Genomic DNA, 56,477 nt, shown 5'->3' with positions numbered 1-56,477 from the left:
CCGCCGCGGCTCCCGCCTACGCCCGTCGCAGCGCGGAGCCGCCCGCGAAGCGTGCCGCTGTGCCCAGTTCCTCCTCGATACGGATCAGTTGGTTGTACTTCGCCGTCCGGTCGGAGCGGGAGAGCGATCCGGTCTTGATCTGACCGCAGCCGGTCGCCACCGCGAGATCCGCGATCGTCGTGTCCTCCGTCTCGCCGGAGCGGTGCGACATCACGGCCGTCCAGCCCGCCTCGTGGGCCGTGGCCACCGCGGCCAGGGCCTCGGTCAGGGTCCCGATCTGATTGACCTTGACCAGTACGGAGTTGCCGACGCCGGTGCGGATGCCCTCGCGCAGCAGCGCCTCGTTGGTGCAGAACACGTCGTCGCCGGTCAGCTGGCACCGGTCGCCGACGCGGGCGGTCAGCTCGCGCCAGCCGTCCAGGTCGTCCTCGGCCATCGGGTCCTCGATGGAGACGACGGGGTAGGCGTCGATGAGCCTGGCCAGGTGGTCGGCGTGCTCGGACGGGGTGCGCCGTATCCCCTCGCCGGCGTAGTCGTACACCCCGTCGCGGAAGAACTCCGACGACGCCGGGTCCATCACCAGGCCGATGTCCGTGCCGGGCCGGTAGCCGGTTCGCTCGACGGCCGCCATCACGAAGTCGAGCGCCTCCTCGGCCGTGCGCAGTGCGGGCGCGAAGCCTCCCTCGTCGCCGACGCCCGTCGAGTGCCCGGCGGCCAGCAGGTCGCGGCGCAGGGTGTGGAAGACCTCACTGCCCATGCGCACGGCCTCGGCGAAGGTGTCCGCTCCCACTGGAGCGATCATGAACTCCTGGAAGTCCAGCGGATTGTCGGCGTGGGCACCGCCGTTGACGATGTTCATCATGGGCAGCGGCAGCAGGTGGGCGTCCGCGCCCCCGAGGTGGCGGTAGAGCGGGCGGCGGTGGGCCGCAGCGGCGGCCTTGGCCGTGGCCAGGGACACGCCGAGGATCGCGTTCGCGCCGAGGCGGGACTTCGTGGCGGTGCCGTCGAGGGCGATCAGCGCAGCGTCGAGCCCTGCCTGGTCCGCCGCATCCCGGCCGCGCACGGCCGCCGCGATGTCCCCGTTGACGTGGGCCACCGCCCGGTCGACGCCCTTGCCGTGCCAGCGTGCCGAGTTCCCGTCGCGCAGCTCCACGGCCTCGCGGGCGCCCGTGGAGGCGCCGGAGGGGACGGCCGCGCGCCCGAGGGACCCGTCCGTGAGGACGACGTCGACCTCGACCGTGGGGTTGCCCCGGCTGTCGATGATCCGGCGCGCGGTGACGGTGTCGATGGCGGCGGAGACACCTTCGGGCGTCCCCGCGGACATGGTTGCGGACATGGGAGGTCCTTCCCGTGGTCGTGTGCCGCGGCCCGGCTGCGACGACGCTGGCGCTGAGCCCGACAGACGAAACACTACAGCAATGCTGCACAGCTCAGCTGTTCAGTTATGCTGTGCAGCATTCCTGCGCAGTGTTGCTGTGCAGATCAGCTGCACAGCGATGCTGGTCAGCGCGGTAAGGTGCCGTATGCCCACCTCGGAAGCCGCCGCCATCGCCGCCGAACTGCGCACCGCGATGGGCAAGCTGACCAGACGCGTCAAGCACGAGGACAGCATTCCGCTGGGCCAGATCGCCGTACTCGGCGCACTCGACCGCGTCGGCGCCATGACCACCAGCGACCTCGCCGCCGACCAGCGCGTGCGCCCGCAGTCGATGGCCCGGGCCGTGGGCCTGCTCATGGACAAGGGCCTCGTCACCCGCCGCGCGCACCCCACCGACGGCCGCAAGACGCTGGTCGAGCTGTCGGAGGCGGGACGCGCCGCACTCGAGGCGGAGCGCAACCGCAGGGCCGGCTGGCTCGCGCAGGCCATCGACGCCGGCCTCGACGACGAGGAGCGGGCACTGCTGGCGCGGAGCACGGCCCTGCTGGAAAGGCTCGCGGACTACTAGGACCCGCGCGCGGCACCAGTGCGGTGGAGGTGTGCCGCGGTCGGCCCGCAAGGGCGGGTGCCCCCGGGCGGTCCGGGGCACCCGCTCCCTTCGGCGCGTCAGACCGCCCCGCGCACCCGCGCCCCGACCTTCTCCCCGGCGCCCAGGGCCTGCAGGATCTCCTCCACGCTCTGCTTGGCGTCGCCGAAGAGCATGCCGCTGTTCTCGCGGAAGAACAGCGGGTTCTGCACCCCCGCGTAACCGGAGGCCATGGAGCGCTTGAAGACGATGACGTGCTCCGCCTCCCAGACCCGTAGCACGGGCATGCCCGCGATCGGGCTCGCGGGATCGTCCATCGCCGAGGGGTTGACCGTGTCGTTCGCGCCGATGACCAGCACGACCGACGTGTCCGCGAAGTCGTCGTTGATCTCGTCCATCTCCAGGACGATGTCGTACGGCACCTTCGCCTCGGCCAGGAGCACGTTCATGTGCCCGGGCAGTCGCCCCGCGACGGGGTGGACGCCGAACCGGACCTCGATGCCGCGCTCGCGCAGCCGCCGCGTCAGCTCCGCGACCGGATGCTGGGCCTGCGCCACGGCCATGCCGTAGCCGGGAGTGATCACCACCGACCGCGCCCCCGCGAGCAGCCCGGCCGCCTCGTGCGCCCGGATCTCGCGGTGCTCACCCTGCTCCTCGTCACCGCTCGGCGGGGCTTCCATGCCGAAGCCGCCCGCGATGACGGAGAGGAAGGAACGGTTCATCGCCTGACACATGATGTAGCTCAGATACGCACCGGAGGACCCGACCAGGGCCCCGGTGACGATGAGCAGGTTGTTGTCGAGCAGGAACCCGGCAGCCGCCGCGGCCCACCCGGAGTAGCTGTTGAGCATGGAGACGACGACGGGCATGTCGCCACCGCCGATCGAGGCCACCAGGTGCCAGCCCAGGGCGAGCGCCAGGACCGTGACGGTCACCATCAGAGGCAGGTTCGGACTGATGGTGAACCAGACCGTGAGCACGGCGAACAGGGCCAGCGCGCCCAGATTGAGGGCGTTCTTGCCGGGCAGCGTCAGGGGCCGGGACTTGATCCGGGCGGACAGCTTCAGGTACGCGACGACGGAGCCGGTGAAGGTGACCGCTCCGATGAAGACGCCGATGAACACCTCGGCGTGGTGGATGCGGATGAGATCGGCGGCGATCAGGGGCCGCGAGCCGTGGGCCTCGACCTCCAGGTAGCTGTTCCACCCGACCAGGACGGCCGCGAGGCCGACGAAACTGTGCAGTACCGCGATCAGCTCCGGTATCTGCGTCATCTCCACGCGCCGCGCCCGCCACAGGCCGATCGCGGCGCCGATCACCGTGGCGAGCAGAATCAGCGCGATCGGACCGGCGGAGACGCTCTGCGCCGAGACGACGATGGTGGCGGTCAGGGCCAGCGCCATCCCCGCGATGCCGTAGACGACGCCGGCGCGTGAGGTGCGGTGCTGGGAGAGGCCGGCCAGGCTGAGCACGAACAGCAGGGCCGCCACCAGGTCGGCCGCACGGGAGGCGGTCATGGACGTCATCAGGACTCGCCTCTCGAGAACATGGACAGCATGCGGCGGGTGACGGCGAAACCTCCGAAGATGTTCACACTCGTCAGCAGGATCGCCACGAAGGACAGCACGGTGACGAGCGCGCTCTCGTGCCCGACCTGCAACAGGGCACCGATCACCACGATCCCCGAAATGGCGTTGGTCACCGACATCAGCGGTGTGTGCAGGGAGTGGTGCACCTTGCCGATGACGTAGTAGCCGATGACCACCGCCAGCGCGAACACCGTCAGGTTCTCGGCGAGTTGGGCGGGTGCGAAGGCGATCAGGAGGAATGTGACCGCCATCCCGAGGCCGATCAGCCCGAAGCGCCCGGCCGGGGTGAGCCGGGACTTCCTCGAGGGCACGGGCGCTGTCGCCGACGCCTCGGGCTCCGTCGGGGCCGGGGCGGCCGAGACGGCGACCGGCGGGGGAGGCCAGGTGACCGCGCCCGCGCGCACCACCGTCACGGCCCGCTGCACCACGTCGTCGAAGTCGACGACGAGCCGTCCGTCCTTGCCGGGGGTGGCCAGGGCGAGCAGGTTGACCAGGTTGGTGCCGAACAACTGGGAGGCCTGGGCCGGGAGCCGGGACGCCAGGTCCGTGTAGCCGATGAGGGTCACGCCGTTGTCGGTCACGACGGTCCGGCCCGCGACGGTGCCCTCCACGTTGCCGCCCTGCGCGGCGGCCATGTCGACGACGACGCTGCCGGGCCGCATCGCCGCCACGTCCGCGGCGGTCAGCAGCCGCGGCGCCGGCCGCCCGGGGATCAGGGCGGTGGTGATGACGATGTCCACGTCCCTGGCCTGCTCGTGGTACAGCTCGGCCGCGGCCCGGTCGTAGTCAACGGAGGTCGCCCTGGCGTAGCCGTCGGTACTCGCCTCCTGGGAGGCGTCCACCGCCAGGTACTCGCCGCCCAGGGAACGCACCTGATCGGCGACTTCCGGGCGCGGGTCGGTGGCCCGTACGACAGCACCGAGGCTGGACGCGGCCCCGATGGCGGCGAGCCCGGCGACCCCGGCCCCGGCGACGAGGACCTTCGCGGGCGGGACCTTGCCCGCGGCCGTGACCTGCCCCGTGAAGAAGCGCCCGAAGGCGTGGGCCGCCTCGATCACCGCACGGTATCCGGCGATGTTCGCCATCGAACTGAGGACGTCCATCGACTGGGCCCGCGAGATGCGCGGCACCGCGTCGAGGGCGAGCACCGTGACGTCCCGGGCGGCCAGCGCCTCCAGGAGTTCCGGGTGCTGAGCCGGCGCGACGAGCGCCACCAGCGCCGCACCCTCGCGCAGTTCGGCGATCTCCTCGTCCGACGGCGGGTTGACCTTCAGCACGACGTCGGCGGCCCAGGCCTCGCCGATACTGGCCCCCGCCTCCGCGTAGGCGTCGTCGGCGAACCCGGAGGCCGAGCCGGCCCCCGACTCGACGACGACCTCGTAACCGAGGCCGAGGAGGGGGCGGACCGTGGCGGGCGTCGCGGCGACACGAGTCTCTCCCGGTATGGACTCGGCGACGACGCCGACGCGTTGCGGCGGATGGTGAGTGGCGTGGTGTCCAGTCATGTCCAGTCTCTCGTCCAGGCGTTGTTGCCGGGTTCCGTACCCAGACGAGGGCGAGCGGGCACCGAAAACGTGATCCCGGTCCGGCGGTTCACCGGCCGACGAGGATCAGCGGCACCAGGCTCGTGATCACCACGCGCCGGGACGTGCGACCGTCCCGGAGTTCACCCGTTCTCCCCACTGCTGTCGTGGGGTCCCGCGCCGGGCCGGTCACCGCGGTGGCGGCTGCCCGGCAGCATCTCCTGGACCTTCGCCTTGAGGCCCTGCCGGATCATGCCCTGCCGGTCGCTGTCGCCGTGCAGGACCGCCGAGGCGGCGGCCTCGATCTGGTCCAGGGAGGCGTGCGGCGGGATGGGCGGTACCGCGGGGTCGGTGCGGAAGTCGATGACGAAGGGCCGGTCGGCGGCGAGCGCGCGGTCCCAGGCCGCCTCCACGTGCTTCGGCTTCTCCACCCGGACCCCGTCCAGGCCCAGGTGCCGGGCGATGTCCGCGTAGGGCAGGTCGGGGATGTGCTGCGACGCCTCGAACTGCGGGGCGCCGGACATGGCGCGCATCTCCCAGGTGACCTGGTTGAGGTCACCGTTGTTCAGCACCGCGACGATCAGCCGCGGGTCGGACCACTCGCCGTAGTACTTGGCGGCGGTGACCATCTCCATCATGCCGTTCATCTGCATGGCCCCGTCGCCGACGAGGGCGATCGCCGGCCGGTCTGGGTGGGCGAACTTCGCACCGATGGCATACGGCACGCCTGGGCCCATGGTGGCCAGGGTGCCGGACAGGGAGCCCCGCATCCGGCCGCGCAGACGCAGGTGCCGCGCGTACCAGTTGGCGGCGGAACCGGAGTCGGCGCTGAGGATCGCGTCCTCGGGCAGCCGGCCGTCCAGGGCGTGGACGACGTACTCGGGATTGACCGGCTCGGCGCTGACGGCGGCCCGCCGCTGCATCACCTCCCACCAGCGCGCGACGCTCTGCTCGATCCCCTCGCGCCACCCACGGTCCTCCTTGCGGTGCAGCCGGGGCAGCAGGCGTTGCAGCGTCTCGCGGGCGTCGCCGACGAGATTGACCTCGAAGGGGTAGCGCAGGCCGATCATGTGCGGGTCGATGTCGATCTGCACCGCCCTGGCCTGGTCCAGCTCCGGCATGAACTGCGTGTACGGGAAGCTGGAGCCGATCATCAGCAGTGTGTCGCACTCCTGCATCAGCTCGTAGGAGGGACGGGTGCCGAGCAGCCCGATGGAACCGGTGACGTAGGGCAGGTCGTCCGGGAGCGCGTCCTTGCCGAGCAGCGCCTTGGCCACCCCCGCGCCGAGCACGTCGGCCACCTGCTCGACCTCGGCGCGTGCCCCGCGGGCACCCTGGCCGATCAGGACCGCGACCTTCTCACCGGCGTTGAGTACGTCGGCGGCCCGCCGCAGGTCCTCGTCGGCCGGGACCGGGGCGTACCGGCCGAGGCCCAGGCTGGAGGGCACCATCTTGAAGTCGTGGGTGGGCGGCTCGTAGTCCAGGTCCTGGACGTCCGCGGGGAGGATGATCGCGGTGACCGTGCGCCTGGCGTACGCCGTGCGGAAGGCCCGGTCGATCAGGTTCGGCATCTGCTCGGGCACCGTCGCCGTCTCGCAGAAGTCGGAGGCGACGTCCTTGTACAGGGCGGCGAGGTCCACCTCCTGCTGATAGGAGCCGCCCATGGCGCTGCGGTTGGTCTGCCCCACCAGGGCGACCACCGGAACGTGGTCCAGTTTGGCGTCGTACAGGCCGTTCAGCAGATGGATCGCGCCCGGCCCCGAGGTGGCCGCGCACACCCCGGCCCGGCCGGAGAACTTGGCGTAGCCCACGGCCTGGAAGGCCGCCATCTCCTCGTGCCGGGCCTGCACGAACCTCGGCCAGTTCTCCGCCCGCCCCCATGCGGCCAGCAGGCCGTTGATGCCGTCGCCCGCGTAGGCGAAGACATGCTCGACGTCCCAGTCGCGCAGCCGCTTCAGGACGTAGTCGGACACCTTCGTACTGGCCATGCGAGTTCGCTCCCTCACTGATCCCGGAGACCGGCTGGGTAACCGGGCCGGTGAGCGGGAAACGTGGTGCGCCCGCTCTCGCCCGTGCGGGCCGTGCGTGCCGTGCCTCAGGTTCCTTCGCCCGAGTCGGGTTCGGCCATCCTGCGGTGGGCCTCGGCCTTGAGCCGGTCGGGAAGCACCTTGTTCGCGAGTCCCTGTGCCTTGGTCCTGGCGGATCCCGCGGTGAGTTTGTCCCTGCCGGCGAAGAGCGCGTCCAGTCCCTGCCGCGCCACCTGTGCCGGGTCGTCCTTGTCCTGCCGGCCGACCGGGGTGTCGTCCATGCCGGCGCGGTGGAAGAAGTCCGTCTCGGTGGGGCCGGGCATCAGCGACGTCAGGGTCACGCCGGTGCCCTCGAACTCGTTGTGCAGGGCCTGGGTGAAGGACTGGAGGAACGACTTCGACGCGTTGTAGACCGCCTGGTAGGAGCCGGGCATCGTCGACGCGACGGAGGACGTGACGAGGACCCGTCCGTCGTCGCGGGCGGCCATGTCGCGCAGGACGAGTTTCGCCAGGTGGACGGTGGACCGGACGTTGAGGTCCACGATCTCGAGATCGTCCGCGAGGTCGGTGTCGACGAAGGCGCCGCCCCGCCCGACACCCGCGTTGAGCACGGCGACGTCCAGCGGGCGGCCGGTCGCGGTGACCGCGGCGTAGAGCGCCTCGGTCCGTTCGGGGAAGCGCAGATCGGCGGGGACGGTGTGGACGACGGTCCCCGCCTCCCGGATGTGCCCGGCCGCCCGCTCGAGTCGGGCCTCGTCCTCGGCGTTGACGATCAGGTCGTGTCCCCGCTCGGAGAGCTGCCTCGCCAGTTCGAGACCGATCCCGCTGGAGGCGCCCGTGACCAGGGCGAAAGGCTTGACGTCGTTCATGGCCGCTTCCCAGGGGTGTGAGGTTCGGGAGGACGGCGGACGGGCGGGGTCCGGCGCCCGGGCCCCGGCCGCGCGGACGGGGCCGACGGCCGGGTTCCCCGTATCGCGACACCGGAACGGGACACCGCCGCCGGGTCCGAGTCACCCGGCGTCGACCGTGAGCGCGCGGGTAGTCGGGGTGGCATGAGCGAAACGGATCCGACGAAGAACGTGCAGGACTGGGCCACCGGCGAGGAACCAGCGACCGGCCCGCAGCTGAGCTACCTCCGGACGCTGGCACGCGAGGCGGGCGAAGAGGTCCCCGAGAACCTGACCAAGGCGGACGCGTCGCGGATGATCGACCGCCTGCAGCAGGCCTCGCCCCGGACGAAGGAGACGGGACCGGGCGGCGCAGGGGCCACCTGACCGGAACCGCGGCCCGGCAGACCGGAAGCAGGGCCGGGCACGTGTGGACTACCGTTGGCGTGAGCCGGACTCAGCGGCCGGTGAGCCCGGATGAATCGGGGAGGCGCTGGTGGCGAGCCCGAAGGACGAGCTGGTCGGCGACGGCGACCGGCTCCAGGCGGTACGGGACACCGGCCTGACCGCTGTCGCGGACGCCGACATGGACCGCTTCGCCCGCCTCGTCTCCCGCATGCTCGGCGTACCGGTGGCGCTGGTGTCGATGCTGGAGGAGGCCCGCCAGGTCTTTCCCGGCATGATCGGCCTCGGCGATCCGTGGGCGCGGACACGGCAGACCCCTCTCTCCCACTCGTTGTGCCACCACGTGGTCGCGAGCCGCGAGCCCTTCACCGTGGCGGACACCCGCGCGGACGAGCGGACCGCCGCGAGCCCGGCCATCGACGACCTCGGAGTGCTCGGCTATGCGGGTGTGCCGCTGACGGACGACGCCGGGCGGGTACTGGGCTCGCTGTGCGCCATCGACACCCGGCCCCGGCAGTGGAGCGCCGAGGATCTGGCGGCGCTGCGGGACCTCGCGGCCGCGTGCAGCGCGGAGCTGCGCCTGCGCATCGCCTCCAGCCAGCGCGAGCTGGCACGCCGGGGGGAGGCCCGGGCCCGTGAGCGTGCCGACGTCATGCAGGAGCGGACCCGTACGGCTCTCAAACGCTCGCAACTACTGCTGCGCGCCGCGGACGCGCTGGCGGACACCACCGGTCTGAGCGAGGTCCGCCGACGCGTCCGTGACCTGGTCAGCGGCGACCTCAAGCCGCACTACGTCGGCCTGGTCCTGGCCGAGCGGGGACGCATGCGCCGACTGATCGACCGGACCGGCGTCGCCCCCATGGAGTACTCCTACGAGACCTACTCGATCGACTCGGCCTGGCCCACCGCCCGGGCGGCGCGCGAGAAGCGCACCGTCATCGTGCACAGCCCCGAGGAGCTTGCCGACCAGTACGGGCCGGACGCGGTCGCCGCCTTCGGACAGCTCGGCCTGCACACGGCGGTGTGCGTGCCGCTGCCCGGCACGGCCAGCTCGCTCGGCGCCCTCGTCCTCGGCTGGGCCCACCCTTACGAGATCGACGTGCTGGAGCAGGCCGTGCTGGCCTCGCTGGCCGGATACACCGCCCGCGCCGTCGAGCGCGCCCTCTTCGTCGACGACCGCGTCCATGTGGCCCACCAGCTCCAGGAGGCCATGCTCACCGACCTCCCCACCGTCGCCGGACTGGACAGCGCCGCCCTGTACCGCCCCGCCGCCCAGGCCGACATGGTCGGCGGCGACTGGTACGACCTGTACGTCCTGCCGTCGGCACCGGACCGTGGGAAAGAACCCGCGACGGTCGCGCTCACGATCGGCGACATCACCGGCCACGACATGCACGCCGCCACACTCATGGGCCAGACCCGCAGCATGCTCCGCCAGGCCGACCTCGACCACCCCGGCAAGGACCCCGCCCACATCGTGCGGGCCCTGGAGCACGCCAACCGCGAACTGCACGTCGGCTCCAGCGGCACGCTCGTCCACACGCACCTGCGCCCGTGCCCGCCGCCCGACGCCGAGACCTGGGAGCTGACCTGGACCAACGCCGGTCACCCCCCGCCGCTGCTGGCCCTCCCGGACGGCACCACCGAACTCCTCCACGACCACGGAGCCCTCATCCACCCCGGCCTCGAACCGTCCGGGCGCACCTCCCACCGGCGCGTCCTCGCCCCCGGCACGCTGCTGCTGCTCTACACCGACGGCCTCGTCGAGCGCAGGGGCGCCGACTTCGACGCGCTCACCGACCGCGCCGCCAGGGTCCTGACCACCCACCGCCGCGACGATCTCCCGGCGCTCCTGTCACACCTGGTCGACTCCGTCGCGGGGCCGACCGCGCCCGACGACATCGCCCTCCTCGCCGTCCGCGTCAAAAGGTGAGCGGCGCACGGCGCGGGTGACCTTCCAGCGGTGCCCGGCGGTCCTGCGGACTCCGGCTCCCTCACCGGGCCCGGGGGGACCCGGTCGGTCGGCCTCCACCGCGGAGCGCGCCTCGATGTCGGGAGCCCTTCACGGCGGCTGGTCGCGTCGCCGTTCACGGCCGCGCGACGTTCTGCCCCGCTGTACGGTCCGCCCGGCCCTGCCGCTCCCGCGCCCGGCCTCCGGCGTGGCCTCCTCCGCAGCGCGCCGCGACGTCTTCCCGCCGACCTCACCGGCGCCGTCGCCCACCTCCCGCACCGCCTTCCCGGTGCTCTCGCCAACGCCCCGCACCGCCTCTCCGGTGCTCTCGCCGACGCCCCCGACCGCGTCCCCGGCACCTTCCGCCAGCTCGCCCGCGACCCGGCCGGCGCCGCTGCCCAGGCTCTCGGCCGCGGAATCGAGGCCGGACGTCAGCTGCTCGAGGATCTGCGGATGGGCGTCGACGGTGGACAGGACCCTGCCGACCATCTCGGCGACGTTGTCCAGCCGGACCTTGAGCAGGGCCTGCGCCTGGACGCCCTTGATGTCGAGCTCCACGCGGCCGAGCGAGACGTCGGCCCCGACGTTCAGCTTGAGGAGGTCGAGCACCTCCGCGCTCAAAGAAACCCTGGCCTGCAGGTTTTCCACGTGCAGGCTGATCTCCTCGACGTGGAGCTCCGGCACGTCGAGGAGCACGTCCGGCTCGCCGGCCTGGCCGGCACCGGTCTCCGCCTCGTCGCCGTCCCACTCCGGCTCGTACGTCTCGTTCTCAGCGTCCTCGCGGTCCGGCATAAGACCCCTCAAATCACAGATACGTCACTTTCCATACTGCATCGTCCACACGCCGGAGTGCAGAGGGGCGGTCACGACGTCCCGGTGCCCGCGTCCACGGTGATGTCCGGCGCGGACGGCAGTCCGTGGAGCGGCAGCCCCGTCAGGTCCGCCGCCGGCTCGGTGTCCCCAAGGGTGTCGCCGAGCCACTCGCACATCAACACGGTCGCGTCGTCCTGCAGTTGCCCGTCGTGGTAGTCGAGGACGGCCTGCATCAGGCGGCGCAGTGTCTCCGGGACCGGCAGGCCGTCGGCGTGGTGGCGGATGAGGAAGTCGGTGAAGCGCTCGACGCCGAACTCGCTGTCGTCGTGGCGCCGGGCGTCGGTGATGCCGTCGGTGTAGAGGACGACGCGGTCGCCCGGCTGGAGCTGCTCCCGGCAGACGGTGCTGGACAGGTTCAGGTCGGTGCCCATGGGGTGGGCCGGCGGGCACTGCGGGTGACTCACCCAGCGGTTGCCGCGGATGACGATGGGCGGGTGATGGCCGCGGTTGACCCAGCTCAGCACCCCCGTGCGGGTGTCGAGGGTGGCGAGGACGCCGGTGACGTACCGGCGGTGGCCGTACTGCTCGACGAGGGCGGCCTCCACCGCGGCGCCCTTGGCGGCCAGGCCGGCGCCCTGGCGGCGGGCGTTGCGGCAGGCTCCCAGCGCCAGCGCTCCGCACAGACCGGCCGCGTTGTCGTGGCCCATGGCGTCGAAGAGCGTCAGATGCACCAGCGGCCCGTCGAGGGCGTACTCGTAGACGTCGCCGCTGATCTGGTACGTCGGTTCCATCACGGCGGAGATGACGATGCGCCCGTCGGCGTAGGTGCGCGGCGGCATGAGGTTCCACGCCATCTCCGCCGCGACGTTGAGCGGCTCGGTCCGCACCAGCCGGGCCAGTGTGTCGCTGGAGGTGCGTTTGGTGGTGACCAGCAGTGCCACGAGGGCCGCGAGACGGTCCGCGTCCTCGCGGGCGCGGGCGTCGTCGTGGGCCGACCGCAGGCGCAGCAGTCCGAGCCGCTCCGTACCGTTCACCAGCGGCACCCACCAGTCGGTGCCGGGCTCCTCCTGGGGCGCGGCCGAGGTGAGCCGTCCTCGCTGGTAGGCCCGCCCGGGGGAGGTGCCCTCGATGCGGATCTCCCGCTCGGCCCCGAGCGGCGGCCCGTCCGGGCCGGCCAGCAGGTGCAGCCCCTGATGCCCGAGATCCGCCACATAGATGAGTACGTCGGTGAAACCCGCCGCACGCGCGTGCGTGCGGACGGTGTCCGGCAACGCGTCGACCGGCATGAGGTGGCTGGCGTCCAGCAGGCCGGCGAGCATCGCCCGGGCGCCGGCGTCACGGTCCACGTCCACGGGCCAGCTCCCTCCCACTCGGCAGGCGCGCCCCCGCGTCACGTACTGGGGCCCATCGCAGCACAGGAGGCTCGGGTGCACCATCGGAGCGGTCACGTTCAGGGATCCTGGGTTCCCCGGGGCCCGAGGCCCCGAGGAACTCGGGGCTGTCTGCTCAACCCCTGGACGGCGAGTAGCCCCGTCGAACGCCCCTCACACCCCCACACCCGCCCCGAGTACCCGCATGGCCGCCGCCTCGCCCCGTTCCCTGCCTGACGTCCGGCCGGCGATTCGAGCGCCGCAAGCCCGTCAGTGAAGCCGCCGCATCGGGGTACCCGCTCGGCATGACGGAGAACGCGCAGGTCAAAGGCTCGTACTGGCTGCAGACGGCGCCCGGTGGCGCGCCGCGTCCCCCTCTCGACGCCGACCGGGAAACCGACGTCGTCGTGATCGGCGCCGGGATCGCAGGGCTCAGCGCGGCCTGGGAGCTGACCCGGGCCGGGCGCCGCGTCGCGGTGCTGGAGGCCGGACGCCTCGCCGCCGGCGTCACCGGCCACACGAGTGCGAAGCTGACCGCCCTGCACACGCTCGTCTACGACAAGCTGCGCCGCACCCGCGGCCCCGAGGGCGCCCGCCTGTACGCCCGCTCGCAGTCCGAGGCCATCGAGCACGCCGCCGGCATCGTCGCCGACCTCGGCATCGACTGCGACTGGGAGACCCGCGACGCGTACACGTACGTCCGTGATCCGGGCCGCGCCGACGAGCTGCGGGCCGAGGCGGCGGCCGCGGCGGACGCCGGACTGCCGGCGTCGTTCGTGACGGAGACGGGGCTGCCGTTCCCCGTCGCGGGCGCGGTCCGCGTGACCGACCAGGCCCAGTTCCACCCCCGCAAGTACCTGCTGGCCCTCGCCGAGGACCTGGAGGCGGGGGGCGGGCAGATCTTCGAGAGCACGCCCGTGCACGGTCTGGACGGCGGCACCCCCTGCCGCGTCTCCACGGGCACGGGCGCGACCGTCACCGCCCGGGACGTCGTGGTCGCCACCCACTACCCGGTCTTCGACCGGGCCCTGCTCTTCGCTCGCCTCTCCCCGCGCCGCGAGCTGGTCGTCGCCGGGAGCATCGAGGCCGACCGCGACGTCGACGGCATGTACATCACGCCGGAGGAGAACACCCGATCGGTCCGCACGGCGCCGCTGGACGACGGACGCAGGCTGCTCATCGTGACCGGCGAGCACTTCACGCCCGGCACGGGCGACACCCGGGAGCGCTTCGAGCGGCTGTCCGCGTGGGCCGGCGAGCACTTTCCCGGCGCCGGCCTCACCCACGCCTGGGCCACCCAGGACATCGACCCCTCCGACACCGTGCCGATGGTCGGCCCACTGCACCCCGGAGCCCAGCACACCTACGTCGCCACCGGCTTCGGCGGCTGGGGGCTGAGCGGCGGCATCATGGCCGGCCGGCTGCTCACCGCGCTGATCACCGGCGAGGAGTGCGCGTGGGCCGGGCTGTACGACCCGCGCCGCATGCGCACGGCGGTGCGCGAGGCACCCGCCCTGCTCAAGGCGCAGGCCGAGGTCGCCGGCCACTTCGTCGGCGACCGGCTGCGGCCCGCACCCCCGGTGGACGCGCTGCCGCCCGGTGAGGGCGCGGTGGTCAAGGTCGACGGCGACCGCCTCGCGGTCTACCGCGACGAGGCCGGCACGCTCCACGCCCTCTCCCCGCGCTGCACCCACCTCGGCTGCCTGGTCGCCTTCAACGCCGCCGAACGCGCCTGGGAGTGCCCCTGCCACGGTTCCCGCTTCGACACCGACGGCAAGGTGATCGAGGGCCCGGCGACCAAGCCGTTGGAGCGGCGCGACATCTGACGGACGGCAGGCTGGTCTGTCTCTTCCAGAGCGCGGCGAAGTCCGAGGCGCCCTACGCGACGCTCCGCTTCAGCGACGACGCGAACCCGACGAGGGCAACATGTGGGCGTCCGCGTTCGCCCGACACGCCGCCAGACCGTCATGGACCTGCTGAAGCTGTTCGACCGGGAACCGCGCCCCGCCTCCGCGGGCGGCCTCGCGGGCAAGGGCTGGGCGACGCGCCGGCGGGCAACCGGTGGGTCCTCGCGGTGCAACACCGCCGGTAGGGCGGCCGCACACGGCCGGCCGGGGGCGTGTCACGGCGCGAGCGTGGAAGAAGGGCCCCATGAGTTCACTCACGACGCAGCAGAACCCGGCCGACTTCTACGACTTCGAGGGCGCCCTGTCGGAGGAGGAACGCAAGGTCCTGGCGAGGACACGGGCGTTCATGCGGGAGGAGGTCCAGCCCCTGGTCGCCGAGCACTGGGCCGAGGGGACGTTCCCCAGAGAGCTGATCGACCGCTTCCGCGAGAGTGGACTGGTCGGCCTGCCCTACGAGGGATACGGCGAACCCGGCCCCGCGGCCTCCCACTTGCTGACCGGCATGATGGCCATGGAGATGAGCCGCGTCGACGCCTCCGTTGCCACCTTCTTCGGCGTCCACAACGGACTGGCCATGTACGCCGTCCAGTCCGGCGGCGACCAGGAACAGCGCGACCGGTGGCTGCCCGGCATGGCGACCATGGAGACGGTCGGGGCGTTCGCGCTGACCGAACCGCTCGACGGCTCCGACATCGCGGCCGGCATGCACACCACCGCCCGGCGCGACGGCGACACCTGGGTGCTCGACGGCGAGAAGCGCTGGATCGGCAACGCCACCTTCGCCGACCACGTCGTCGTGTGGGCCCGTGACGTGGCGGACGACCAGGTCAAGGGCTTCGTGGTCGGGCAGGGGACACCGGGATTCGAGGCCACGCGGATCGAGCACAAGACGTCGCTGCGCATCGTGGAGAACGCGGACGTCACCCTCACCGGCGTACGGGTGCCCGAGGCCGACCGCCTCCAGAACGTGTCGTCCTTCCGCGACGTCGCGGAGATTCTGCGCGCCACGCGCAGCGGCGTCGCCTGGCAGGCCCTCGGCGTCATGATCGGCGCCTACGAACTCGCGCTGCGCTACGCCACCGAGCGGGAGCAGTTCGGCAGGCCCCTGGCGGGCTTCCAGCTCGTCCAGGACCTCCTGGTGAAGAGCCTGGCCAACATCACCTCCAGCTGGGGGCTGCTGCTCCAGCTCGCCCGCCTGCAGGACGCGGGCACCTTCCGCGACGAGCACTCCTCCCTGGCCAAGGCCCACGTGACCGCTCGCATGCGGGAGGTGGTGGCCTGGGCGCGGGAGATATTCGGAGGCAACGGCATCGTCCTGGACTACGACGTGGCCCGGTTCTTCGCGGACGCCGAGGCCATCTACTCCTTCGAGGGCACCCGGGAGATGAACACCCTGATCGTCGGCAAGGCGATCACCGGGGAGAGCGCCTTCGTCTGATCCGCGGCGGCACAGGAGCACAGTGGGCGCGGCGTCGGCCGGGACGCCGCCCTTCCCCGTGCGACGGCCTGCGACGCATCGGCGGGAGCGATACGCCCTTTCGTGCGCACGGGATCGCCTTCGCCGCCGCGGGTCGTTCTCGGTGTTGGCCGCACGCACCCCAGCCGTCGCGCGTTGATGTGGTCGGCCACCGTCACCACACGAGCCGGGTCGCCGACGATCGCGACGAGGTCGGGCAGGGAGCCGGAGGCGGCGGGGTCGAGCACGAGGTCGACGCCGACCGAGCCAGCGAGGCCAGGCGCTCGGCGAGGCCGGACCCGTAGGTGGTGGGGGCGGCTCCGAGAGAGGCGAGGAAGGCGTGATTGCGCTCGCCGGCCGTCCCGATCACCGTGGCACCCCGGGCCACCGCGAACTCGACCGCGGCACTGCCCACCCCGCCGGCGGCGCCCTCCACGAGCAGGATGCGCCCCCCGCAGGGGCCCCAGCGCGTTCAGCCCGCCCAGCGCGGTCACGGACGCCAGTCCGGCGCCGGCGGCCTCCTCGTCGGTCCAGGCGTCCGGCGCGGGGGCCCGGGCCGACAGCACGGCCAGCTCCGCCGTCGCCCCGGTGACGCCGCCCAGTCCGAAGACCCGGTCACCGACGGCCACACCCCGCACACCTTCACCGGTCTCGTCGACCACACCGGCGGCGTCGCGCCCGGGAATCGCCGGCAGGTCGACGGGCAGCACCTCCCGCACCGTGCCGGCCCGCACCTTCCAGTCGACGGGATTGACACCGGCCGCCGCGACACGGATCCGGACCTCGCCCGGCCCGGGGTGGGGTTCCGGCACCTCCTCGACCACCAGGGTCTCCACACCGCCGTACGCGTGACAGCGGACTGCGCGCATGACGTACTGCCTCTCCTGGCGGCCCGGACCGGCCGTGACTCCGACGGTGCACATGATCGGCGAGCGCCGACGCCCCCACGCCAGGACCTGACACCAGTGTCAGGGGCAAGTCGCCCTGGCGAGCACCGCATTCCTGGAGGCCGTCCGGGAAGGTGACGGACGCTGGACCACACTCGCACCGACGCCCACCCAGGGAGTGCCTCATGCTGGAGATCAAACGGGAACGCGCCTTCGGGCGCACCTACCGGATCCTGTCGGACGGCGCGCCCGTCGCGCGATGGTCCGCGCACACGTGGAAGTCCGGCGGACGGGTCGAGGTGGCCGGGGAGACCTTCGAGCTGCGCTCCGGCAAGTGGGGCCGGTCCTTCGAAATGCTGGCGGGTGAGACGGTCCGCGCCGAGGCACACCGGTCCGGCCGCCGGTGGCTCGTCACGGGGGAAGGCGGCGAGTACGAGCTGACCCGCCAGTCGGCCCTGCGCGGAAACCGCCAACTGGTCCAGGGCACACGCGTGCTGGGCGAATTCCGGCGCAGCCGCTTCGGCACCGGCCTGACCGCCGAACTCACCGACGTGCCGCTCTCCCTCCAGGTCTTCGCCGGCCTGGTGGCCGTCTCGCTCCAGCACCGCCAGAACGCGGCCGTGGCGGCGTCGGCCTCCAATGGCTGACCGGAGACACGCCGCGCAAGCCGGTTGACCTCATCCACCGGGCACAGGAGGCTCGTTGGCGGACGCGCGGGGCCGCGGCGCCTCGCGGGACGGACGGCGACCTCCCAGAGAACGGGGTGAAGGACTGTGGCGACACGTCGCGCGGTGATCATGGCAGCGGGCGCCGGGGCACTGGCGTCCGGTGTGTCGACGTCGGCCGCCGGCGCGCCCGGGCCGGCCGGGAGCGACGTGCTGGTGGTCGTGGAGAAGAGCGGCCACGCGGTCGGCTTCTACGAGACGACGTCGGGCCGGCTGCTGCGGAGGGTGGCACTGCCCGACTACCCGCACGAGATGGTCGTCGACTCCCGCCGGCGGTTCGCGTACGTCGGGCACTACGGGGTGCGCATGTCCGCCACGGCCGGCGAGGGCGGCGCCGCGGTCTTCGTCATCGACCTCGCCGAGCGGACCCTCGCCCGGACGATCGACACCCGGCCGTTCAACCGCGTCCACGGCATGGGCATCGACGACCGCGACCGGCTCTACGCGCTCAGCGAGGAGAAGGCGATGCTGCTCGGCTTCGACACGCCGACGACCGACCGGGCACCGACGCGGGCCGTACCCGCGCACGGCGTGAAGACCCACCTGTTCACCCTCACCGGTGACGGCGAACGTGCCTATGTCACCGGCCTCCTGTCCCACACGGTGAGCCTCGTGCGCCCCCACGACGCCTCCGCCCCGCCGCTCGTGGTGACCCCCGGCCAACTGCCCGAGAGCAGCTGCCTCAGCCGCGACGAGAAGACCCTGTTCGTCGGCGCACGCAAGAGTGCCGCCCTGGTCGCCGTCGACGCGCGGACCATGAAGGTCCGGCGGAGCCGGAAGGTGGGCGGAGACCCGCTGCGCGTCTACACCGTCGACGACGACCGGCTGCTTGCGACGGACATCGCCGCCAACACCATCACCCTGTACAGCACGGCCCTGCGCCCGATCCGCTCGCTGAAACTCGACGGCATCCCGGCAGCCGTCTCCTTCCACCCCCACAGGCCCCTGGCGTACGTGTCCCAACTGGGCACCAACAGCGTGGCCGTCGTCGACCTGGAACGCTTCACCGTCGTCGGCGGCTTCGACACCGGCCCGGAACCGGACTCCTCCGCCCTGTTGCCGGCGGTCCGGTAGGGACGGTCCGCGGCCGGCCCACACCGGTCCGGCCCCCGGTGGAGATCAGGCCGACGCGGCACCGCCGAGGATCAGTTCGACCTCGCCGCCCGCGAGGGCCGTGCCGCGCACGATCCAGCTTCGTACACCGATCGAGGTCCCCGCTCCCGTGGTGTAGGCCGCGACGGTGAGCACGGGGTCTGCCGGCCCGTCCGTCGACAACCGCGCGTCCGCGATCACACCGTCGGAGAAGCGCACGTCCACGTCGATCGGCGTGGGCCGCGCCGCGAAGCCCCGCGGATCGGGCAGGCCCTGGACACGGCACCGGGCACCCGGGAACAGGTGCGTGTGGCCACACACGGCCACGTACGTGTCCGCGTCGGCCGGCCCGGGGGAGGACGGGGACATGCGGGACCTCCGCGAGAGTGAGACGGCTGATGCGCTGCACGGCGACTGTAGGCCACCACCGTGCGCCGCACGTGGAGGTGCGGGCCCCGCGCCTCGCTCGCCTACGCGGCGCCGGACCTCAGCGCGCCGCCCGTTCCGCCGGCTCGTGCGGCCGGGTCTCCGTGAAGGAGTAAGGCGGCCAGGGACCGAGGAAGCGGATGCGCAGCGCGGGCTCGCCGGCCCGGGCCTCGCTCAGTACGGCGCCCACGGCGTCGATGTCCTCCCGGCGTACCAGCAGAGCGGCGGAGAGGACGGCCGTCTCGCCCGCTGTGCGCTGGGCCGGTCCGCGGTCGCGCAGGTCCTCGGCCACCGAAAGAAGCTGACGGCGCAGTCCGGCGTGCAGCGTGTCCGCGAGCTGCCCGGCGGTGTTCTTCTCCCGCTGCTCGCGCTGCTTGGCCAGGAGCCTGCGCATGCCCGGGGACCGTCCGTCGCCCTCGCTCTCCCGCGTGTCCGCGGTCGCCTGCGCGCCCGTCTCACCGCCCGCGCCGCGCTCCAGGGCGACCTCCACCCGCAGCTCGCAGCGTCCGGCGAGTGCGTCCAGCTGACCGGTGACCTCGTCCCGCTGGTCCCTGACCCAGTCGCCGAGCCGCTGTTCGGCGCTCCGTCCTGACGCCGTGTCGGCGGCCACCAGGACGTTGAAGGTCATCGGCAGCAGGGTGCCGGTGCGCTCCCAGACCGTGGTGACGGCCTCGCTCTGCTCGGCCACCCAGCGGCGCACCTGGTCGTCGTCGCCCTGGAAGGGTTCCGGCGCCGCGTCGTGCACCAGAGCGGCCAACGCGGTCCCCACGACCGGCACCAGCCGCAGCCGGCGTCCGTCGAGCCCGGTGACGCCGTCGGCGGCGCCCGGCCGGTCGGGGAGCAGGGCGTAGACGTACAGCGCGCTGTCCTCGGTCATCGCCCGGCCTCCTCCGCCCAGCGCTGGGGGTTGATGAGCTTGTCCACGACGTCGTCGACCACCTCGTCCAGACCGCGGTGCAGATCGGCGACCGACGCGACGATGCCGTGGTCCTCCTTGATCTGCTCCATCGCCTCGTCCAGCTCCAGCAGGGCGTCGGCGAGGCGTTCGGACTCCTCCGGGTTCAGGTCACCGCCCTCGATACGGCGCATGGCCTGGCGGTCCAGCGCCTCCTGGATGACCTCGACCAACGTCACCACGAGGGACAGCACTCCCTGTTTGAGGCTGTTCTCGTCGACGGTCAACGGCATGTCGTCCCCTTCTTCCTCCGCGTCACTGTCACGTTCCCGCCGGCGCCGCTCACGCGGGCGCCGCCGTCCGGCCGACCGACTCGAACCGCCGGATCCAGGCCGCCGGGTCGTCGGCGGAGAGCCGGTACGCGTCGCCGCCGACGGTGCGCAGCAGCAGGACGCTCCCCCCGCCCCCGGGCCCGTACCCCGGTGCCCGGCTCACCTCCGCCAGTTCGGCCGTGGACAGCACCAGTGCGGGCCGGCCGTCCACCGGCGACTTCCAGGTCAGCCGGTCCGCCGTGAGCCGTGCCCGGCCGCCCCGCCACATCGGACCGGACCTGCGCGGCTCCTCGTACCACAGGTGCCCGTCGGCGAGCGGCGGCTCCTCCTCGACGACACCGGGCGACAGCGACGGCCCGAGACTCCCGGCGAGGGAGCGGATGAGCAGGTCGTGCAGGCTCTCGGGCTCCCGCGCGGACAGCAGCTCCCGCCGGCCGTCGGCCAACGCGACCTCCAGGCGCAGCCGTTCCTCGCCCCCCACCGTCTCCTCCGGCTTCAGCCGCACGTCCCGTACGGCGTCCAGGTCCGTCTGCCAGAGCACCTCCCGCGGCTCGTCGCGCAGGACGACCAAGCGCTGGTCGGTGAGGTAGACGGTGCCGGGCCGCCAGCCGTGGTAGACGCCGCCGGTCAGCAGGTGGCCGCCGCCCATCCGCCGCACGACGCTCTCGTCCTCGCGCAGCCCGAGGCCGCGGGGTACCGCGGAACGTTCCGCCCACTCCCTGGTGGCCTCGTCCCAGTTGCGCATCATGCCGTACTCCAGCATCGTCTCCATCCCCGCGATCGCCGCCCGCACCGAGACGCCGATCAGCGGGATGTCCGCGACGGCGACGATGAGGTCGAGGTGCAGCACGGCGCCCTTGTTGAGCAGTACCTCCACCAAGTCGTCCAGGGTCACCCGCGGTTCCCGGGTGGGGCGCATCGGCGGCTGCTCACTCGCCACGCGGCTCGGCCTCCCGCTCGGCGGAGCGCCGGGTGCGCCTGCCGTCGCCCTCACGGTCACCGTCGTCGGCTGCGTCGTCCCCGCCACCCTCCACGGCCGCGTCGTCACGGCCCACGACGGCGGCCCGGCCGGACGCCTCCCGCAGCTGCGCCTGCGCACTGCGCCAGCCGCACCAGGGGCACCACTGGTTCAGCAACTGCTCCACGGGGGCGCGCTTGCCGCACGCCGGGCAGGACTCCTTCTCCTCGCGCGTCTCCCGCCACGCGGCGGTCTCGGTGTCCGTGCCGGAGGGGAACTCCAGCCCGTAGCGGGCCGCCGTCTCGAACGAGGCGAGGGCCGCCCGCAGGCGGATGCCCAGCAGCTCGACACCGGCGACCGACACCATGATGTCGGCGTTGAGCACCAGACCCTTGTCCAGCAGGGTCTCCACGACGTGTGCGAGGCTGCCCTCGCCGTCCCGCCGGGGCTGCATGGGGGCCGCACTCACGGCCGGAACCGTACGGGCGGACGGCTCGCGCGCGGCGGCAGTGGCGGGGAACCCGCCCTCACCCGGCGACGTTCTTCCGGAAATGCTGCTCATCCCAGCCGCGTATCCGGTCATGGGCCTTTCATACCCGGCGACTGCTCGCCTGCGGCGTCCCACCACGTGACACAGGCCACCGAAGGGCAGGCCCGGCCCGTCACTCCACGAGCGCGTACACACCGATGATCACGACGCCGATCAGCATGTCCATGAACCCCGCTCGCAGCGACGACGCCCACCTGAGCCCGGCGGTACGGGCGGCCGAGATGCCGAGGCAGAACAGGGCGACGGTGTTGAAGAGCAGGGCGACGTCCGCGGCGGTCTCCTCGGACCACCAGTCCGCCACCGCGCCGAGCAGCAGGCACACGGTGGGCAGCGCCGCCGCGACGAGGGGCCACTCGGCGAGCACCGCACGCAGCCTGCTCGGCCTCGCCCGGCCCTCGGCGACCGCACGCTGGGCGATCACATGCGCGTAGCCGTGGGCGGCGCTCGACGCCAGCGCGGTGAGCAGCACCCACAGCGCGTCCTCGCCGGGGTCGGCGACCTCACCCGGCACGTCGAGGGCCGCCACCAGGGCGCTGGCCAGGACCAGGCCGTAGATGCCGCGGAACAACCACCGCTCGGCGGTCCTGGGCGGCAGACCCCGCCGCGGGGCGGCACTCGCGGAATGGACGTGGTCGGCGGGTTCGGACATCGCGTCGCCTCGGTGCGGGGGAGGAGTGGGTCGGCCCATGCTCGCCCGCGCGGCGACCGGGAACACGGTGCCACGCGGTCGACCCCGGCCGTTCGCCCGAAGGAGCCCAGGCCACGCGCCGGCCGGCGCGCCGGAGAACCCGTTCCCGCCCCCGCGCGGGCCGGGAGCCCGAGAGCCCGACCCGCTACGCCCGGAGGGCGGAGCCGCGGGCCTCGACGAGCGCGCTTCATGCCGGAGACGTTACGAGCGATCGAACAGGGCGACGACGCTCCGAGGTACCTCCGGGCCGAAGAAGGTCTCCAAATTCCGCGCCGAACGGTCGGCAGCATCGCCGCCGCGCGGGAACAACCGCTCCTCGTAGGCGGTGAGCGCCGCCTCGACGTCGCTGTGCCCCACCAACTCACCCGCCAGGTCCGCACCGTCGTACATGGCGAGGTTCGCGCCCTCGCCGGCGAAGGGCGACATCAGGTGCGCGGCATCGCCGACGAGCGTGACGCCGGGTGTCCTCTCCCAGCTGAGTCCGACGGGAAGGGCATAGATGGGCCGGAGCCACGGTTCGGCGTCGCTCTCCGTCACGAAGGCGGTCAGCTGCGACGACCACCCGTCGAACTCGCCGGCGACGCGTCGCAGGCCGGCGGACGGATCGCTGAAGTCGATCGACCTCATCCACTCCTCGGACTTGTTCAGCGCCACGTATCCGCGCACCTGCCCGTCCGCGTAGCGGTGCACGATGATGCCTTTGCCCGGGGCGACCGCCATCAGCGTGCCGCTGCCGATCGCGGCCACACTCGCCTGACGGGTCCGGCCGCCCGAGGCGAGGGCGACCTCGACAAAGCAGGTTCCGCTGTAACGGGGTGCGGCGGGCGTGAGCAGCGCACGGACCTTCGACCACGCACCGTCGGCGCCGACGACGACATCGGCACGTGCGGCGCGCCCTGCAGCGAAAGTGAGGTCGTACCCGCCCCGCGGCCGGCGCCGGACCGAGTCGAGCCTGTGCCCCCACCTGATCGTCCCCGGCGCCAGCGAGTCGATGAGCAGCCGCCTGAGTTCGCCACGGTCCACCTCCGGACGGACGGAACGGCGGTCCGCGGGCTTGTCGAGCAGGATCGTGCCGTGGCGGTCCACCACACGCTTGGCGTCCTCGCCCGGCCGGACCAAGGTGAGGAACTCGTCGTACAGACCGGCCGCCCGAAGCGCCGCCTGACCGGTCTCTTCATGGATGTCGAGCAGGCCGCCCTGCCCCCGGCTCGTCGCCGAAGCCTCGCCCTCGTAGACGGTCGCGGGGACACCGTGAGTCTGAAGCACCCGGGCGAGCGTCAGCCCGCCCAGTCCCGCTCCGACGACGGCGATGGTCTTCTGCATGCTGCGCTCCCTGATGCCGGCACTGCCGGCGACGGTCGGCGCCGGGAGGGGGCAGAGGCCCGGTCCCGGCAAGGAGACGCTCAACGATCAGAACCATCTGAATCGATGTGTGCGCGATGTCCAGCGGCGGGCCGGCGGAACATCGTTTTTCGCGACCTCTCGACTTTAACCCGGCCCGGCTCCGTGCCACGGCCGTAGGCGGCCCCCGCGTTCGCGACAGCTCCGATCCCGGGGAGCGGGCACGTGGCGGCACTGCTGCTCCCCGGTTGCGGTGGCGGCGCGCAGGCCGACGGCCGTGAAAATGAACGACCTCTACCGCTCATGAGGCCCGGTTCGGTACGTCCGGCTTCAACGGCGACCCCGGCACGGTGCCCCAGACCCGGGTGGGTACGACGCTGCTGTGGACCGAGAAGGAGCGGGAACTGGCCACGGTGCTCGCAGAGCGCTCCTGGCAGGCGCAGAACGGGGATGCGGTGTCGGCGAGCCTCGGCGGCTGACCGGGGCCGTGCCCCGGACGTTGCCGCGTTCCGTTCTGCGCCGTGGGGCTCTGGTGGGCAGAATCGGTTCCATGGAGGCGGACCAGTCACCGGAACGGACACCTGATGGGCATTTCGTCGTCATCCGGGGGCGGAAGTGGCGGGCGACCGACCCTTCCATCCCGGAGGAAGCCGCGGCCCGCCTTCGGAGCCATTTGATGTCAGCTCGGCGTGCGGTGCGCGAAGCACTCGCTACGAGCGACGCGCGGGCCGAGAAGGCGGCGCGTGCGCGGGTGAACCGGGCGAAGATTGCTTTGGGGGAGCGCGGTACGCCTTGGTGGGAGCAGTCCGACGGAGCGCGTCGGGAGCGTTGGGAGGGCGGGTTGGCGGAGTTGGATGAGCGGGCATCGGACGTGTAGGGGGCCGGGGTGTGGTGCCGGCCGCTGTCGCTGCGATGTTCCGGTTCGTGCTTTCGTGCGGGTGGAGCCGTGATACGGCCCGAGCGATCGAAACGACCCGCCCGTACCCGAACAGGTCAGCCGGCTCCGCCGGGTCACTTCCTGCGGGATGTGCCGTAGGCGTCGGCGATCCTGCCCCGGAGCATGAGGTCCATCACCGCCATGTAGCGCTGGGCACGGGGCCGGCCGAGTACGAACGGATTGACCCCCTCCGGCTGTTGCCGCAACTGCTCGGCACGCTGGAGCCCGTGGTCGTTGGGGTGGTTGGAGAGTTCCACGTCAACACCCGCCTCCCGCATCCGTGCCCGGAAGGAACGGACGGCCGCCCGGTAGGACCGAAGTTCCGCGAGGCCCGCGGGCGGATTCGTGCCGCCCCACAGCATGGCCGTATGGCGCATGCGTCCCGCGCGCAAGGGGATGATCGGCGACACCGTGCCTGCCGTATGGCCAGGCGTGTGGTGCAGCCGGATGCCGGTGTCTCCGAGTGTGAGGCACTGGCCGTCCGCGATCTCCAAGTCCCGCGCGGGAGCGTGGTCCGGGTCGGCGCGGGCGACGAGATCCCAGTCGGCCGGCGTCATCAGCACGCGTGCGCCGTACCGGTCGGCGAGGTACTGGGCGCCGCCGAAGTGGTCGTCATGGCCATGGGTGACGACGACGTACCTGATGGTCTCCGGGGAGGCACCCACCTCCCGCAGCCCGCCCACGACGACGGCCTCGGCCTCCGCGGAGGAGGTGAGCGCGTCGATCAGGACGATGCCCTCGTCGGTCAGCACGGCCATGGCCGACACCCAACCCGCGCTCAGCATGACCAGGTTGTCGAAGAGCTTGACCGGCGCCGGTGAGGGCGGTCGGGGAAGCTCGACACCCGGCGTCAGCGCCCGGGCAAGGGCGAGCAGGACCGGGTCGCTGCCGGCCAGCGCCCGAGCCCGGACGTAGTGGACCTGCCCGGGCCCTTCGGCGGTGGCGGCGGCCGAAGCAGCGCCGGGCGCTCCGGCACCGGCGACCAGTCCGAGCGTGGCGATCCGGGCGAAGCGCCGCCTGGTGAGACCTGCCGCCGAGTCGCCGGGAGACGATGCCGATCGCATGGGCTCTCCTTGCTCTCCCCGATGGGCGGGTGGCCGTGGGCCACCCGAGAGTCACGATAGTCGGCACACCCTGCGACGCGACGACAGGCCGCGGGCCACCAGGCTTCCGATCATGCGGAATGCTTGAGCTGCTCGCGCACCCATTCCGGAGCGGGGTTGGTGTGCGGGCGGTCCGCCACGACGACGGTCGGCACGGTCTCGTTGCCGTCGTTGGCATCCCGCACCGCTGCGGCTGCCGCAGGGTCGCGCCAGATGTTGACCCAGTGCAGCTGGCGGCCGCTGCGGCCCAGCCGGAAGCGCAGCCGTATGCAGTACGTGCAGCCCGGCCGCCAGTAGACGACCGGCCGACCGTCGACCGCGGCGCGGCGTCCTGCCTCGCGCGCACCGATCGACCTCGGGAAGACGAGGGGCGAGTGCACGAGGGCGAGTCCCAGGAACGCCAGCAGGAGCGTCGCGGCAGTGCCGGCGTCCCCCGTGAGGGCCGGCCGTATCGCGACGGCCGAGCCGCAGAGCACGAACACCATTGGCAGGATCCAAGCGCGCATCATGATGACGCAGGCTATCGCTGAGCCGTAGTGTCCAGGAGCCATCCAGGATCACACGGACGGCTGGCCCTGGGCAGAGGGACGGGTGACCACGTTGATGTTGAACGTGTGGGCGCCCAGACCGCCCGCGATGCCCATGAAGAGCAGGGCGAAGTGCTCCTGTCCGCGTGTGGTGGTGATGCCGCCGATGTCCAGCTGGGATGACGGGGGTCAGCCGAGGTCGTCGAGCAGGCGGGCGGTGGTCCGTTTGGCTTCGGCGTCGTCGCCGGAGAGGAAGACGGTGCTCGGGCCGTCGAGGGCGTCCGGGGCGGTCATCACGGTGGAGTCCATGGTGCAGAGCGTCTTGACGACGGGGGTCAGGGGGAACGCTTCCTGGATCTGTTCCCCCAGGCTGTTGTTGGGGTGTGAGAGCTCGGTGAAGTCGTCGGAGAGGCCGACCCCCACATCGATCAGCACGGTGCCGGCCAGCGCCGGCGCGCCGATGGAGCGCAGCAGTTCCACGGAAACGGCCCCTGGGGTGGCGTTGACCAGAACCTTTGCGTGGGCGGCTGTCTCACTCAGGTCCGCCACGGGGAGACCAAGGTCTCTCCGTTCCTCGGGCCGACGCGAACCGAGGAGCACGTCGTGTCCTGCGTCCCTCCATCCGTGGGCCAGTGCTCGGGCGACGTTGCCGGTGCCAAGTAGTCCTATACGCATGGTGGGACGCTAACCGTCGTCGGTGCCCGGCGGATCGGACCACGGTCCCGGCCGGACCGGCACCAAAGACGTAGTCCCGGGGGGCGAGGACGGCGTGCGCTCCCCGCGTGGGCGGCACGGCAGCGGCGTACGGACCCTCGCCTGCGCGCAACGGCGGTGTCATGATGGTGAGTTATGGCTGAGGGGGACGGTGTGGTGACGCGCGGTATCCGGATCCGGCTCGACGGAACTGAGAGGGCGACTGACATCGTCGCCCTGCGCAAGTGGCTGGAACGGGAGAAACCGCTCGCCGACCTGGCCCGGATCGACCAGCTCCGCATCACCGAGCAGAGCCGGACCGACGAGGCCGGTACCCCTATGGGCACCGGCATGGACATCGTCGTGGCGGTGCTCGGGGGCGCCGCGGGCGCGCTGTTCCAGGGCGTGGTGGACCAGTGCAGACGGTCCGTGGAGGCATGGCAGGCCAACCGCCGTGCGGTGGAGGAAGGCGATCCGCCCCAGGTGCGCGTCGAGCCGGTGCAACCCGACGACAGGTAGGCGCCCGGTGACCGGTTACGACCCGCGGGGGAAGGCGAACCGGGCGCTGTTGGTCGGAGTGTCCGAGTACGACAACACGGCACCGCCGGACGGCGTGCCCGGCGACCTTCCCGCGGTCAAACACAACCTGAACCGGCTGGCGGAGGCGCTGCGGCGCGGCGGTGTGTTCGGTGAGCGGGAGATCACGGTGTGCCGCTCTCCCGACCAGGGCACCTTCGACCAGGAGCTCTGGAAGGCCGCAAACGAGGCGGACGGCGTCCTGTTGCTGTACTTCGCCGGGCACGGGGCGATACCGAACGCGGGCGACGAGCTGTTCCTGCAGATGCGCAACGCACGCGTGGTCGCGGGCGGGCACGCGGTCTTCCCGGGCGCGGTGCTGTTCAGCCTGGCGCAAGCGATGCTCACCGCGAGTTCGGCCGGACGGATCGTGGTCGTCCTCGACTGCTGCTTCGCCGGCAACGCCGCCTGGGTCCGCCCTCAGACCCCCGACAAACGGCGGCTGCTGCTGATGAGCGTGCAGCCCAATCACCGCATCGACGCGGGCGATCCCGACACGCCGACGCCGTTCACCGCCGAACTGGTGAAGCTGTTGGAAGCGGGTGGCGACGTGTCGTTCGGCGCCCTCGTGGACGGTCTGCGGGCTCGGATGTCCGCCGCGGGTCACCGGACGGTACGGGGTGACGCCTGGGAACCGGAGAGCCGCGCCGAGCCCGGCATGGACGTGCTGCTCGCCGCCGGGGCAGGGGGGACCGGAAGCCCGCCCGCGCCTGACGCCGCCGCCCCTCGCCCCGTGCCTGATCCCGCCCCCGTCCCTGGGCCCGGGCCTCCCGACCCCGCCCCCGGGCTCGTCGGCCGGGTCGGTGCGGTTCTGGCCGGACGACTGAGCGGCATGGGCTCAGTGTGGGGCGCGTTGATCCGTCGTAGGGGTGGGTCCGGGTTCCGGGAGGACCAGGGCGTCGGCGGAAAAGCCGGTGTGCGGGCGGGTGACACGGGAGACGAGGACGGAACAGGGCGGGAGTGGCGGCGGACGCGGCGGCTCGTGGCCGGGGGCGTCGTCATGCTGGTCCTGGTCGTGACCGCCCTCGGTATCGGTCTCTACCGTCACCTCGTTCTGAGCGGCGGCCCCTCCTCCTGCGCGCCACCCCTGGAACTGCGGGTGCTCACCGACCCCGACCTGGAGCCGACCGTCCGGGCCACAGCCGACGCGTACCTGACGTCGGAGGCGAACACCACCGGCGACGACTGCCGGCGCAGCGGCATCACCGTCTACAGCGCGGGCGCCGCCGACGCGGTGACCGCCCTGCGCAAGCAGACCGGTGCCTGGCAGGAACCCCGCGAGGCCGACACCAACCCGCAGCGCGACGTCGGCCCGCAGCCCGACGTGTGGATACCCGCTTCCCCCGCCGACGCCGCCCGGGCCGTCGCGGGGCAGGACACCGACGCCGTGGCCGAACTGGACGCCGACCAGGAGCCCTTCGCGTACTCTCCCGTCGTGCTCGCCGTCCCGCAGGGCATCGCCGTCGACGAGCTGGGCGACCGTACCGGCCCCCCGCTCACCCGGATGATCGACAACCTGCGCGCACGGCACGCGGACGCGGCGGTGCGCCGCCCCGACCCGGAGTTCACCGACACCGGACTGCTGGCCACGATCGCCCTGTACGGCACCCAGGGCGCGGCCGGCGCCCCTGACCCCCGCCGCGCCGAGGACCGGGTCACCCAGTCCGGGCCGCCCGCTCCGACCGCCGCCGAGTTGCTGTGTACGCTGCCCGACGACGACGCCGTCGACAACCGCACCGCGGCCCTCGTCCCCGAGTTCCTCCTGAAGAGCGGAGTCGGCTGCGACAGCGCGCGCCGCACCCCGCGCATGGCCCAGTACCCGGGTGACGTACCGGGGCTGGAGCCGGTCTTCGTCCGCGTCCGCTGGCAGGGCGCCGACCGCGACGAGACCGACCGGGACCGTGAGGCGGAGGCATTCCGGGAGTGGCTCACCGGCGAGGGCGGCCGGGTGGCCTTCGCCCAAGACGGCTTCCGCGCGGCCACCGGCAACCGGGCCCTGCTGGATTCCACCGAGGTCGCCGAAGGGGTGCTGAGGGCGCCGTCGCCGCTGACGGAGTCCGCCGGACGGGACGCGATGGAGGCGTCGTTGGAGGACTACCGGGGCGCCAACGGGCCCGGCCGCGTGCTGTTCCTGCTCGACAGTTCCGGCTCCATGGCCGGCCAGTGGGAGGGGCCCAGCGGTGGGCCGGGCCTGCTGAAACAGTCGCTGGGCGGGCTCGGCGACCGGGACGAGTACGCGGTGTGGGCGGTGTCGGACGCAGGCGAGGACACGTACGACCCTCTGCTCCCCTTCGGCCCGCACTCCCGCAAGGACGCCGAGCGCGCCATCGACCGCGAGGCCCAGGTCCGGGACGCCGAGGCGGACCCGCTCGGGGCGCTGCGGGCCGCGCTCGACGCCATGGAGGTCCGGGACGCCGACGACGAACGCCCCGGCCTGATCGTCTTCGTCACCGACGACGAGGACGCGGACCGGCTCGCCGGCGACGGCTTCGGCAGCCTCCTGGACATCGCCCGCGCGAGAGGGCTGCCGGTCGCGATGGTCTCCCTCAAGGGCGGCGGCTGCGACGCGGGGAAGCCGGACGCCCGGATCTCGGAGGCCAGCGGCGGCCGGTGCCTGGACGCCGACGACGATCTCGGCGCCGCCCTCCACGACGAGGTCGCGCGCACCGGAACGGGGGAGACCTGATGCGCGGAGCAGAGCTGCGACGACGGTCCCGGCGGCACCTGGCGGCGCTGCCGGCAGCGCTCTGCCTGCTCCTGCCGACCGCGTGCAGTGGCGGCGGCGACGGCGGAAGCGGACCCGCGACGCCGCCCTCCGCCGACGTGCCCGGCGACATCGTGGTCGCCAGCGGCCGGGACGTCACCGGCAAGAACGGCGTCCGCCAGCGGCTCATCGACGCCTGGAACGCCGAGCAGGAGAAGGCCGGCACTGGTTACCGGGCCCGACTGGTCGAACTCCCCGGCAACGCCGACGAGCAGCGCAGCCAACTGCTCGGCGCCCTCCAGTCCGGCAGCGCCGCCTACGACGTGGTCAACCTCGACGTCACCTGGGTCCCGGAGTTCGCCGCCGCGGACCTGATCAGCCCGCTGCCCGAGTCGCTGCTCGACGACGACGTCATCGCACCCGTCGCGAGCACCGCCCGCTGGGACGGCAACGTGTACGCCGCCCCCTTCAACAGCGACGTCGGCCTGCTCTACTACCGCCGCGACCACCTGGGCCAGGCCGACGTCGAGCAGACCGACCTGACGGGCGGCCTGGACTGGCCGGAACTGAAGACACTGATCAACGCCGTCGGCGACCACAAGCCCGACGGCTACGACAAGGGCTGGACGACCCAGCTCGCCGCGTACGAGGGGCGGACGGTCAACGCCGTGGAGGCGTTCGCGTCCGCCGTTCCGGACCTCACGCTCACCGGCGGAGACGGCCACTACACCGCCACCGTCGAGGAGTTGACCGAGGGCATCAGCGAGCTGCGCCGTCGCACCGAGGCCTCGTACGTGCTCCCGGACGCCTTCCACTCCGACGAGGCGGCCTCCCTCGGTGACTTCGCCGCGGGCCGCACCACCTTCCTGCGCCACTGGCCGTACGTGTATCCCGCCCTGCACCAGTCGTTCCCCGGCGACGACCGGCTCGGTGTGACCGCGTTGCCGGGGCGGGCCGTCCTCGGCGGCCAGAACCTCGCCGTGACCGCGGCGTCCCAGCGCAGGACCAAGGCGACCGACCTGATCGAGTACCTGACCGGCAAGGAGAGCGAACGCTGCCTGCTGGACGCCGGCTTCGCGGCGACGCGCACCTCCGCCTACACGGACGACGCCGTGACGTGCGCGGTGGGTACGGCGACGCCCTCGGCGGCGCCGACCGGGGAGAGCGCCGACACCGTGCCCCGCGACGCGGCCGGCCGCCCGGAGTACGCCGGCGGCATCCTGCTCCCCGCCCTCCAGCAGGCGGTGCACCGCCCACGCACCCCGCTGTACGGCGCCTTCACCCAGACCTTCACCACCGAGCTGGGCGCCCTCTTCACCGACGACCCGCCCAGTGACGGGGCACTGGCGCGGCGCTTGGACGAAGCGCTCAGAGACGCCCTGCCGGACTGAGGGCCGGCCGCGCGGGGCGAAGGGGCCGGCAGCCCCGGAGCCAGCGGTGGAGCGGAAGGCAGCGAGGGCGACGCCGACAGCGGCGCGAGCGGCGAGCTTGAATGCTCGGCTGGCTTCTACCGGGCCTCAGCGAGCACGCAAGGTGGCACCTCTGCGGGAGCCTCAACGGAGTACTCAAGTAATCCCAGGTGCTCCGCGATGGTCAAGTACACCTGGTGACGCAGGCACGCCGTGTGCCGTCAGACGAAAGGACCAAACAGACATGAACATCCCCGCAGCAACTCCCGGAGGCGGCCCGACCTGCCGGTGTGGGGGCAGGTGGCTTTCATCATCGTTGCCGTACTTCAGGCACCGCAGCCGTACCGCTGACTGATGGGACTGCTGCACGTCTCGGCGACGGCCGCATCCGGTGACGACGACCCGGGCAACCTGCACCCGGCTTGCCACCTCCACCAGCGGTCCTGGACGATGCCGGTCCGCCTCACTGAGGCCGGGAGGTGGACTCTTTGCCGTTGGTGCTGGCCGGGCGGGACGACGACTGACCTGGACGACGCCGACACCTGGGCGGTCCCGCACGGGCAGGAGGGAAGGCCCCGACGAGCCGGCGTCCCACCGTACGGCGCACGCACGGCCCGTCGGCCGGGCCTCGTGCTGTGTCACACCCCAAACCACTAGTGTCCGTGCATGAGCGAAAACTCGAAGCGTTCCGTGGTCGTCGAGCGCACCAGCGGTGGCCGGTTCGTCGCGACCAACACCCGCGGCGAGTCGATCGGCTTCGGCACCTCCCCCGACGGCATCGGGCCCACCGGCTTCACCCCTGTGGAACTTCTCCTGGCCGCGATCGGCGGTTGCACGGCCGTCGACGTCGATGCCGCCACCGGCCGTCACGCCGAGCCCACCGAGTTCTCCGTGATGGTCACCGGCGACAGGATCAGCGACGAGCAAGGCAATCGCATGACCAACCTCCAGGTCACGTTCACCGTTGCCTTTCCTGACGTCGAGGGTGCGGAGCGCGCCCGCACGATCCTGCCCCGCGCGGTCAAGGCATCCCACGACCGACTGTGCACCGTGAGCAGAACGGTGGAGATCGGCACGCCCGTGACCGCGACCGTCGCGAGTGCCTGACGCCGCCGTGCCCGGCGCTGTGCTCCCCTCACGGCCGGGCCGCGGCCCGGCCGGTCCTCCCGCGGCCGCGCGCACGCCGGCGTGAGCGGATGCGTCGTGCTTCATCGCGACCAGTGGAGCCGACGCCGTGACGAGCATCGACGTCGTCGGCCCGTATCGGGTGGACGCGGCGTGTGGCCGTCTCGCGACGATCGGCCTGCACCAACCGTGGAGGCCGTCGACGGGACCGGGCCGCTGCCGGCGACGTTCGGGCGGTTCGACCGGATCGTGGCCACCGTCGCGGTGCGCAGCGTGCCCGTCGGCCGGCTGACCGGACTGTGCACGGGCGGCCGGCTGGTCACGACGATCGCCGGAACGTCGCTGATCATCACCGCGGAGAAGCGAGCTGACGGGGCAGCGGTCGGTCGCGTGGAGTGGGACCTCACCGCGGCAGCGCCTCCGCCCGCCCGGGCGGAGGCGCTGCCTGGCGGGCCGCTCGTCGGGCGCCTCGAAGTGAGGTGCCGTCAGGCAGGCGAGCCTGACAGGGTGTGGTGCAGGGCGGCGAGACCGTCGGTGTAGATGCCGTGGAACAGTGCGGCGGCTTCGTCGTCGCTGACGCCGGTGGGGGTGAACGTCCCGGACCATTCGACGCGCGACGCGTCCGACCGGCCGGGGACCTCGCGCACGCGCAGCGTGGAGAGGTAGTCGGTCACCGGGAACGGCGCCTCGAGGATGGCGTAGCTGTACGAGCGTGCCGCGTCGTCGAAGGCTACGAGCCGCTCGACGATCATGCCGCCTTCCTCATTGCGCAGCCGGCGGACGCGGCCGCCCTCGGCGGCGACGCTCTCGCAGATGTACGGCAGCCAGTCGGGCAGCGCGTCGAAGCCGCCGATGAGCTGCCACACCCGGTCGGGGGGTACGGCCACGTCGAGGGTAACGGTGGTGGAGGCCACGGGGATGCTCCTGTCCTGGGTGGGGGGTGTCAGGCGGTGGGCAGGGGTGCCAGGGGGGAGACCAGCCCGGCCTCGCGGAGGTCGGCCCAGAACGCCGCGGGGATGGTCTCGTCGAGGGCTGCGACGTCTTCGGCGATACGGCTGGGCCGGGTCGCGCCCGGTATCACGGCGGCGGCCGCCGGGTGGGTCAGGGAGAACTGCAGGGCGGCAGCCTTGATGCTGACGCCGTGCCGCTCGGCGAGTTCCCTGATGCGCGCGACCTTCTCGATGATGTGCGCGGGCGCGTCCTGGTACTCGAAGTGGGTGCCGCCCGCGAGGATGCCGGAGCTGTAGGGGCCGCCGACGACGAGGCTGACGTCCTGGTCGGCCGCCGTGGGGAGCAGGCGCTGCAGGGCCCGGTCGTGGTCCAGCAGGGTGTAGCGCCCGGCGAGCAGGAAGGCGTCCGGCTTCGGCTCGTCCAGTTCGAGGGTGAGCTCGATGGGTTCGACGCGGTTGACGCCGAGCCCCCACGCCTTGATCACGCCCTCGTCGCGCAGCTGCTGAAGGACGCGGAAGGCGCCGGTACGGGCACTCTCGTAGACGGCGAGCCACTCGTCGCCGTGGAAGTCCTGGGCCACGTCATGGACCCAGACGATGTCGAGCCGGTCGGTGCGCAGACGCCGCAGGCTGTCCTCGATGGACCGCTTGGTGGCGTCGGCCGTCCAGTCGTGCACGAGCTTGTTCGGGCGGCCGTGCTCGAACAGGCCGCCCTTCTCGCCGAGTTCACGGGTCGCGGGGTTCTCGACCTCATCGAGGATGACGCGGCCGACCTTGGTGCTGAGCACGTAGCTGTCGCGGGGACGCCCGGCGAGCGCGTCGCCGAGCCGTATCTCCGCCAGGCCCGCGCCGTAGAAGGGGGCGGTGTCGTAGTAGCGGATGCCGTGGTCCCACGCGGCGTCGACGGTCGCGGCGGCCTCCTCGTCGGAGACGTCGCGGAACATGCTGCCCAGCGGGGCCGTGCCCAGTCCGAGGCGGCCCGGGAGCAGGGAGGTGATGGTCATGAAAGGTCCTCGCGGAGGGGGAAGAGACGGACTCATGGCCTTCGGCCGGTCCGCCGTTCGTTCGCCTTCGACGTTAGGATCGGGACTTCAGACTGTCCAAGACTCTCTTGGATACACTTGAGTCCTCTGAGGTCTTACATGCTTGACCTGCGACAACTGCGCTACTTCGTCACCGTGGCCGAGACCGAGCACGTCGGCCGCGCCGCTGAGCAACTCCATATCTCCCAGTCCCCTCTCAGTCGGCAGATCGCTCAGCTGGAGAAGAACCTCGGCCTGACCCTGTTCGAGCGGAGCCAGCAGCGCATCCGGCTCACCCGCGACGGCGCGACCTTCCTCAGCGAGGCCCAGGCGCTGCTGCGCCACGCCGACCGGCTGGAGAACCTCGGCCGCCGGCTGGGCAGGGGCGAGGAGGGCGGGCTGTGCATCGGCTACGTGGCCGACGCCATGCACACCGGGGTGCTCCCGGGCGCGCTGCGCCGGCTCCAGGAGGAGAGCCCCGGCATCCATGTCGCGTTGTACAGCATGGCCGCGGCCGAGCAGTTCGAGGGACTGCGTCAGCGCAGCCTGGACATCGCTCTGGTGCCGCAGCCGCCGGACCGCGACGACCCCCTGCTGAGGGCCGCGACGCTGCTGGAGGATCCGCTGCTGCTGGCCCTTCCGGCAAGCCACCCGCTGGCCGAGAGTGAGACGATCTCGGCGCAGGATCTGAACGGGCAGCCGTGGATCGCGGTCGAGGGGGCGGGTGACCCGGCGTGGCGGGACACATTCGTCGCCTCGTGCGTGGCCTCGGGGTTCACTCCCGACGTCCGGCTCGACGCCGCGGATCCCCTGACGGCACTCGGCCTGGTGGCCTCCGGCCTCGGTCTTGCGCTGGTTCAGAAGAGCATGGTGCGCGGCGCCACCGAGGCCGTGGCCGTGCGCGCGCTGCCTTGGTACGAGGCGTCCATCCAGCTGTGGGCGGTCTGGCACCACGTCGATCTGCGGCCGGTCGTCGCCTCGTTCCGTGAGACCGTGCTGTCGCACGAACGGGAGACGGGCGCGGTGGTGCCGGCCGGAGGCCTCGCCCCCGGGGCGTGAGACCAGACCGGCAGCTCACCCCCCCCAGTTCATAGGCAGGGCACCCTTTGGGGCCACTTTCGTCACGAGTCACGACAGCGACGGGGCGACCGACGTCAACCTTGCCAGCCGGTCCCGGACCAGCCAGGTAAAGACTCACAGTCTTTTGTCAAGGCACCTGTGTCGGGTTTCGGGTGGTTCGGGCTCGCTAAGGTTAAGCGGCGAGTTCGACGTCCGTCGGTGTCCGGGATTCGTAGAAGGTGCCGTCGCGGAGCATGGCGAACAGGACGCTGATCCGTTGGCGGGCGAGGCGGAGGAGGGCTTGGGTGTGGGTCTTGCCGCGGGCTCGTTGCCTGTCGTAGTAGGCGCGGGAGGCCGGGTCGGCGTTCATGCAGGCGAAGGCGGAGAGATACATGGCCCGTTTGAGCTGCCGGTTTCCGCCTCGGGGTGCGTGTTCGCCGTGGATCGAGGTCCCGGACTGCTTCGTGGTGGGGGCGAGGCCGGCGTAGGAGGCGAGGTGGGCGGCGGTGGGGAAGCTGGTGCCGTCGCCGACGGTGACCAGCAGGACGGCTGCGGTCCTGACGCCGACGCCGGCATCGACGTCAGGACCGGGGAAAGAGGGTGAGCCTGCAGCAGGGCGTTGATCTGGGCTTCCATCGCCCGGCGCTGGGTGTGGACAGCGGCCAGCGAGGCGGCCAGGGAGGGGATGACGATGTCGAGGGTGCCGGTGCCCGGGACCACGACGGTCTGCTCGTCGAGCGCGTCGAAGACGTCGTCGATCAGCCGGGTGGCCATGCGCGGGGCCTTCGGGCGGATCAGTTCGGCGAGTCTGCGGCGGCCGGCTTTGCGCAGGGCGGCCGGGGAGCCGTAGCGCTCCAGCAGCCAGGTGACGGCCTGGTGGTCCAGGCGCGGGCCCAGGACGCGTTCCAGGCTGGGGTGGAACTGGGTGAGCAGGCCCCGTATCCGGTTGGACGTGCGGGTGGCCTCGGCGGCCAGGTCCTGGTCGAAGCCCACCAGGACGGTGAGCTCGGCGGTGATCTCGTCGGTCAGCTCCAGCGAGCGCAGGGTGTGGGGCATGGTGCGGGCGGCGTCCGCGATCACGGCGGCGTCCTTGGCGTCGGTCTTGGCCTCGCCCGGGTAGAGGTCGGCGATCCGGCGCATCGCCAGTCCGGGCAGGTAGGCGACCTGGCAGCCCGCATCGCGGGCGACGGTCAGTGGCAGGGCGCCGATGGAGGCGGGCTGGTCCACGATCACCAACACGGTGCCGAACTTCGCGGTCAGCTTGTCGAAGACGGCCCACAGCTTCGGCTCGCTGTTGGGCAGTGGTTTGTCGAAGACCGTCTTCCCGCCAGGGGTGAGCCCATGACCGTGATGGCTGCTCTTGCCGACGTCCAGGCCCAGGAACACGCCCACGTCTTCGATCTCGAACATCGTGCCCCATCCCAAAGGGTGTTGGCGGTGCCGGCCTCGGCTCGGGTGTCGTGCTCGCGCATCCACGTTAGGCAGACCTGCCGCCCGTGAACTGTCCGGCATTGCGCCGGACCGGACTGTGGCCGGACCTCTGATCAGCGTCTCCGACGAACACCCCCGGACTCGGTGACACCACCCCCCAGGTCATGCCTTCGACAGGGGGCAACAGCCATGCCGGGCCCGGAGGCCAGCGGCCCCATTGCGGAGCCGCAGAAAACATAACGGGGTGAGCGACCGGTCCGTCACCGGTCGACCGGCGGAAGACGGGCAGCAAACACCACCTGATCTGCGACGGCAGAGGCACCCCGCTGCACGTCATCACTACCGCGGCGAACGTCAACGACATCACCCAGACGCTCGCTCTGGTGGACGGCATCGCACCCGTCGCTGGCCGGCTCGGCCGACCACGCCGGCGGCCCGAGTCCCTCCTCGGTGACAAGGGGTACGACTCAAAGACCGTACGGCGGGAACTGCGCCGCCGTTGGATCCTGCCGGTCATCTCCCGAAAGGGCGCCCTGAACATCAAGGGCCTGGGCAAGCTCCGCTACGTCGCCGAGCAGACCTTCGCCCTACTCAACCAGTTCAAACGCCTCGCCGTCCGGTGGGAACGACGCCTCGAACTCCACGACGCCTTCGTTTCATTGGGCTGCAGCCTGATCTGCTGGAGGCGCCTCAAGAAGCGAGGATCATGAACTCACATCGCGCTTCAGGAGTTACGGCTCACGATTGAGGTGGCGTATGACGCGAGATCGTGGACCCAAACCTGCAAGCGCCGTCTCCTGAGCACGTCCAAGAGCGGGAGGGAGTGCGGGTAGGTCGCTGACCAGGTGATGTCGGTACCTCCATGGGCGGCCCGGGCCAGGTCCACAGACCCTCGATGCGATGCGAACAGCCCTGCGGCCTGTTGGTAGCTGAACCGCTGGTCGGGAACCAGTTCAATGACGCGCTCGCGGCAGCACACACGTCCGGTGCGGGAACTGATGGTGCGTACGTCACCCACGCGTGCCGGTCGGTCGACACCCGCAGGAACATCCCACTCGACGTCTGCGTAGGCGGACCACGACGGCCAGGATTCCGCATTCAGAAGTGCTGCGTAGACGAGGGCGGCAGACGCCAACGAGTGCGAAGAAGAGGTAAGCGCGAGGGGCGACACCCCACGAGGTTAGACCGCGACTCACCATGATCGTGCTATGAGCTCTAAGGCCCTTTATGTCGGAGGTGGCCCATCGCCTGCAGGGAGTAGCGGACGGACGCTTGATGCCTCTCACTCGCAGATGGCAGGTGTTGTGTGAACAGGCAGATCAATTATGAGTGACTTGACACCTTAGTTGTACGACTAAGGCTATTGAAATCGGTTAGATCTGCCATGGTGGAGGTTTGATAAACGCTGAGGAGGGTGAGTGGGCCGGACGAACGCAGAAGGTGCAGTGAGTGCCACCGAGGCGCGGAATGATCTCTTCGCGCTGGTGAGGCGGGCAGAAGCGGAGGGGCTCGCCACGCTGATCCACAAGCACCGGGAGCGGGTGCTGCTGGCTCCGCTCGACCGGCTTCCAGCCGCACGGAAGGCCGACGCGTTCCCCTCCCACGCGCTGAGTGCGGCGCAGAGGGATTTCGGCGAACTTCTCACCAAGACCGCTGAGGGCCAGCCGCAAGTGCTCCGCCGGGGCCGCACCCCGGTCGCCGTGCTCCTCCCCGTCGACGCCTCGTCAGGCGCGGCCTTGTCCAGCGCGGCCGCCCATACCAGCTCGGTACCCGCAGGAGGTGCGGTGAACAGCCCACAGGGCCAGAACCGGGGCAGGGCGCCGCGCAGGCTCGCCACGCTGGGTGACGCCATCGGCGCCGTACTCGCCTCCGGCCCGACCGGCGGGCCCGCATTCGGCTTGCCCGGCCTGGACGCGGCGACCGGCGGCCTGCAGCCCGGGCGGCTGACGCTGGTGGCGGCCGCGCCGAACGTCGGCGGGAGCCTGCTGGGCCTTGCGGCCGCACGGCAGACCGCGCTCGTGGACAACCAGCGGGTCCTGTACGCGGCTTCCGGCCCGAATCGGTCCGACATCATGCACCGCATCGTCTCCGCGGAGACCGGAGGCGACTACCCGCGCCTGAAGCAGGGCCGCCTCACCGAGCAGGAGCAGAAGATGGCGCAGAAACTGGTGCAGGCGCCACTGCTGATCGACGACGGAAGCGATCTGACCGCCGAGGGGATCGCGGAGACCGCCCCCTACATTCAGGACCTGGCTCTGGTGGTCGTGGACCGCATGCAGGCCGCGTACAACGCCCGGCTTCCCCTCTCGGGCGACCGTCTTCCTGCCGCCTCTCAGGTCCTGGCCTCCCTCGCGAGGGCTCTGCACGTGCCGGTTCTCGCGATCGTGGACAGTGACGATCCCGGGCTACTCGGGCTCCTGGACGCCGACGTCCTCCTGACACTCGCCCCCGCTGAGGACCCTCCCAAAGTCCAAGTGAGCGTCGCGGAGCGCGACTTCGGCATGATCTCGTCGGCATTCCTGAGCCCTGATCTGTTGCACGCCCGCTTCCTCGACGCCGGTGCACCTCCTGCTGTCCCTGCGGTCAGCGGCCGCCCTGGGGAGGGTGTGGGCAGCGTGGTGGAGCGGGAGGTGGCCGAGGCGGCGCTTCCGTACACGTCCGGTGCCCGCCAGGGCCTGCCGGCCGCCGTCACGCACGTGCTGTCCGCGCTGCGCACCGCGCTGGCCGACGGCGATCGACACGCCCTCGCCGAGCTCGGGCCGTCCCTTGTAGAGGTGGCCGCGGTCCAGCCGCAGCTGCCGGACACCCCTGAGGGCGCCCGTCTCGCCGCCGCTCTGGCCGCATACGCCGCCGCCGACTCCGCTGGCGGCCCCGGACAGGCCGCCCCCATCGCCTCGCCCGCGGGCACCGCCAACTCCCCAGACGAATAGGCGGGTTCGGAGAGGGAGGTGGAGATCCATCCGGGGGACGAGGAGGACAAGCCGGAGGGCGCAGTCTTCCCCGCGCTGAAGCTCCTCAAGGAGGCTGTCAGCCGCTCGAAGATGCATCCGGTCAAGGTCATCCGAACCGAGGACCGGGCCAGCGGCCCCTGGCCGCTGATCAGTGAGCACATGGACGGCGAACCGCGCTGGATCCACCCCGACGTCACCAGCACGCGGGTGCCCTTCACCCGGGGCAACGGGAAACGGGGCCGCCGCGACCAGCTCCACGTGCCGGCCTCCTTCGGTGAGGGGGTTCTGTGCCTGATCGACCGCAACGGCAGCTACCCGTCGGCCTGCTCGACCGTCCCCCTGGCCCCGAACGAACTGCTGCAAACCGGCCCGCTCGAGACGTTCGACAAGAGCCAGGCCGGCATCTACCTCATCGACATCCCCCAGTGGACCCGCACCGACATGCCGCACCCGCTGGGGCGGATCATCGACCGGCCCGACGAGCACGGCCGCGTGTGGGTCACCACCCCGCACATCAAGCATCTGGCCAGGCTCGCCCGCGACGGCCACCTCGCCGCCATGCCGTCCATCCACGACTCCTGGACGGGCAAAGCCAACGAGTCCCTGTTCAAGCCCTTCTACGAGGCCTCCCGCAAGGTACGTGCCGAACTCGTCGACGCCGGCGGCGAACCGTACAAGACGTACAAGACGCGGCTGTCCATCGCCCTGCGCCTGCTGTGGCCCAAGCGCCCCGAACAGCGTTCCCCGTTCTGGCGACCGGACTGGCGCATGAGCATGGTCGCCGAGGCATCCGTCCGCCACTGGACCGTCGCCTTCAAAGCCGTCCAGGAAGGCCACACCCTCCTCGCCCTGCGCAACGTCGACGCCGCCGTCTTCTGGACACCCGACGACACCCCACCCACCACCTACCGCATCGGAACCGGATTCGGCGAGGTCAAAGCCAAGTTCATCCAGCCCGGCGAGATCATCCCCGAAGGTGACGACTGATGGCGGGACCCACCGGCCGCGGCCACTCCCTGGGCAGCGCCCTCATTAACCTCCTGCGCGCCCAGGTCACCCCCCGCCACCGCCTGACGTCCTACAACGCCAAGCACTGGCACGCCCAGCTCTCCCAGCTCACCGGAACACACCGCGGACACCAGGCCCTGGCGGACGCCGGCCTCGACGTGACCGCCAATACTCTCCTCAACTGGCTCTCCGACCCCGAGTACAGCGTCCGCCGCAGCTACCGCGACCTCATCCACACCGCCTACGAGAACGTAGCTGTCGTCCCCGCCGACCCCATCCCCGACCACATCAAAAGCGGCCAGTACGAGATCAGCGGCTACGTCACCACCGGCACCGACCGCCGCGAACGCGGAACCACCCACGCCGCGCCCCTGCGCATCGACGGAAGCAGGGGCGACTGGGCACCGATCGAGGCCCTCTGGATGACCGGCGACTTCACCGACGACGAGTTCGAGGACCACTTCATCGACGACGTCATCGTGCAGGACATCGGCGAAGGCACCGACGGATGGGAATTCGACGGAGGCCTCTACTCCGTTGAAATCAGATAACGCACACCGGATAACCGGTCCCAGATGCGCCTCAGAGGCCGAAGACCGGGAGGGGGGAGAGGCGTCGCGGTGAGCCCGCCTAACCCACCGCCGGCCCACACCCGTCGAGCACATCCTGCACTGGTCGACCTGGCGCCGAAGATGACAACACCAGGCCCGCACCAGCCACTACAAGCGACGCGGACACAGCCCCTGACTTGTCCACCCGTCACCGCAAGCATCGTTGCAGTCCTAGGTGTTGCTGGCCATGACATTGGTGACGCTCACGTGGAGGCGTGAGGCTGGAGGACGGTTGCCGGTGGCGGTGTGAGGCCGGTGGTAGTTGTAGTGGACGTTCCAGACCGCGATCGCCCGAGCCCGTGCTGCTTCAGAGGACCACTGCCTGGCATACAGGAGTTCTTCGGCGAGGATGCGCTGGTAGCGCTCGACCTTTCCGTTGTGCCGGGGCGTGTAGGGCTTGGTCCGCTGGTGGCGGGAGGCCCACGAGAGGGCGGAGCGCGCGAAGGCCGCGGCGCGGTAGTTCGCGCCGTTGTCGGTCACTACGCGTACGACCCGGTGGATGCCGTGGGCGTCGAAGAACGCGCGGGCCCGGCTGAGGAACGCCACTGTGGTGGTGGCTTTCTCGTCGGCAAGGGGCTCGGTGTAGGCCAGGCGGGAGAATCCGTCGACGGCCGAGTGCAGGTAGACGTACCCGCCCTTGGCGCCACCGGTCTTGGCGCGCTGTGCAGCCCTGGCCTGCTCGGACCCGCGTCCATGGGCTCGCCACCCGCCGCCGTCTGGGATGCGGCCGACCTTCTTGACGTCCAGATGGACCATGTGACCCGGGTAGCGAGCCACAATCCGTTTCGGGCGCCTGTTGGTCGAGCCGTCGGGGTCGAGGAAGCGGCGCTGATTGATGCCCAGGCGCGCTAGCCACCGGCCTACGGTGCGCTCGCTGATCCGAACGCCTCGGCTGGCGAGTTCCAGGGTGATCCGGCGGGCGGACCACTTGTTCTCCCGCCGCAGCTGCTCGATCCGTTCGACTACATCGGACGGGATCTGGGTCGGTGAAGACTTCGGGACGCTCGGACGGTCCCGCAGCCCGGCCTCGCCGTGGGTGTCGTACCGGTTCTTCCACTTGGACAGACAGGCGCGGGAGACACCGGCCTCGGCGGCGACGTGCGCGATCGGACGCGTGCGGCAGCGCTCCACGAGCCGTCGGCGTCCCTCGATGTTCAAGGGGGCGTTCGCATGAGTCACCGCAGCACCTCAGTGTTCCGGCCGGCCGCGATGACGGTGAGGAGGGGGAACGCGATGAACAGCGCGACCGCGACGAGAAGCCCACTGGCCCAGAGCGGCCCGAGGACCCCGGCTTCGGTGCCGAGCGTGGTCGCAGCGACAACGGGGCCGGCGGCGGCACCCACGTTGAGCGCCGCCGTCGCATAGGAGCCGGCCATCGTGGGGGCGTCCGCAGCCTCGTAGAGGACCCGCGTGATCAGTGTGCTGCCCAGCGCGAAGGACAGCGCGCCCTGCACGAACACGAGGGTGAACAGGGCGACTGGCTTGCTGGCCAGCACCGCCACGGCGGGCCAGCCGATGAGCAGCAACGGACCGCCGACCGCGATGACCGGACCGGGATTGCGGTCGGACAGCCGTCCGGCGACGGTGACGCCCACGAAGGAGCCGGTGCCGAAGAGCACCAGAGCGACAGAGATCCACAACTCGCCCAGCCCAGCGCTGTCGGTCACGACGGGGGCGAGGAAGGTGAGGCTGCCGAAGGTCGCTGCGTTCACCAGCGCGCCGAGCAGCATCATCAGGACCAACCGCGGCCGGGTGAGCTGGGCCAGCTCCGCTCGCAACGCCGGCCGACCAACGGCCTCATTCTCTGCACGTCCTGCGGGGATCCCTTTCAAGATGCCGAGAGCAGCAGGCAGGCAGAGGACAGCGACAGCCCAGAAGGTGGCCCGCCAGCCGAGTGCCGTGCCGAGCACCGCCCCAGCAGGGACACCGGCGATCGTGGCCACTGTCGTGCCGGACAGCAGCACGGCCAGCGCGCGTCCCTTCCTGTCGGGTGAGACCAGCCCGGCCGCAGTCGTCAGAGCGACGGCAAGGAACCCCGCGTTCGCGAGCGCGGCAACAACCCGGGTGGCAAGCAGGACGGGGAAGCTCATGGTGCCGGCGCCCACGGCGTGAGCTACCGCGAACACGAGGACGAACCCGAGAAGGACCGGGCGCCGGGGCCAGCTGCGGGCAAGCGCGGCCACCAGGGGGGCCCCGACGATCATACCGATCGCGAAGGCCGAGGTGAGCAAGCCTGCTGTCCCGACGGTGATGTCGAGATCCGAGGCAATGTCCGGCAGAAGGCCGGCGAGCATGAACTCCGAGGTGCCCATAGCGAAGACCGCCAGGGCAAGCAGGTACAGCGGGAGAGGCATCGAGTGGCTCCGAGGTGAGGAGAGGCACGAGAAGGTCATCTCGTCACCGCGGCCAGCCCCGAGCACAACGTCCCACCGCAGAAAGCGGCGCGACGACAGGGCTACGAGCTCAGTGGTGCACGGGGCTGACGGCGTGACCGAAAGCCCCCACCGTGTCTGACTCAGGACTCGACATGCACCGCACGGTACCTGACCGATGCCCGTCGGAGCATCTTGCGTTCACGGGCATCGCCTACGTCACCAACGTCCTGTCCCGCAACACCTAGACCGCGCCCTGGTCGTCGTCTCCGTAGCCCCGACATCGGCGAGCCACTGCCGGCAACACCTCCAGCCCTCCTCCCATCCCCAGTCGGGGCAGGCGCTGTCGGCCTATCCCCAGTCGCAGCCGGTGCCGTCGCCGTCACGGTCGAGGTGGCGGCCGTAACCGGGCTCGCCTGCGTGGACAGGCGCCGCTCCAGCGGCTCGGGCTGCCGCGCAGTTCTCGTAGTAGACGCTGCCACCGCCACCGCTGGTGTTGTCGTTGCTGTCGCTTCCGCCGCTGCTGTTGTCGTAGGCGGGTGCGGCAGTGACGGTTTCCGTGACTTCGACTTCGACGGTCTCGGTGACGGTGGGAGCCGGCTCGGGCGTAGCACTGGCGGTCTCTGTGGCGGTGACAGTCACGGTGGGTTGGGGCTTGGCGGAAACGGTCTTGGCTTCTTCCTTGGGCTGGCTGTCGCTGGCGCCGGCTCCGATACCGAGGAAGAAGGCGATGGCGATGGCAGGACCGACGTAGCGCTTCCTCGCCCACTTTGGCGCCGGTCGTTCTGCTGTCGGCGGCGCATATGGATTGGTCACGATTCCCCCGAGGTGATTGTTGAACCGTTGACGATAGCGGCATCGTGGAGGAAATGTGAAGCTCTGGGGGGACGTCATTCGTTCGTGGCGGTAGGCGTTCCAGTTCAACCCGGCGTGGGCAGTTCCCCGGGGCCGACGGCTCACTTACGTGAAGTTGGTGGCGACGGCTGCCTCCAGCTCGTCCCGCCGCCGGTCGGCGCTGATCCGATCCTGGACGATCTCGCCGCTACCGGACATGCGGCTACACGGGAGCGACAGGGGATGCCCGCAGCCTCGATGCCGCGCCGCCAGTGCTGGTGCTCGGGCTGGGACGCGCAGGTTGATGAACGCGGCCAGCTGCGCCGGGTTGCGCGGGGTGGAGAGCTTGAGCAGCTTCCGGGCCGGTACCGACAGCGCGCTTCGGTCGTCCACGCCCTCGTCGTCCTCGCTGCCCATTCGGCTCTGTACGCCCGTGACGCTGCTGCGGGCCTGCTGTTCTTCGAGCTGCTCGACGACACGGGGGCGTCGTGGGCCCTAACTGACCGCTTCAGAAGGACCTGGACGTGGGATGCAACATCACTCCTGTTCGTAAGAGCAGTAACAGGACTACATCCCAGGCGTCGCCGCCGTCAGCCCAGGTTCACAGCCATTTTCGTAGTGAGGCGGTCGCACGGCGAAGGCCGGCGTGAGGGCCTTCCCCGATGCGCCAGTGTGTGCGGCCGGGGTGAAATCAGGCAGGCAAGCTGCGGTGGGTTGCCCGAACCCGGGGAGGAGTGCGTGTGCGCGTCGGACGGAGAGGCCATCCGGTCTCGAACGACGGAACGCGATATGTAGCCTATTGGGTACGGGTAGAGGTGGCTTCGCTTCCGCTAGTACGGTGACGGTATGCCAGATCGACGGAACGCAGAGGAGGCGGCCGCGCAGGTCACTGTCGTCTGGGGGCGTATCGAGAGGTGGCTCTGGGCCCACGCCCCGACGTCTGCCGCCCTGCTGCGCCCTCCGGCCGGAGAGGCCGATATCGTGGCCGTGGAAGAGGCGATCGAGGTGGCGTTTCCGTCCACGCTACGGGCCTGGTACAGACTCCACGACGGGATCGATGACCCCGCGGCTGGGGAGAGCTGGTGGCCGGCCGGGTTTCTTCCAGGACATCAAGGCTGGTATCGACTGGCGCAGTTGCAAGACGCTTACGTCACGCAGACACGCGACTGGGAGTTTGAGCCGGGCCGCATTCCGATCTCCTGCACGCCGGACGACATCTGGTACGGCCGGTACATTGACGCCCGGCCGGATGAACCGTCCTACGGCAGCCTCGGCCGATGGGCGGCCGACGAGGAGCCGGAGCCCCTGCCCACCTTTACCTCGGGCTGGCCGCTGCAGGCATGGCTCACTGCACTCGCTGACGCTCTTGAGCAGGGGCGCTGCCTCATCGAACCCGGCGGCCGCCGCGACGCATACACTTGGCCGGCGTTGACCGTGTGCGGTGGGCTGACGTGGGTGGACCCCCGGGACGAACGCCAGGTTCCGGAGGGCCGGATCCTTCTGGATGGTCCTCGCTGAGGCCTGGTGGCCTGGCATGAGCAGTGCCCTGCCGGGCCACCAGGCGCTCTTTACGGCTTGGGGACGCAGGTCACGGTTGCCTTGGAGGCGTCACAGTGTCCGAACTGGGGGAAGTCCACCCAGTACGGGTCCTGGTCGAGTAGCCGGTACTTTGTGGAGAAGCCCGAGCTGAATGCGCCGCCCATCGAGGTGGAGTTCATCCATCCGGACATGGAAGAGCGGCCGCAGACCTCATTCCAGGTCGGGGCTGCCGTGCGCTCGTCGTCGTACAAGTGCCACTCACCCTGCGTGGCACGGGTGGCGTAGGTCTGCACACATTCGTCGCCCGAGGAGACCGGGTTCAGTCCACCCATGTTGCTCTCGCTCGGCATGCCGCCGGAGTTGTAGCTGGAGGCGTAGGCGAACTCGTCGCACGATGCCTTGTCCGTCGGCTTGATCTCAGTGAGCTTCGTGGTGTCCGGATGGCCGTGCTTGCTTGCCCAACTGGAGCCGTCGGCCTCCTTGGGGCAGATGACGTCCCGGTTCTTCTGGGGGTCGCGGCCAGCAGCATTCTTGGACGCAGCGGGCAGGAAGAACATGGGCTTCTCGGCCGACTCGCTGCCCGGGTGGTTGGGGAGCTTGGACTGGATCAGCCACGCGTGCGCGACCGCTGCCGGCGTCTTGTCGAAGTTCATCACCCACGTCGGGATGTACTTGTAGAAAGTGCAGCCGGGCTTGGTGGTGGAGGAGATCTTGTCGCAGCGGATCTCCGCGTCCTTCGCCCTCCAGCGCATGGCTGCCGGGTTCGCCACCGGCGAGTAAGCGGTGATTTTCGTGGACAGGTTGAGCTTGTCGGCCTTGTTTGCAGAGTTCCAGGTATGGTCGATCGTCCCGACCGCCGAGTGCGAGAACGGATCCGCACCCGTCCATACCAGGGCACCGTCCCAGGACTGCTGACCGTTGGAACACCGGTCAGCGAGGAGACAATCGAATTCGACGTTCAGGGTTACCGACCCGAACTTCGCGTCGATCGACACTGGTACGAGCACAAGCTGCTGCGTGAACGTCGCCGAGGTTCCCGACAGCTGCACCTCCTGGCCGACGGCCCACGAGGCATTCAGAACTTCACCAGTGGGCTTGCCGTCCTTGACGACGATTCCTTCATATTCGTAGTTGAAGGTGCCGATGCACGCTCCATACCGTTTGATGTGGGAGTAGGTGAGGTTCGCGCACCAGTCGACCAGATGAGGCAGTGCCGCATGAGGCCCATTCATCCCGTTGGTGAGGGCATCGCGGGTCTTCTTGCTGTTGTCCGGCACCAAGCGAGAGCACGGCTGAATCCCTGTCTTCTCGTTCAGCTCGCCACAACTCCAGCCTTCCGATGCGCTGCGGCCGATGGGCGGCTCCGTCGGAGGCGGCGAGCTTATGTCCGGCTGGGCGATCTTCTGCGGTTCCTGGTGCCCGTCCTGGTTGAGCGTTGGCGCGTCCCTATCGGGCTCAGGAAGCTTGATGTCGACGGACCGGTTGCGGACCTTGAACTTGGCCCACGGAGACCACTCGGTTTCATACAGGCCGCCGTCGTAGGCGGAGGTGTGGAATGTGTAGGTGACTCCGGGCTTGAGATTGCCGTGGGGAACCGTCACTTCGGCGGGATCACCGGATTCGACGTACTTGGAGACCAGTACGCCGTACGGCTCGTCCTTGATGTTGACCTTGGTCTTTGGAGTGCCGTCGCTGTTGGTCGTCCAGATCTCAAAGGTCAGATTCGCCTTGTCGCCGTCGGGATCAGTGACGGTGTTGCTCAGTACGGCCTCGGATCTGTTGACCTGCCATACCCCGCCAGCCTGGGTGAAGGTCGGGCCTGCCTCTGGAGTCTTGCCTGAAACCGGCCGGCTCCCGGCTCTGGTGCTCTTCTCAGGTCCGGCAGCCGGTGTCGACGACGGAGGGGCGTAGGGATCCGGGCTTGAGACGGAGCCCTCGACTGCGGTGGCTGTTCCGGAGCCGAGTAACAGGAGGGCCGCGGCACCGATGCCGATGCGAGACAGCATGCGTCTGCTGCTGGAAGATCCAGACAAGAGGAGTTCCCCTCTGGCCCTGCGACGGTGTCTGCGTCCAGGGCTGATCGGTTTGGGTTGTCACGCCAGGACCTTCCTAGGGGCTGTCCGTCTCACGCATCAAGGCCATCTACCTGGAGGTTCCGCTTGTATGACGAGGTATCGGACGTGACCTTTCTGACGTTTAGTCAGGGTTGTAGAACAGGTCGGCCAAAATGCTTTTTGGCTAGATCGATGTGAGATACACGCAGACGGGTACATCGTCAGAACCATGCCTAAGTCGTCCAAATCGATGTTTTCCGCCTGGCGTCGCAGGGTTGCGACCAGGCCGACGGGTACCCACCGGCCGGACTTACCGGATCTGTCGGACCGCCCGGCCACCGGCACCTTCGCCGTCTCCACGTAAATCGCGCCATTCGGCCAGGGGTGCGTCGTGCCGTAGCTCCCCGGCAAGTGCCGTGACCGGGAACATTCGCCGGGGTGGGCTTGCGGTGGTGGATGATGCCGCGGGCCGCTTACCGGTCCGTGTCGAATCGGTGGAAATCGTTCGGTGATTCGGCGAGCATTCGCAGGTGACAGATGAAGCTGATCACCAGAGACCGCTCATGCGGAGCCCGAAACGGGTCCGTTTTGTCGAGCTGTCCAGCAGGACGATGTCCGCGCTGCTCGATGGAGACCTGTCCGGAGCCAGCAGGACGGCCGGGGTTTCGCTGACCGAGTACTTCGTGACTGACCAAGCACGCTGGCTGTGGCAGTTCGGGCTCGATCAGATGGCCGCCGAGCCCGGCCATGCGCGGTGGATGGTGCGGCAAGCGGTCGTCGGCGACAAGGGGCTTGTCGTCGGGCATGTCGGGTTCCACGGACCGCCTGATGAGGTGGGCATGGTCGAGATTGGCTACTCCCTCGCTCCCGACTTCCGTCGCCAGGGGTACGCCCGATCCACACTGATCGAGTTGCTTCGCCGGGCAGCGGTCGAAACCGCCGTCAGGACCGTGCGGGCGGCGATCAGCCCCGACAACGTGGCATCCCTGGCCACGATCTCGGGCTTCGGCTTCGTTGAGGTCGGAGAGCAATGGGATGAGGGGGACGGTCTCGAGCTCGTCCTTGAGGTACCTGCCCGCCAGGTTCCACCTGCTTGATGGGAGGTCCGCGGCAGGACGCTGAGCTCCTCACCGAAGGCACCGAGGCTCAGAAGCAGCCGTACCAGAGATTGCGCAATCGCATCTCGGAGGCGATCCGGGCCAGGTCACTGCTGCCCATGTGGTTCGTGACGGTGCTCGGCCCGGTTGCGCCGACCCGCAAGACAGAGGACTGGCTGGAGGCAGCGACATCCCTACTTGCCTACCGCATCACCGACCAGGTCCTCGCCCTGGCCGGACAACCAGACGACGATGATCCCGGGCGAGATCAATGGCGTCAGGAACTGACCGAGGCACTGCGCCACTGGTAACGCCCGGCGAGCATGCCGTCGCGGCACAGGACCGCGACTGACCGAGGTGGTTGTGGGCAGGCTGAGGCAGATTCATTCCATGATTCGGTCGACGAACAAGCCGGCGGCGGTTGCCCCGGCGGTGACGGCCACGGGCACAGGAATTCGCGGTGAGGATGGCGAACAAGCTGGCGCCGATGCCGGTCGGCGTGACGAACAGGAAGATTGTGGCGGAGCGCTGGTTGAGCAGCCCTTGCTCTTGCCGACTTGATATGTCTGGATCTGAGAGCACCACGATCCTGCTGCCGCTGAGTACGGCAAGGCCCTTTCCCGGGCAGTCCTTGGCGGTGCAGGCGATGCTGGCGTTCCACCGCACGACTGCGCCACTGCGCGGTGCACAAGGTGGGCGGACGGCGAGCAGTCCCTCCGCGGCGGCGCGCAGGGAACAGCCGCTCAGCCCGGTTGCACCACCGTCCCCTCGTCTCCACGGCAACGGTGGAACTCGCTGACACCTGGATCGCAGACCGCTACCGTTGGGACACGGTGAGTGAGTGAGGGGATGTGGGGGGAATCGTGGAGAACTGGCTCTACTTGGCCGTCATCATGTGCAGTCTGGCCGTCATCGCAATGCTCGGTGTAGTCGTCACCCTGATCCTGAGACTGCGGAAGAGCTTCCAGTTGCTGAGCAGCGAGGAAGTGCCGTTCCAGAACAAGTTCGCGTTCTGGGCGTCGATCGTCTACGCGATCTGTCCGATCGACCTGCTGCCCGATCCGATCTACCTCGACGACATCGGTATCCTCTTCGCCGCCCTTCACTCGCTGAACAAGGCGGCCGAGCGGGCCGGCATCACGGCCAGGTAGCCCGCCCCGCGCATGCCGCCGCCGCATTCGCGGGCTCTTAGGAGGCTGCGGCCCGCCGGGACGGGCGGCGGCTACGGAGCGCTTCGCCGGAATGCCAGAGCGCCGTGTGCCTGACCGCACGCCCTGGATCTCCCCTTACCCAGACCCCCACCCTTCACGATGGAGGCCTCGCATGCCGGACGAGTGGAACTTAGGGATTGAGCTGATACCGCAAGCCGGAACGCCGGAGCCCGCGGCGGAGGACGGGGACTCCAAGTACATTCCAGGGCTGGCGGACGCCTCGCGCGACGGCGACGGCGACGGCTCCCGGATCGCGCGTGCGCGAACGGCCGTGGTCGTCAGGGCGCGCCAAGCCGTTGAGGCGCTGGCCGAGGACGTAGGCCGGCAGATCGGCACGGTGGCAAAGCAGACGGCCACCGGTCTCGAATCGGTGCCGCTTGATGAAACGCGCTACTCCGCGTCTCAGGTTCAGCTGACCTTTAGCGTCAAACTGACTGGGGGATCGGGTAAAGCCGTCGAGGCGTTCATCTCAGCTGGCGGCGAGGCGCAGATCCAGGTCACTCTCACCCTGGACCGGAACTAGCAGCCATGGAGTCGCGTCTACCGCGCCTGTTGCTCGCTCATGAGGTCGATTCCGAGGCCGATCCGGATCATCAGATGCTGCCGGGGGCGGGAGCGCGTTCCGCGTTCGTCATCGACGAGCGGTACGCGCTGACGGCCGAGCACTGCATCTGGCAGACCCCGGAGGGACCGTGGGTGCTGCGCCTGCCAGCCGACCCGGTGACGGGCGCCACGGCGGTGTGCGTGCCTGTCCGGGTCGTCGACGCCGACAGAAATATCGACGTGGCCCTCTTGGCCCGCGTGCCGCAGGAGGAGCCGACCGTCGAGGACGCGGCCGAGCGCCTGTTCCGCGAGTTCGCAATGGCTCTTGGCGGGCCGGTGGTCCGCGACACCCCGGTGGGCATGTCGGGCATACTCAGCGGCAACCTGCCAGACGGCGTCGCGCTGTCGGGGATGGTGGTCGCGCCGGAGGTCTCGGTCGTCACCGCTCGGGCGATGCAGTTGTTCGTCAACGAGTTCGCGGCCGCGGCGCCCGACGACCCCAAAGGCGCGAGCGGCAGCGCGGTCGTCGTGTCAACGGCTAACGGCGAGTCGGTCATCGGCCTGGTGCGGTCCTACGCGCCGGCCGAGGGCATCCCCGCCACCGCACGCCCAGCAGGGCCCAACCGTGCATCAGCGCTCGGGGGCAAGGCCTTCGCCACACGCATCGACGACATCGCTCGCAGGTTCCCCGTTGTGGCCGATCTGCTGGCGGTGACCGCGGCTCGCGATCTGGCTCGCCCCGGCGCCTCCCAGGTCGCCGGGCGCCGCTCCTCCCTTGCGACGCTCCTGCGCGCCGACGCCGAGCGGACCGCGTTCGTCGGCAGGGAGACGGAGATCCGCGACCTGCGGGCGTGGTGCAGCTCGGACGACGCACGTGCCGCCCGGCTGGTGACCGGGCGGGCAGGCCAGGGCAAGACCCGCCTGGCGCGTCGGCTGTGCGCCCTGATGGTCGACGACGGGTGGGTCGCTGTGGTGATGCGGGGCAGCGGCGAGCCCGAGGCGCTCGACTTGGGCATCCTCCGGGCGGCCCAGACCGGGCGGCCGCTGCTATTGGTGGTCGACTACGCGGCGGAGTACGGCGCGCGGGAGCTGCGGGCCGTCCTGCGGCGCCTGGGCGATACGGCTCGGCCGACGCCGTCCGTGTGGCGGATGCTGCTGATCGCCCGCAACGTCGGCGACTGGTGGAGCGGCAGCACGGGCTTCCCATCGGCCCTCGGCGCCGCGGGGGTCGCCGTCCGCCCCGAACCTCTGCGGTTGGCTGGCCTCACCGCCGCCGGCGACGACCGCGACCGATTCTTCCGCACGGTCCGGGACGCTCTGCGGCCCGATGTCGCGCGGTTCGCTGACCAGCATGAGTTGGCCGTGGCCGCTGATCCGGTCATGCCCCCGCTCGACCACACCGACTACGGGGCGCCCCTGATGATCCACATCGCCGCCGTCTGCTCGCTACTTCCGGCGGCCGCCGCCACCGGCGACGAGTTCCAGCCGGAACACGTGATCGATCGGCTCCTCGACCTCGAACGCGACCACCATTGGCTCTACGCCGCCGACTACGAGTTGAGCGCTGAAACCAAGACCGCCTTCCGCGATGTCGCCGAGGGGCCCGCAGGCGCCCGCCGTGTCGAGGATGTGGTCGCAGCCGCCACTCTCTTTGGTGCCGCGGACCGCTACACCGCCGCGCGCCTGGTCGAGGCCGCGCTCGGCAACCAGGCCCGGCTCATCGACGTCGGCGCCGTCGCCGATTGGCTTCGCGACCTCTACCCACCGGTGTCGGGATCGGAGGTACCTTCCCACATTGCTCCGCTGCAGCCCGACCTGCTCGGGGAGGAACTGGTGCTGCGGGTGCTCAACCGGCAGCGGGCCGACGGTCTGCCGGAGCCGGAGCGGATGCCGTACGCAGTGCTGCGCAACGGGGTCGACCAGGCGCAGGCACGGCGGCTGCTTACCGTGCTCCTCCGCCTGTCCGAACGCCGCCCGGAGGCCGCCGCCCTCGTTTCGGGCCGCGTGCACGACCGTGACGGCAAGGCCCGGGGCGTCGTGGCGTACATTCCCGTCCACTTCGACCTGAGTCCGGTGGAAGCCGCGGTGCCGACCCACAGCGCCACACTCGTGCACGCCGCGGCCCGGCTGTGTGACCACGAGCTGGCGCGCACCCGTGTACTGCTGGGCGAGGACCGCGATCCCTTCCGCGCGGATGCCGACGCCACAGACGTCAAGGGGATCCAAGAAGCCATGGCGCAGATCCGCCGGGCACCCCCCGAACTCGCCGCCGCGCACGCCCGGAACTACATGAGGTACGCGGCGCGGGTACTTGACGTGGGCTACATCGACGTTGCGGTGGACCTCGCAGACAAGGCCCACCGCATCCTCGGGGAACTGATCGTCGACGACCGCTACGCCCCCGACTTCGCCGAGGCGTTGCTGACACTCGCGCTGGCCCTGGACCGGTTCGGCGTCGAGGCCAACGCCGCGCTCTACGCCGACGAGGCGGTCCAGACCTATCAGCGCCTCGCGTCGGCTGGCCAGCTCTCCCTCGCCGACCGCGCCCGCTTGGCACAGGCACGATCGGCGATCGCCGCGACCCGGGGCAGCCCTCACGCCGCCGCAGACCACGCCCACGACGCCGTCGTCACCTATCGCCGGCTCGTCCACTCCGACAGCGACGACTTCCTCCCCCTACTCGCCAGCGCACTCGACACGCTCACTGACCGGTGCTCCTGGGTCGGCAGGTCCGCCGACGCCGAGGAGGCGGCGACCGAGGCGCACGGTATCCACCGCACGCTCGCCGGCCCGTGGTCGGGCAAGAACACCCTGGGGCTCGCGGGAGCGGTGTTCCGCCTGGCGCGCAGCCAAGCGGAGTCCGGCGAGCACGAGGCCGCCCTGGAACTGTGCACTGAGGGCGCAGAGCTGCTGGCGTCCGTGGACCTCTGCGAACTGACCTCCGGCCCGCTGGCCGCCAATATCGCGATCCGCGCAGCGCACTCACTCCGGGCACTGGGCAGAACACAGGAGGCGCTGGCCTCCGCCGAGTACGCTGTCACGCTGGGGCGGCGCCTCTTCCAGCTGGACCGCGTCGCCTACCAGATCCCGCTGGCCCGGGCCCTGAGGGCCACGGCCCGCTGCGCGCTCGACATGTCGGGCCCCTCCGCCGCATTGGACGCGGCACAGGAGTCGGCCAACCACTTTCGCGTCGTCTACCGCAAGAACGAGACGCTGCTTCTGCTTCCCGACGTGGCACGCGCCTGTGTCTTGGCAGCAAAACTGCACGACCAACTCGGCGGCAAGGACGCCGCTGCGCGACACGTGCTAGCGGCCGCGGAGTACTGGGCGAAGGCGAACCGGCTCGCCCCCGGGCTCTTCGCCGACGACATCGCCGCCACACGGGACTTGGCGGAGAGGATCGACCAGCGGCCGGCGCCCGCCCCAGAAGGCGGTCTGCGGCGCTGGACGCGCAAGGTCGCCGAGAGCGTGCGCACCGAGGTCCGGCTGTCCATGGCAACCCCACGGCGCCTGCGCGGACAAGTAGATCGGCGAGCCCGCGAGCAGGGCACTGAGATGCCGGACCGGGACCGCGACTACCGTGAACTCCCATGGAACCGCGACGATGCAGTCACCGATATCAAGGTCTGAGAGGGCGGTAGGAGACCTGATTCCTGATTGTCCGTTTCGTGCGGGACAGTAGGCATGTCGTGGCGACGTCGGTTGGCTACGGCCGGGCTGGATGAACATAGTAACCAGTTCGGTGACTGGCAGGATGCCGTCCTCATCGTGCCGCCCTGTCTCGTTGCCCGCTTCACCCAGGACGTCACCGCGGCCATCCAGCCGGCGTTCGGGCACGTGGTCGGGCGGCATGGCCTGGAGCTCGGCGGAGTTACCGCCGCGCCCGCGCTTCCCGACATGGTGACAACTGGCGTCAGATACTGCAGGAGCGACTCGCTGGCGTTAACGGCGCGAAATGGCCCCAGATTTTCGGTCTGGGCTGGCCCCGCGTTGGTGGTTGAAGCGGCCCTTGTTCCGGCCTGAACTGGCTCCGGGTTCCGGTCTCAGCAGGGCCAGCGATGGTAGTCGTGGGGCTGTTGAGGTGGGCTGATGGGCCATGAGCGAGAATGCTGCGCATGACGACTTGAAGGGCACTGGCAAGGCGGTGGCACTGGGTCAAGGTGGCGACCTGGGACACGGTCGAGGACGGTGATCGCCGAAGCTGCACTGCCTGCGGGACCGCCGTCCGCTCCTACCGGTTCCGTCTTTATCCGCCCGAGTCCTCGATGTTCGAGCGGTGCGTCGGCTTGGCATGGTGCTCTGGGTGCCGGATCTACTCCAGTGCAATGGTCCACATGCCCCGAACACGTGTCCTCGCCGACGCGCTGGGCTCCCTGTCTGAGGACGAGTCTGTTCGACTGCGCCGCAGCGAAGCGAAACTGGTCGACTATCTCGATCGCCAAGGTCGCCGGAAGCCTTGATCTACATCCAGAGGGTGACCGGTCATCTGTGAGGGCTACTTCTTTGCCTGTTGCTTGGCTTTGGTCTGGGCGAGGCGGTAGGACTCGGTGCCGGTCTCGATGATGGTGCCGTTGAAGGTGAGCCGGTCGACGATGGCCGCGCAGAGCCGCGGGTCGGTGAACGTCTTGGTCCAGCCCCTGAACGATTCGTTCGAAGCGATGGCCACGCTGTTCTTCTCCTCCCTCTCGGTCAGAACCTGGAACAGCATCTCGGCTCCCCGCCGGTCAAGCTCGAGATAGCCCAGCTCATCAATGCAGAGCAGATCGACGCGCCCGTAGCGAGCGATCGTCTTCGACAGCTGCTTCTCGTCGGCGGCCTCGACGAGCTCGTTGACAAGCTTGGCGGCCAGGGCATAACGGACGCGGCAGCCGGCCATGGCCGCCGCCGTCCCGAGCCCGATCAGCAGGTGGGACTTGCCGGTGCCGGAGTCCCCGA

At 70.7% G+C, this 56,477-nt stretch carries 49 protein-coding genes and 4 pseudogenes; 25 read left to right on the top strand and 28 right to left on the bottom strand.

From position 1 onward, the window contains the following. Nucleotides 1-16 precede the first annotated feature (16 nt). Nucleotides 17-1,336, bottom strand: coding sequence for a phosphopyruvate hydratase (eno, locus tag ACFW01_RS19325; RefSeq protein ID WP_384504890.1), 1,320 nt, complete (start codon nucleotides 1,334-1,336; stop codon nucleotides 17-19). A 187-nt stretch (nucleotides 1,337-1,523) separates the two neighbouring features. Here eno and ACFW01_RS19320 point away from each other — a divergent pair, with 187 nt between their 5' ends. Further along, nucleotides 1,524-1,946 (top strand): MarR family transcriptional regulator, encoded by a 423-nt coding sequence (locus ACFW01_RS19320; protein ID WP_234957708.1) that lies wholly within the window; start codon nucleotides 1,524-1,526, stop codon nucleotides 1,944-1,946. A gap of 98 nt (nucleotides 1,947-2,044) precedes the next feature. On the opposite strand, the gene pntB is transcribed toward ACFW01_RS19320, so the two are convergent. From pntB to ACFW01_RS19300, 4 genes are all read right to left on the bottom strand, one after another. After that, entirely contained in the window at nucleotides 2,045-3,490 is a 1,446-nt protein-coding gene (pntB, locus tag ACFW01_RS19315) for a Re/Si-specific NAD(P)(+) transhydrogenase subunit beta (RefSeq protein WP_384504887.1), read from the bottom strand. After that, nucleotides 3,490-5,058, bottom strand: coding sequence for a Re/Si-specific NAD(P)(+) transhydrogenase subunit alpha (locus tag ACFW01_RS19310; protein ID WP_384504884.1), 1,569 nt, complete (start codon nucleotides 5,056-5,058; stop codon nucleotides 3,490-3,492). Before ACFW01_RS19310 ends, pntB begins: the two co-directional genes overlap by 1 nt. 161 nt (nucleotides 5,059-5,219) lie before the next feature. Beyond that, nucleotides 5,220-7,064, bottom strand: coding sequence for a thiamine pyrophosphate-requiring protein (locus tag ACFW01_RS19305; RefSeq protein WP_384504881.1), 1,845 nt, complete (start codon nucleotides 7,062-7,064; stop codon nucleotides 5,220-5,222). A 107-nt stretch (nucleotides 7,065-7,171) separates the two neighbouring features. Further along, nucleotides 7,172-7,972 (bottom strand): SDR family NAD(P)-dependent oxidoreductase, encoded by an 801-nt coding sequence (locus ACFW01_RS19300; protein ID WP_384504878.1) that lies wholly within the window; start codon nucleotides 7,970-7,972, stop codon nucleotides 7,172-7,174. A gap of 183 nt (nucleotides 7,973-8,155) precedes the next feature. Here ACFW01_RS19300 and ACFW01_RS19295 point away from each other — a divergent pair, with 183 nt between their 5' ends. Together ACFW01_RS19295 and ACFW01_RS19290 are read left to right on the top strand one after the other, a co-directional pair. Next, a complete protein-coding gene (locus ACFW01_RS19295) occupies nucleotides 8,156-8,377 on the top strand; it encodes a DUF3072 domain-containing protein (RefSeq protein WP_234957703.1) in 222 nt (73 codons plus the stop codon). 109 nt (nucleotides 8,378-8,486) lie between these two features. Further along, the gene (locus ACFW01_RS19290; RefSeq protein WP_384504874.1) at nucleotides 8,487-10,328 is read left to right on the top strand and encodes a SpoIIE family protein phosphatase; all 1,842 of its coding nucleotides are present in this window, start codon (nucleotides 8,487-8,489) and stop codon (nucleotides 10,326-10,328) included. A gap of 129 nt (nucleotides 10,329-10,457) precedes the next feature. Here the strand turns inward: ACFW01_RS19290 and ACFW01_RS19285 are convergent, their stop codons facing one another. Both ACFW01_RS19285 and ACFW01_RS19280 read right to left on the bottom strand, forming a co-directional pair. Continuing rightward, complete coding sequence (locus ACFW01_RS19285; RefSeq protein ID WP_384504871.1) at nucleotides 10,458-11,138, bottom strand: hypothetical protein; 681 nt, start codon at nucleotides 11,136-11,138, stop codon at nucleotides 10,458-10,460. 71 nt (nucleotides 11,139-11,209) lie between these two features. After that, nucleotides 11,210-12,478: a PP2C family protein-serine/threonine phosphatase gene (locus ACFW01_RS19280; protein ID WP_384504997.1), complete on the bottom strand. Its 1,269-nt coding sequence runs from the start codon at nucleotides 12,476-12,478 to the stop codon at nucleotides 11,210-11,212. A 356-nt stretch (nucleotides 12,479-12,834) separates the two neighbouring features. Here ACFW01_RS19280 and ACFW01_RS19275 point away from each other — a divergent pair, with 356 nt between their 5' ends. Both ACFW01_RS19275 and ACFW01_RS19270 read left to right on the top strand, forming a co-directional pair. Beyond that, nucleotides 12,835-14,355 carry an FAD-dependent oxidoreductase gene (locus ACFW01_RS19275; RefSeq protein ID WP_384504868.1) on the top strand — a complete coding sequence of 507 codons (1,521 nt, stop codon included), beginning with the start codon at nucleotides 12,835-12,837 and terminating at the stop codon, nucleotides 14,353-14,355. Nucleotides 14,356-14,680: 325 nt separating this feature from the next. Next, the gene (locus tag ACFW01_RS19270) at nucleotides 14,681-15,874 is read left to right on the top strand and encodes an acyl-CoA dehydrogenase family protein (protein ID WP_234957698.1); all 1,194 of its coding nucleotides are present in this window, start codon (nucleotides 14,681-14,683) and stop codon (nucleotides 15,872-15,874) included. Between the two features lie 129 nt (nucleotides 15,875-16,003). Here ACFW01_RS19270 and ACFW01_RS19265 read toward each other — a convergent pair. Further along, nucleotides 16,004-16,761, bottom strand: a pseudogene (locus tag ACFW01_RS19265) (NADP-dependent oxidoreductase); the annotation flags it as partial. 203 nt (nucleotides 16,762-16,964) lie between these two features. On the opposite strand from ACFW01_RS19265, the gene ACFW01_RS19260 reads away from it, so the two are divergent. Further along, a complete protein-coding gene (locus ACFW01_RS19260) occupies nucleotides 16,965-17,426 on the top strand; it encodes a hypothetical protein (protein ID WP_234957697.1) in 462 nt (153 codons plus the stop codon). Nucleotides 17,427-17,552: 126 nt separating this feature from the next. Further along, nucleotides 17,553-18,578: a YncE family protein gene (locus ACFW01_RS19255; protein WP_234957696.1), complete on the top strand. Its 1,026-nt coding sequence runs from the start codon at nucleotides 17,553-17,555 to the stop codon at nucleotides 18,576-18,578. Between the two features lie 45 nt (nucleotides 18,579-18,623). Here ACFW01_RS19255 and ACFW01_RS19250 read toward each other — a convergent pair whose 3' ends face one another. From ACFW01_RS19250 to ACFW01_RS19220, 7 genes are all read right to left on the bottom strand, one after another. Next, nucleotides 18,624-18,965: a hypothetical protein gene (locus ACFW01_RS19250; RefSeq protein WP_234957695.1), complete on the bottom strand. Its 342-nt coding sequence runs from the start codon at nucleotides 18,963-18,965 to the stop codon at nucleotides 18,624-18,626. Between the two features lie 118 nt (nucleotides 18,966-19,083). Continuing rightward, complete coding sequence (locus ACFW01_RS19245) at nucleotides 19,084-19,899, bottom strand: GvpL/GvpF family gas vesicle protein (protein ID WP_234957694.1); 816 nt, start codon at nucleotides 19,897-19,899, stop codon at nucleotides 19,084-19,086. After that, nucleotides 19,896-20,210, bottom strand: a complete 315-nt coding sequence (locus ACFW01_RS19240; RefSeq protein ID WP_114530496.1) for a gas vesicle protein K — start codon at nucleotides 20,208-20,210, stop codon at nucleotides 19,896-19,898. The genes ACFW01_RS19245 and ACFW01_RS19240 overlap by 4 nt, the downstream gene beginning before the upstream one ends. Nucleotides 20,211-20,259: 49 nt before the next feature. Then, nucleotides 20,260-21,189, bottom strand: a complete 930-nt coding sequence (locus tag ACFW01_RS19235) for a gas vesicle protein (protein ID WP_384504862.1) — start codon at nucleotides 21,187-21,189, stop codon at nucleotides 20,260-20,262. Beyond that, nucleotides 21,179-21,676, bottom strand: a complete 498-nt coding sequence (locus ACFW01_RS19230; RefSeq protein ID WP_384504859.1) for a gas vesicle protein — start codon at nucleotides 21,674-21,676, stop codon at nucleotides 21,179-21,181. The genes ACFW01_RS19235 and ACFW01_RS19230 overlap by 11 nt, the downstream gene beginning before the upstream one ends. Before the next feature lie 193 nt (nucleotides 21,677-21,869). Next, complete coding sequence (locus ACFW01_RS19225) at nucleotides 21,870-22,406, bottom strand: hypothetical protein (protein ID WP_234957692.1); 537 nt, start codon at nucleotides 22,404-22,406, stop codon at nucleotides 21,870-21,872. Between the two features lie 240 nt (nucleotides 22,407-22,646). After that, nucleotides 22,647-23,768 (bottom strand): FAD-dependent monooxygenase, encoded by a 1,122-nt coding sequence (locus ACFW01_RS19220; RefSeq protein WP_234957691.1) that lies wholly within the window; start codon nucleotides 23,766-23,768, stop codon nucleotides 22,647-22,649. 368 nt (nucleotides 23,769-24,136) lie between these two features. Between ACFW01_RS19220 and ACFW01_RS19215 the strand changes: the two genes are divergently transcribed. Together ACFW01_RS19215 and ACFW01_RS19210 are read left to right on the top strand one after the other, a co-directional pair. Then, complete coding sequence (locus tag ACFW01_RS19215) at nucleotides 24,137-24,265, top strand: hypothetical protein (RefSeq protein ID WP_384504855.1); 129 nt, start codon at nucleotides 24,137-24,139, stop codon at nucleotides 24,263-24,265. Between the two features lie 71 nt (nucleotides 24,266-24,336). Then, nucleotides 24,337-24,663 carry a hypothetical protein gene (locus ACFW01_RS19210; RefSeq protein WP_234957690.1) on the top strand — a complete coding sequence of 109 codons (327 nt, stop codon included), beginning with the start codon at nucleotides 24,337-24,339 and terminating at the stop codon, nucleotides 24,661-24,663. Nucleotides 24,664-24,797: 134 nt separating this feature from the next. On the opposite strand, the gene ACFW01_RS19205 is transcribed toward ACFW01_RS19210, so the two are convergent. The 3 genes and pseudogenes from ACFW01_RS19205 to ACFW01_RS19195 form a co-directional block, all read right to left on the bottom strand. Further along, complete coding sequence (locus ACFW01_RS19205; RefSeq protein WP_234957689.1) at nucleotides 24,798-25,787, bottom strand: MBL fold metallo-hydrolase; 990 nt, start codon at nucleotides 25,785-25,787, stop codon at nucleotides 24,798-24,800. A gap of 110 nt (nucleotides 25,788-25,897) precedes the next feature. Further along, nucleotides 25,898-26,335, bottom strand: coding sequence for a glutaredoxin domain-containing protein (locus ACFW01_RS19200; RefSeq protein WP_234957688.1), 438 nt, complete (start codon nucleotides 26,333-26,335; stop codon nucleotides 25,898-25,900). 48 nt (nucleotides 26,336-26,383) lie between these two features. After that, nucleotides 26,384-27,028, bottom strand: a pseudogene (locus ACFW01_RS19195) (NADPH-dependent F420 reductase). A gap of 174 nt (nucleotides 27,029-27,202) precedes the next feature. Here ACFW01_RS19195 and ACFW01_RS19190 point away from each other — a divergent pair. The 4 genes from ACFW01_RS19190 to ACFW01_RS19175 all read left to right on the top strand — a co-directional run bounded on the left by ACFW01_RS19190 (nucleotide 27,203) and on the right by ACFW01_RS19175 (nucleotide 32,842). Then, nucleotides 27,203-27,565, top strand: coding sequence for a hypothetical protein (locus ACFW01_RS19190; protein WP_234957686.1), 363 nt, complete (start codon nucleotides 27,203-27,205; stop codon nucleotides 27,563-27,565). A gap of 7 nt (nucleotides 27,566-27,572) precedes the next feature. Then, nucleotides 27,573-30,308, top strand: a complete 2,736-nt coding sequence (locus ACFW01_RS19185; protein ID WP_234957685.1) for a substrate-binding domain-containing protein — start codon at nucleotides 27,573-27,575, stop codon at nucleotides 30,306-30,308. Next, the gene (locus ACFW01_RS19180; protein WP_234957684.1) at nucleotides 30,308-31,717 is read left to right on the top strand and encodes an extracellular solute-binding protein; all 1,410 of its coding nucleotides are present in this window, start codon (nucleotides 30,308-30,310) and stop codon (nucleotides 31,715-31,717) included. Before ACFW01_RS19185 ends, ACFW01_RS19180 begins: the two co-directional genes overlap by 1 nt. Nucleotides 31,718-32,401: 684 nt before the next feature. After that, nucleotides 32,402-32,842, top strand: a complete 441-nt coding sequence (locus tag ACFW01_RS19175; RefSeq protein ID WP_234957683.1) for an OsmC family protein — start codon at nucleotides 32,402-32,404, stop codon at nucleotides 32,840-32,842. Nucleotides 32,843-33,345: 503 nt separating this feature from the next. Here ACFW01_RS19175 and ACFW01_RS19170 read toward each other — a convergent pair. Both ACFW01_RS19170 and ACFW01_RS19165 read right to left on the bottom strand, forming a co-directional pair. Beyond that, on the bottom strand, nucleotides 33,346-33,774 hold the full coding sequence (locus ACFW01_RS19170) for an SRPBCC family protein (RefSeq protein ID WP_234957682.1): 429 nt from the start codon (nucleotides 33,772-33,774) through the stop codon (nucleotides 33,346-33,348). A 29-nt stretch (nucleotides 33,775-33,803) separates the two neighbouring features. Next, nucleotides 33,804-34,814 carry an aldo/keto reductase gene (locus ACFW01_RS19165; RefSeq protein WP_234957681.1) on the bottom strand — a complete coding sequence of 337 codons (1,011 nt, stop codon included), beginning with the start codon at nucleotides 34,812-34,814 and terminating at the stop codon, nucleotides 33,804-33,806. 138 nt (nucleotides 34,815-34,952) lie between these two features. On the opposite strand from ACFW01_RS19165, the gene ACFW01_RS19160 reads away from it, so the two are divergent. After that, nucleotides 34,953-35,891, top strand: a complete 939-nt coding sequence (locus ACFW01_RS19160) for a LysR substrate-binding domain-containing protein (RefSeq protein WP_234957680.1) — start codon at nucleotides 34,953-34,955, stop codon at nucleotides 35,889-35,891. Between the two features lie 193 nt (nucleotides 35,892-36,084). On the opposite strand, the pseudogene ACFW01_RS19155 reads toward ACFW01_RS19160, so the two are convergent. Continuing rightward, nucleotides 36,085-37,301, bottom strand: a pseudogene (locus ACFW01_RS19155) (IS110 family transposase). Between the two features lie 293 nt (nucleotides 37,302-37,594). Here ACFW01_RS19155 and ACFW01_RS19150 point away from each other — a divergent pair. Then, nucleotides 37,595-38,032, top strand: a pseudogene (locus ACFW01_RS19150) (IS5 family transposase); the annotation flags it as partial. Nucleotides 38,033-38,046: 14 nt separating this feature from the next. Here ACFW01_RS19150 and ACFW01_RS19145 read toward each other — a convergent pair. Next, on the bottom strand, nucleotides 38,047-38,493 hold the full coding sequence (locus ACFW01_RS19145) for an SRPBCC family protein (protein ID WP_234957679.1): 447 nt from the start codon (nucleotides 38,491-38,493) through the stop codon (nucleotides 38,047-38,049). A 274-nt stretch (nucleotides 38,494-38,767) separates the two neighbouring features. On the opposite strand from ACFW01_RS19145, the gene ACFW01_RS19140 reads away from it, so the two are divergent. The 3 genes from ACFW01_RS19140 to ACFW01_RS19130 are packed head-to-tail and all read left to right on the top strand — an operon-like array spanning nucleotide 38,768 to nucleotide 41,832. After that, on the top strand, nucleotides 38,768-40,252 hold the full coding sequence (locus ACFW01_RS19140) for a DnaB-like helicase C-terminal domain-containing protein (protein ID WP_234957678.1): 1,485 nt from the start codon (nucleotides 38,768-38,770) through the stop codon (nucleotides 40,250-40,252). Nucleotides 40,253-40,270: 18 nt separating this feature from the next. Then, nucleotides 40,271-41,260, top strand: a complete 990-nt coding sequence (locus tag ACFW01_RS19135; protein ID WP_384504844.1) for a hypothetical protein — start codon at nucleotides 40,271-40,273, stop codon at nucleotides 41,258-41,260. Further along, a complete protein-coding gene (locus tag ACFW01_RS19130) occupies nucleotides 41,260-41,832 on the top strand; it encodes a hypothetical protein (protein WP_234957676.1) in 573 nt (190 codons plus the stop codon). The genes ACFW01_RS19135 and ACFW01_RS19130 overlap by 1 nt, the downstream gene beginning before the upstream one ends. A gap of 231 nt (nucleotides 41,833-42,063) precedes the next feature. Here ACFW01_RS19130 and ACFW01_RS19125 read toward each other — a convergent pair whose 3' ends face one another. The 4 genes from ACFW01_RS19125 to ACFW01_RS19110 form a co-directional block, all read right to left on the bottom strand. After that, the gene (locus ACFW01_RS19125; RefSeq protein ID WP_234957675.1) at nucleotides 42,064-43,071 is read right to left on the bottom strand and encodes an IS481 family transposase; all 1,008 of its coding nucleotides are present in this window, start codon (nucleotides 43,069-43,071) and stop codon (nucleotides 42,064-42,066) included. Then, nucleotides 43,068-44,246 carry a Cmx/CmrA family chloramphenicol efflux MFS transporter gene (locus tag ACFW01_RS19120; protein WP_234957674.1) on the bottom strand — a complete coding sequence of 393 codons (1,179 nt, stop codon included), beginning with the start codon at nucleotides 44,244-44,246 and terminating at the stop codon, nucleotides 43,068-43,070. The genes ACFW01_RS19125 and ACFW01_RS19120 overlap by 4 nt, the downstream gene beginning before the upstream one ends. A 369-nt stretch (nucleotides 44,247-44,615) precedes the next feature. Further along, the gene (locus ACFW01_RS19115) at nucleotides 44,616-45,080 is read right to left on the bottom strand and encodes an excalibur calcium-binding domain-containing protein (protein WP_234957673.1); all 465 of its coding nucleotides are present in this window, start codon (nucleotides 45,078-45,080) and stop codon (nucleotides 44,616-44,618) included. 144 nt (nucleotides 45,081-45,224) lie between these two features. Further along, the gene (locus tag ACFW01_RS19110) at nucleotides 45,225-45,491 is read right to left on the bottom strand and encodes a hypothetical protein (RefSeq protein ID WP_234957672.1); all 267 of its coding nucleotides are present in this window, start codon (nucleotides 45,489-45,491) and stop codon (nucleotides 45,225-45,227) included. Between the two features lie 453 nt (nucleotides 45,492-45,944). On the opposite strand from ACFW01_RS19110, the gene ACFW01_RS19105 reads away from it, so the two are divergent. After that, nucleotides 45,945-46,616, top strand: a complete 672-nt coding sequence (locus ACFW01_RS19105; RefSeq protein ID WP_234957671.1) for an SMI1/KNR4 family protein — start codon at nucleotides 45,945-45,947, stop codon at nucleotides 46,614-46,616. Between the two features lie 50 nt (nucleotides 46,617-46,666). On the opposite strand, the gene ACFW01_RS19100 is transcribed toward ACFW01_RS19105, so the two are convergent. Next, nucleotides 46,667-48,643 (bottom strand): hypothetical protein, encoded by a 1,977-nt coding sequence (locus ACFW01_RS19100; RefSeq protein WP_234957670.1) that lies wholly within the window; start codon nucleotides 48,641-48,643, stop codon nucleotides 46,667-46,669. A 659-nt stretch (nucleotides 48,644-49,302) separates the two neighbouring features. Between ACFW01_RS19100 and ACFW01_RS19095 the strand changes: the two genes are divergently transcribed. The 6 genes from ACFW01_RS19095 (at nucleotide 49,303) to ACFW01_RS19070 (ending at nucleotide 55,565) form a co-directional block, all read left to right on the top strand. Further along, nucleotides 49,303-49,788, top strand: coding sequence for a GNAT family N-acetyltransferase (locus ACFW01_RS19095; RefSeq protein WP_234957669.1), 486 nt, complete (start codon nucleotides 49,303-49,305; stop codon nucleotides 49,786-49,788). Between the two features lie 119 nt (nucleotides 49,789-49,907). Continuing rightward, on the top strand, nucleotides 49,908-50,099 hold the full coding sequence (locus tag ACFW01_RS19090; protein WP_384504836.1) for a hypothetical protein: 192 nt from the start codon (nucleotides 49,908-49,910) through the stop codon (nucleotides 50,097-50,099). Between the two features lie 552 nt (nucleotides 50,100-50,651). Then, nucleotides 50,652-50,939, top strand: a complete 288-nt coding sequence (locus ACFW01_RS19085; protein ID WP_234957667.1) for a DUF1232 domain-containing protein — start codon at nucleotides 50,652-50,654, stop codon at nucleotides 50,937-50,939. A 172-nt stretch (nucleotides 50,940-51,111) separates the two neighbouring features. Then, nucleotides 51,112-51,522: a hypothetical protein gene (locus ACFW01_RS19080; RefSeq protein ID WP_234957666.1), complete on the top strand. Its 411-nt coding sequence runs from the start codon at nucleotides 51,112-51,114 to the stop codon at nucleotides 51,520-51,522. A 5-nt stretch (nucleotides 51,523-51,527) separates the two neighbouring features. Then, nucleotides 51,528-55,172 (top strand): hypothetical protein, encoded by a 3,645-nt coding sequence (locus ACFW01_RS19075; RefSeq protein ID WP_384504832.1) that lies wholly within the window; start codon nucleotides 51,528-51,530, stop codon nucleotides 55,170-55,172. A 54-nt stretch (nucleotides 55,173-55,226) separates the two neighbouring features. After that, nucleotides 55,227-55,565, top strand: coding sequence for a hypothetical protein (locus ACFW01_RS19070; RefSeq protein ID WP_234957663.1), 339 nt, complete (start codon nucleotides 55,227-55,229; stop codon nucleotides 55,563-55,565). A 472-nt stretch (nucleotides 55,566-56,037) separates the two neighbouring features. Here ACFW01_RS19070 and ACFW01_RS19065 read toward each other — a convergent pair. Further along, nucleotides 56,038-56,477: ATP-binding protein (locus ACFW01_RS19065; protein ID WP_384504828.1), on the bottom strand; the 440-nt coding region annotated here is incomplete at its 5' end.

Source organism: Streptomyces sp. NPDC058985 (assembly GCF_042740985.1).
GTDB lineage: Bacteria > Actinomycetota > Actinomycetes > Streptomycetales > Streptomycetaceae > Streptomyces.
The sequence above is the reverse complement of the archived record's forward strand: the minus strand, read 5'-3'. Positions and strand labels throughout refer to the sequence as shown.

Excerpts from the sequence above, each read along its gene's own strand:
- eno (WP_384504890.1), bottom strand. The coding sequence starts at position 1,336 with ATGTCCGCAACCATGTCCGCGGGGACGCCCGAAGGTGTCTCCGCCGCC.
- ACFW01_RS19320 (WP_234957708.1), top strand. The coding sequence starts at position 1,524 with ATGCCCACCTCGGAAGCCGCCGCCATCGCCGCCGAACTGCGCACCGCG.
- pntB (WP_384504887.1), bottom strand. The coding sequence starts at position 3,490 with ATGACGTCCATGACCGCCTCCCGTGCGGCCGACCTGGTGGCGGCCCTG.
- ACFW01_RS19310 (WP_384504884.1), bottom strand. The coding sequence starts at position 5,058 with ATGACTGGACACCACGCCACTCACCATCCGCCGCAACGCGTCGGCGTC.
- ACFW01_RS19305 (WP_384504881.1), bottom strand. The coding sequence starts at position 7,064 with ATGGCCAGTACGAAGGTGTCCGACTACGTCCTGAAGCGGCTGCGCGAC.
- ACFW01_RS19300 (WP_384504878.1), bottom strand. The coding sequence starts at position 7,972 with ATGAACGACGTCAAGCCTTTCGCCCTGGTCACGGGCGCCTCCAGCGGG.
- ACFW01_RS19295 (WP_234957703.1), top strand. The coding sequence starts at position 8,156 with ATGAGCGAAACGGATCCGACGAAGAACGTGCAGGACTGGGCCACCGGC.
- ACFW01_RS19285 (WP_384504871.1), bottom strand. The coding sequence starts at position 11,138 with ATGCCGGACCGCGAGGACGCTGAGAACGAGACGTACGAGCCGGAGTGG.
- ACFW01_RS19280 (WP_384504997.1), bottom strand. The coding sequence starts at position 12,478 with ATGCTCGCCGGCCTGCTGGACGCCAGCCACCTCATGCCGGTCGACGCG.
- ACFW01_RS19275 (WP_384504868.1), top strand. The coding sequence starts at position 12,835 with ATGACGGAGAACGCGCAGGTCAAAGGCTCGTACTGGCTGCAGACGGCG.
- ACFW01_RS19270 (WP_234957698.1), top strand. The coding sequence starts at position 14,681 with ATGAGTTCACTCACGACGCAGCAGAACCCGGCCGACTTCTACGACTTC.
- ACFW01_RS19260 (WP_234957697.1), top strand. The coding sequence starts at position 16,965 with ATGCTGGAGATCAAACGGGAACGCGCCTTCGGGCGCACCTACCGGATC.
- ACFW01_RS19250 (WP_234957695.1), bottom strand. The coding sequence starts at position 18,965 with ATGTCCCCGTCCTCCCCCGGGCCGGCCGACGCGGACACGTACGTGGCC.
- ACFW01_RS19245 (WP_234957694.1), bottom strand. The coding sequence starts at position 19,899 with ATGACCGAGGACAGCGCGCTGTACGTCTACGCCCTGCTCCCCGACCGG.
- ACFW01_RS19240 (WP_114530496.1), bottom strand. The coding sequence starts at position 20,210 with ATGCCGTTGACCGTCGACGAGAACAGCCTCAAACAGGGAGTGCTGTCC.
- ACFW01_RS19225 (WP_234957692.1), bottom strand. The coding sequence starts at position 22,406 with ATGTCCGAACCCGCCGACCACGTCCATTCCGCGAGTGCCGCCCCGCGG.
- ACFW01_RS19220 (WP_234957691.1), bottom strand. The coding sequence starts at position 23,768 with ATGCAGAAGACCATCGCCGTCGTCGGAGCGGGACTGGGCGGGCTGACG.
- ACFW01_RS19210 (WP_234957690.1), top strand. The coding sequence starts at position 24,337 with ATGGAGGCGGACCAGTCACCGGAACGGACACCTGATGGGCATTTCGTC.
- ACFW01_RS19205 (WP_234957689.1), bottom strand. The coding sequence starts at position 25,787 with ATGCGATCGGCATCGTCTCCCGGCGACTCGGCGGCAGGTCTCACCAGG.
- ACFW01_RS19200 (WP_234957688.1), bottom strand. The coding sequence starts at position 26,335 with ATGATGCGCGCTTGGATCCTGCCAATGGTGTTCGTGCTCTGCGGCTCG.
- ACFW01_RS19190 (WP_234957686.1), top strand. The coding sequence starts at position 27,203 with ATGGCTGAGGGGGACGGTGTGGTGACGCGCGGTATCCGGATCCGGCTC.
- ACFW01_RS19180 (WP_234957684.1), top strand. The coding sequence starts at position 30,308 with ATGCGCGGAGCAGAGCTGCGACGACGGTCCCGGCGGCACCTGGCGGCG.
- ACFW01_RS19175 (WP_234957683.1), top strand. The coding sequence starts at position 32,402 with ATGAGCGAAAACTCGAAGCGTTCCGTGGTCGTCGAGCGCACCAGCGGT.
- ACFW01_RS19165 (WP_234957681.1), bottom strand. The coding sequence starts at position 34,814 with ATGACCATCACCTCCCTGCTCCCGGGCCGCCTCGGACTGGGCACGGCC.
- ACFW01_RS19160 (WP_234957680.1), top strand. The coding sequence starts at position 34,953 with ATGCTTGACCTGCGACAACTGCGCTACTTCGTCACCGTGGCCGAGACC.
- ACFW01_RS19130 (WP_234957676.1), top strand. The coding sequence starts at position 41,260 with ATGGCGGGACCCACCGGCCGCGGCCACTCCCTGGGCAGCGCCCTCATT.
- ACFW01_RS19120 (WP_234957674.1), bottom strand. The coding sequence starts at position 44,246 with ATGCCTCTCCCGCTGTACCTGCTTGCCCTGGCGGTCTTCGCTATGGGC.
- ACFW01_RS19105 (WP_234957671.1), top strand. The coding sequence starts at position 45,945 with ATGCCAGATCGACGGAACGCAGAGGAGGCGGCCGCGCAGGTCACTGTC.
- ACFW01_RS19100 (WP_234957670.1), bottom strand. The coding sequence starts at position 48,643 with ATGCTGTCTCGCATCGGCATCGGTGCCGCGGCCCTCCTGTTACTCGGC.
- ACFW01_RS19095 (WP_234957669.1), top strand. The coding sequence starts at position 49,303 with ATGTCCGCGCTGCTCGATGGAGACCTGTCCGGAGCCAGCAGGACGGCC.
- ACFW01_RS19090 (WP_384504836.1), top strand. The coding sequence starts at position 49,908 with ATGTGGTTCGTGACGGTGCTCGGCCCGGTTGCGCCGACCCGCAAGACA.
- ACFW01_RS19080 (WP_234957666.1), top strand. The coding sequence starts at position 51,112 with ATGCCGGACGAGTGGAACTTAGGGATTGAGCTGATACCGCAAGCCGGA.
- ACFW01_RS19075 (WP_384504832.1), top strand. The coding sequence starts at position 51,528 with ATGGAGTCGCGTCTACCGCGCCTGTTGCTCGCTCATGAGGTCGATTCC.
- ACFW01_RS19070 (WP_234957663.1), top strand. The coding sequence starts at position 55,227 with ATGTCGTGGCGACGTCGGTTGGCTACGGCCGGGCTGGATGAACATAGT.